This is a genomic window from Escherichia sp. Lx600-2 (genome assembly GCF_036662595.1).
Taxonomy (GTDB): Bacteria; Pseudomonadota; Gammaproteobacteria; order Enterobacterales; family Enterobacteriaceae; genus Escherichia; species Escherichia coli.
The window spans coordinates 1-56,592 of sequence record NZ_JAYQWM010000026.1; the positions used below are offsets into that span (position 1 = coordinate 1).

A 56,592-nucleotide genomic window follows, 5' to 3' on the forward strand; every position below is an offset into this window, starting at 1 on the left:
TAACAATAAAATCACCAATGATCTATGGTTTATACATAATTAACATATTTGGTTGGTTTTGATATAAATCAATTTTTAATTCTTGAAAAAAATCTGCAAAACACGATAAATTGTCGTAGATCAAATTGATGAGATCGTGACAATTTCGCTATAAATTGATCACTGTCGAAAAATGCAAATTTGCTCAATAAAAACCTGTTTATTGTAAGGATTTTGCGGCGTAATATAATTACGGGATCAATTTGGTTTATTCATTAACATATTTGTAACTTTTTTATCATTGTCTTTTCCTCTTTTGATGAAATGGCAACGATAGGGGCGAGCAAATAATTTTGTATTGGGGCATGCGTGTGACCCTTTCTAACGGGGTTCACTCTCGGAGTCTTCATGCGATGAGCAAGGAGTCATGATGTTAGATATAGTCGAACTGTCGCGCTTACAGTTTGCCTTGACCGCGATGTACCACTTCCTTTTTGTGCCACTGACGCTCGGTATGGCGTTCCTGCTGGCCATTATGGAAACGGTCTACGTCCTTTCCGGCAAACAGATTTATAAAGATATGACCAAGTTCTGGGGCAAGTTGTTTGGTATCAACTTCGCTCTGGGTGTGGCTACCGGTCTGACCATGGAGTTCCAGTTCGGGACTAACTGGTCTTACTATTCCCACTATGTAGGGGATATCTTCGGTGCGCCGCTGGCAATCGAAGGTCTGATGGCCTTCTTCCTCGAATCCACCTTTGTAGGTCTGTTCTTCTTCGGTTGGGATCGTCTGGGTAAAGTTCAGCATATGTGTGTCACCTGGCTGGTGGCGCTCGGTTCAAACCTGTCCGCGCTGTGGATTCTGGTTGCAAACGGCTGGATGCAAAACCCAATCGCGTCCGATTTCAACTTTGAAACTATGCGTATGGAGATGGTGAGCTTCTCCGAGCTGGTGCTTAACCCGGTTGCTCAGGTGAAATTCGTTCACACTGTAGCGTCTGGTTATGTGACTGGCGCGATGTTCATCCTCGGTATCAGCGCATGGTATATGCTGAAAGGTCGTGACTTCGCCTTCGCTAAACGCTCCTTTGCTATCGCTGCCAGCTTCGGTATGGCTGCCGTTCTGTCTGTTATTGTTCTGGGTGATGAATCCGGCTACGAAATGGGCGACGTGCAGAAAACCAAACTGGCTGCTATTGAAGCTGAGTGGGAAACGCAACCTGCGCCTGCTGCCTTTACTCTGTTCGGCATTCCTGATCAGGAAGAGGAGACGAACAAATTTGCGATCCAGATCCCTTACGCGCTGGGCATCATTGCAACGCGTTCCGTGGATACTCCAGTTATCGGCCTGAAAGAACTGATGGTGCAGCATGAAGAACGCATTCGTAACGGGATGAAGGCGTACTCTCTGCTCGAGCAACTGCGTTCTGGTTCTACCGACCAGGCGGTTCGTGACCAGTTCAACAGCATGAAGAAAGACCTCGGTTACGGTCTGCTGCTGAAACGCTATACGCCAAACGTGGCTGATGCGACTGAAGCGCAGATTCAACAGGCAACCAAAGACTCCATTCCGCGTGTAGCGCCGCTGTACTTCGCGTTCCGTATCATGGTGGCGTGTGGCTTCCTGCTGCTGGCAATCATCGCGCTCTCTTTCTGGAGTGTCATCCGCAACCGCATTGGCGAGAAAAAATGGCTCCTGCGCGCCGCGCTGTACGGTATTCCGCTGCCGTGGATTGCTGTAGAAGCGGGCTGGTTCGTGGCTGAATATGGCCGCCAACCGTGGGCTATCGGTGAAGTGCTGCCGACAGCTGTGGCGAACTCGTCACTGACCGCAGGCGATCTCATCTTCTCAATGGTGCTGATTTGCGGCCTGTATACCCTGTTCCTGGTGGCAGAATTGTTCTTAATGTTCAAGTTTGCACGCCTCGGCCCAAGCAGCCTGAAAACCGGTCGCTATCACTTTGAGCAGTCTTCCACGACTACTCAGCCGGCACGCTAAGACAGGAGTCGTCAAATGATCGATTATGAAGTATTGCGTTTTATCTGGTGGCTGCTGGTTGGCGTTCTGCTGATTGGTTTTGCAGTCACTGACGGTTTCGACATGGGGGTGGGCATGCTCACCCGTTTCCTCGGTCGTAACGACACCGAGCGTCGAATTATGATTAACTCCATCGCACCACACTGGGACGGTAACCAGGTTTGGCTGATCACCGCAGGCGGCGCACTGTTTGCTGCCTGGCCGATGGTCTATGCCGCTGCGTTTTCCGGCTTCTATGTGGCGATGATCCTCGTGCTGGCGTCTTTGTTCTTCCGTCCGGTCGGTTTTGACTACCGCTCCAAGATTGAAGAAACCCGCTGGCGTAACATGTGGGACTGGGGCATCTTCATTGGTAGCTTCGTTCCGCCGCTGGTGATTGGTGTAGCGTTCGGTAACCTGTTGCAGGGCGTACCGTTCAACGTTGATGAATATCTGCGTCTGTACTACACCGGTAACTTCTTCCAGTTGCTTAACCCGTTCGGCCTGCTGGCAGGCGTGGTGAGCGTAGGGATGATCATTACTCAGGGCGCGACTTATCTGCAGATGCGTACCGTGGGCGAACTGCACCTGCGTACCCGTGCAACGGCTCAGGTGGCGGCACTGGTGACACTGGTCTGCTTCGCACTAGCTGGCGTATGGGTGATGTACGGTATCGATGGTTATGTCGTGAAATCGACAATGGACCATTACGCAGCCTCTAACCCGCTGAATAAAGAAGTGGTTCGTGAAGCTGGCGCATGGCTGGTTAACTTCAACAACACGCCAATTCTGTGGGCTATTCCGGCACTGGGTGTGGTTCTGCCGCTGCTGACCATCCTGACTGCACGTATGGATAAAGCCGCGTGGGCGTTTGTGTTCTCCTCCCTGACGCTGGCCTGCATCATCCTGACTGCCGGTATCGCAATGTTCCCGTTTGTGATGCCGTCCAGCACCATGATGAACGCAAGTCTGACAATGTGGGATGCAACTTCCAGCCAGCTGACACTTAACGTCATGACTTGGGTTGCGGTGGTTCTGGTACCGATCATTCTGCTCTACACCGCCTGGTGTTACTGGAAAATGTTCGGTCGTATCACCAAAGAAGATATTGAACGTAACACCCACTCTCTGTACTAAGTAAGGAGCTAAAAATGTGGTATTTCGCATGGATTCTGGGAACGCTTCTTGCCTGTTCGTTTGGGGTAATCACCGCGCTGGCGCTTGAGCACGTCGAATCAGGCAAAGCCGGTCAAGAAGACATCTGATGAGTAAGATTATCGCAACCTTGTATGCGGTAATGGACAAGCGCCCCCTGCGGGCGCTTTCCTTCGTGATGGCGCTTCTGTTAGCAGGATGTATGTTTTGGGACCCATCTCGTTTTGCCGCGAAGACCAGTGAACTGGAAATCTGGCATGGTTTATTGCTGATGTGGGCCGTCTGTGCTGGTGTGATTCACGGCGTGGGCTTTCGTCCGCAGAAGGTTCTTTGGCAAGGGATTTTTTGCCCATTGCTTGCCGATATTGTTCTCATTGTCGGGCTGATTTTCTTCTTCTTTTAAATCAGAATTCTCTTTAAAAAATTATGGGCCGCTCCAGGCCCATAAATTTTTACGCTCCCTTAACTTGCCCTCATTCCCAAACCTCAATCGCGCGCGTATAGTAGCAGCGTTTAAAAGCTCTAACTTTTGTTGCATTACCGGGATGTAAAGTGAATACAACGCTGTTTCGATGGCCGGTTCGCGTCTACTATGAAGATACCGATGCCGGTGGTGTGGTGTACCACGCCAGTTACGTCGCTTTTTATGAAAGAGCACGCACAGAGATGCTGCGTCATCATCACTTCAGTCAGCAGGCGCTGATGGCTGAACGCGTTGCCTTTGTGGTACGTAAAATGACGGTGGAATATTACGCACCTGCGCGGCTCGACGATATGCTCGAAATACAGACTGAAATAACATCAATGCGTGGCACCTCTTTGGTTTTCACGCAACGTATTGTCAACGCCGAGAATACTTTGCTGAATGAAGCAGAGGTTCTGGTTGTTTGCGTTGACCCACTCAAAATGAAGCCTCGTGCGCTTCCCAAGTCTATTGTCGCGGAGTTTAAGCAGTGACTGACATGAATATCCTTGATTTGTTCCTGAAGGCTAGCCTTCTGGTTAAACTTATCATGTTGATTTTGATTGGTTTTTCAATCGCATCCTGGGCCATTATTATCCAGCGGACCCGTATTCTTAACGCAGCGGCGCGCGAAGCCGAAGCGTTTGAGGATAAATTCTGGTCTGGAATCGAACTCTCTCGCCTCTATCAAGAGAGCCAGGGGAAACGGGATAATCTGACCGGTTCGGAACAAATCTTTTACAGCGGGTTCAAAGAATTTGTGCGCCTGCATCGTGCCAATAGCCATGCGCCGGAAGCCGTAGTAGAAGGGGCGTCGCGTGCGATGCGTATTTCCATGAACCGTGAACTTGAAAATCTGGAAACGCACATTCCGTTCCTCGGTACGGTTGGCTCCATCAGCCCGTATATTGGTCTGTTTGGTACGGTCTGGGGGATCATGCACGCCTTTATCGCCCTCGGGGCGGTAAAACAAGCAACACTGCAAATGGTTGCGCCCGGTATCGCAGAAGCGTTGATTGCGACGGCAATTGGTCTGTTCGCCGCAATTCCGGCAGTTATGGCCTACAACCGCCTCAACCAGCGCGTAAACAAACTGGAACTGAATTACGACAACTTTATGGAAGAGTTTACCGCGATTCTGCACCGCCAGGCGTTTACCGTTAGCGAGAGCAACAAGGGGTAAGCCATGGCCAGAGCGCGTGGACGAGGTCGTCGCGATCTCAAGTCCGAAATCAACATTGTACCGTTGCTGGACGTACTGCTGGTGCTGTTGCTGATCTTTATGGCGACAGCGCCCATCATCACCCAGAGCGTGGAGGTCGATCTGCCAGACGCTACTGAATCACAGGCGGTGAGCAGTAACGATAATCCGCCAGTGATTGTTGAAGTGTCTGGTATTGGTCAGTACACCGTGGTGGTTGAGAAAGATCGCCTGGAGCGTTTACCACCAGAGCAGGTGGTGGCGGAAGTGTCCAGCCGTTTCAAGGCCAACCCGAAAACGGTCTTTCTGATCGGTGGCGCAAAAGATGTGCCTTACGATGAAATAATTAAAGCACTGAACTTGTTACATAGTGCGGGTGTGAAATCGGTTGGTTTAATGACGCAGCCTATCTAAACATCTGCGTTTCCCTTGCTTGAAAGAGAGCGGGTAACAGGCGAACAGTTTTTGGAAACCGAGAGTGTCAAAGGCAACCGAACAAAACGACAAGCTCAAGCGGGCGATAATTATTTCAGCAGTGCTGCATGTCATCTTATTTGCGGCGCTGATCTGGAGTTCGTTCGATGAGAATATAGAAGCTTCAGCTGGAGGCGGCGGTGGTTCGTCCATCGACGCTGTCATGGTTGATTCAGGTGCGGTAGTTGAGCAGTACAAACGCATGCAAAGCCAGGAATCAAGCGCGAAGCGTTCTGATGAGCAGCGCAAGATGAAGGAACAGCAGGCTGCTGAAGAACTGCGTGAGAAACAAGCGGCTGAACAGGAACGCCTGAAGCAACTTGAGAAAGAGCGGTTAGCTGCTCAGGAACAGAAAAAGCAGGCTGAAGAAGCCGCAAAACAGGCCGAGTTAAAGCAGAAGCAAGCGGAAGAGGCGGCAGCGAAAGCGGCGGCAGATGCTAAAGCGAAGGCCGAAGCGGATGCTAAAGCTGCGGAAGATGCAGCGAAGAAAGCGGCTGCAGATGCGAAGAAAAAAGCAGAAGCAGAAGCCGCCAAAGCCGCAGCCGAAGCGCAGAAAAAAACCGAGGCAGCAGCTGCGGCGCTGAAGAAGAAAGCGGAAGCGGCAGAAGCAGCTGCAGCTGAAGCAAGAAAGAAAGCGGCAACTGAAGCTGCTGAAAAAGCCAAGGCAGAAGCTGAGAAGAAAGCGGCTGCTGAAAAGGCTGCAGCTGATAAGAAAGCGGCAGCAGAGAAAGCTGCAGCCGACAAAAAAGCAGCAGAAAAAGCGGCTGCAGAAAAGGCAGCAGCTGATAAGAAAGCAGCGGCAGAAAAAGCCGCCGCAGACAAAAAAGCGGCAGCTGCAAAAGCAGCAGCTGCAAAAGCAGCAGCTGCAAAAGCCGCTGCAGCAAAAGCTGCCGCAGAGGCAGATGATATTTTCGGTGAGCTAAGCTCTGGTAAGAATGCACCGAAAACGGGGGGAGGGGCGAAAGGGAACAATGCTTCGCCTGCCGGGAGTGGTAATACTAAAAACAATGGCGCATCAGGGGCCGATATCAATAACTATGCCGGGCAGATTAAATCTGCTATCGAAAGTAAGTTCTATGACGCATCGTCCTATGCAGGCAAAACCTGTACGCTGCGCATAAAACTGGCACCCGATGGTATGTTACTGGATATCAAACCTGAAGGTGGCGATCCCGCACTTTGTCAGGCTGCGTTGGCAGCAGCTAAACTTGCGAAGATCCCGAAACCACCAAGCCAGGCAGTATATGAAGTGTTCAAAAACGCGCCATTGGACTTCAAACCGTAATCGCGATGCTGACTGTTCCGACGGTCAACATCAGGCACCGGTTGCCACGGGGTTCTGGTAGTTTTGTGTATTTTAGTTTGTTAACATTCTGCTAAATTATCGTGGGCCATCGGTCCAGATAAGGGAGATATGATGAAGCAGGCATTACGAGTAGCATTTGGTTTTCTCATATTGTGGGCATCAGTTCTTCATGCTGAAGTCCGCATTGTGATCGACAGCGGTGTAGATTCCGGTCGTCCTATTGGAGTTGTTCCTTTCCAGTGGGCGGGCCCTGGTGCGGCACCTGAAGATATTGGCGGCATCGTTGCTGCCGACTTGCGTAACAGCGGTAAATTTAATCCGTTAGATCGCGCTCGTCTGCCACAGCAGCCGGGTAGTGCGCAGGAAGTACAACCAGCTGCATGGTCCGCGCTGGGTATTGACGCTGTAGTTGTCGGTCAGGTCACTCCGAATCCGGATGGTTCTTACAATGTTGCTTATCAACTTGTTGACACTGGCGGCGCACCGGGTACTGTACTTGCTCAGAACTCGTACAAAGTGAACAAGCAGTGGCTGCGTTATGCTGGTCATACCGCCAGTGATGAAGTGTTTGAAAAACTGACCGGTATTAAAGGTGCGTTCCGTACCCGTATTGCCTACGTTGTTCAGACCAACGGCGGTCAGTTCCCGTATGAACTGCGCGTATCTGACTATGACGGTTACAACCAGTTTGTCGTTCACCGTTCACCACAGCCGCTGATGTCCCCGGCGTGGTCACCAGACGGTTCTAAACTGGCTTATGTGACCTTCGAAAGCGGTCGTTCCGCGCTGGTTATCCAAACGCTGGCAAACGGCGCTGTACGTCAGGTGGCTTCATTCCCGCGTCACAACGGTGCGCCTGCATTCTCGCCAGACGGCAGCAAACTGGCATTCGCCTTGTCGAAAACCGGTAGCCTGAACCTGTACGTAATGGATTTGGCTTCTGGTCAGATCCGCCAGGTGACTGATGGTCGCAGTAACAATACCGAACCGACCTGGTTCCCGGACAGCCAGAACCTGGCATTTACTTCTGACCAGGCCGGTCGTCCACAGGTTTATAAAGTGAATATCAACGGCGGTGCGCCACAACGTATTACCTGGGAAGGTTCGCAGAACCAGGATGCGGATGTCAGCAGCGACGGTAAATTTATGGTAATGGTCAGCTCCAACGGTGGGCAGCAGCACATTGCCAAACAAGATCTGGCAACGGGAGGCGTACAAGTTCTGTCGTCCACGTTCCTGGATGAAACGCCAAGTCTGGCACCTAACGGCACTATGGTAATCTACAGCTCTTCTCAGGGGATGGGATCCGTGCTGAATTTGGTTTCTACAGATGGGCGTTTCAAAGCGCGTCTTCCGGCAACTGATGGACAGGTCAAATTCCCTGCCTGGTCGCCGTATCTGTGATAATAATTAATTGAATAGTAAAGGAATCATTGAAATGCAACTGAACAAAGTGCTGAAAGGGCTGATGATTGCTCTGCCTGTTATGGCAATTGCGGCATGTTCTTCCAACAAGAACGCCAGCAATGACGGCAGCGAAGGCATGCTGGGTGCCGGCACTGGTATGGATGCGAACGGCGGCAACGGCAACATGTCTTCCGAAGAGCAGGCTCGTCTGCAAATGCAACAGCTGCAGCAGAACAACATCGTTTACTTCGATCTGGACAAGTACGATATCCGTTCTGACTTCGCTCAAATGCTGGATGCACATGCAAACTTCCTGCGTAGCAACCCGTCTTACAAAGTCACCGTAGAAGGTCACGCGGACGAACGTGGTACTCCGGAATACAACATCTCCCTGGGTGAACGTCGTGCGAACGCCGTTAAGATGTACCTGCAGGGTAAAGGCGTTTCTGCAGACCAGATCTCCATCGTTTCTTACGGTAAAGAAAAACCTGCAGTACTGGGTCATGACGAAGCGGCATACTCCAAAAACCGTCGTGCGGTACTGGTTTACTAAGAGAATTGCATGAGCAGTAACTTCAGACATCAACTATTGAGTCTGTCGTTACTGGTTGGTATAGCGGCCCCCTGGGCCGCTTTTGCTCAGGCACCAATCAGTAGTGTCGGCTCAGGCTCGGTCGAAGACCGCGTCACTCAACTTGAGCGTATTTCTAATGCTCACAGCCAGCTTTTAACCCAACTCCAGCAACAACTCTCTGATAATCAATCCGATATTGATTCCCTGCGTGGTCAGATTCAGGAAAATCAGTATCAACTGAATCAGGTCGTGGAGCGGCAAAAGCAGATCCTGTTGCAGATCGACAGCCTCAGCAGCGGTGGTGCAGCGGCGCAATCAACCAGCGGTGATCAAAGCGGTGCGGCGGCATCAACGACGCCGACAGCTGATGCTGGTACTGCGAATGCTGGCGCGCCGGTGAAAAGCGGTGATGCAAACACGGATTACAATGCAGCTATTGCGCTGGTGCAGGATAAATCCCGCCAGGATGACGCAATGGTGGCATTTCAGAATTTCATCAAAAATTACCCTGATTCAACTTACCTGCCAAACGCCAATTATTGGCTGGGTCAGTTAAACTACAACAAGGGTAAAAAAGATGATGCGGCGTACTATTTTGCTTCGGTAGTGAAAAACTATCCGAAGTCACCAAAGGCTGCAGATGCGATGTTTAAAGTCGGTGTCATCATGCAGGACAAAGGTGACACCGCAAAAGCGAAAGCCGTATACCAGCAGGTTATCAGTAAATACCCTGGTACTGATGGCGCTAAACAGGCACAAAAACGTCTGAACGCGATGTAATGCATAACACACGACCAGAAGTCGCATTATTTCTGGTCGTGTCGTGCGAATCATAAGCAGTTGAGTGATCTACATCGAAATTTTTGTTGCGCTCAAGTCTGAAATCAGTAATATATGCCGCCGTTGCCACGGGATATCAAACAAACCGAAAGCAACGAAAAAGTGGGTCGTTAGCTCAGTTGGTAGAGCAGTTGACTTTTAATCAATTGGTCGCAGGTTCGAATCCTGCACGACCCACCACTAACCTAGTTAGTTGTAGTATCCAGCGTAGTATCGGGTGATTAGCTCAGCTGGGAGAGCACCTCCCTTACAAGGAGGGGGTCGGCGGTTCGATCCCGTCATCACCCACCACTTCGGGTCGTTAGCTCAGTTGGTAGAGCAGTTGACTTTTAATCAATTGGTCGCAGGTTCGAATCCTGCACGACCCACCACTAACCTAGTTAGTTGTAGTATCCAGCGTAGTATCGGGTGATTAGCTCAGCTGGGAGAGCACCTCCCTTACAAGGAGGGGGTCGGCGGTTCGATCCCGTCATCACCCACCACTTCGGGTCGTTAGCTCAGTTGGTAGAGCAGTTGACTTTTAATCAATTGGTCGCAGGTTCGAATCCTGCACGACCCACCAGTTTTAACATCAAACTCAGATGTTAAGCGTGAAGGATAACGTTGCGCCAGCAACGGCCCGTAGGGCGAGCGAAGCGAGTCATCCTGCACGACCCACCAATCTTAAAGATTGGCCCCGAGTAAAAATCTTTCAGGTAACACCCGTATGGGTCGTTAGCTCAGTTGGTAGAGCAGTTGACTTTTAATCAATTGGTCGCAGGTTCGAATCCTGCACGACCCACCATCCTGAATGATTAAAGCAGCATAATCCCGCAAGGGGTCGTTAGCTCAGTTGGTAGAGCAGTTGACTTTTAATCAATTGGTCGCAGGTTCGAATCCTGCACGACCCACCAATGTAAAAAAGCGCCCTAAAGGCGCTTTTTTGCTATCTGCGATACTCAAAGATTCGAACCTGCAGCAGGTTTGAGTTGAGCGTAGCGAAACAACGGAGCCGCTCGCGGCGACGGCCCGAAGGGCGAGCGAAGCGAGTCATCCTGCACGACCCACCAATGTAAAAAAGCGCCCTAAAGGCGCTTTTTTGCTATTCAGGCATCTCTCAATTTCAATTCTTGACCCTGATGACATACTCCGCGCTTGCTGCGTAAACAACTTTACGTCGGAGGAATAAGACGCAAAGTGTGGCATTCGGCATCTCATACGTAATTCGAGTGACTTTTCCCCACCATTCGACTATCTTGTTTAGCATATAAAACAAATTACACCGATAACAGCGAATATCACGCTAATGTCGGTTTTAACGTTAAGCTTGTAAAACGAGATGGTAAGATGAGCGTGATGTTTGATCCAGACACGGCGATTTATCCTTTCCCCCCGAAGCCGACGCCGTTAAGCATTGATGAAAAAGCGTATTACCGCGAGAAGATAAAACGTCTGCTAAAAGAACGTAATGCGGTGATGGTTGCCCACTACTATACCGATCCCGAAATTCAACAACTGGCAGAAGAAACCGGTGGTTGTATTTCTGATTCTCTGGAAATGGCGCGCTTCGGTGCAAAGCATCCCGCTTCTACGTTGTTAGTCGCTGGGGTGAGATTTATGGGAGAAACCGCCAAAATTCTCAGTCCGGAAAAAACAATTCTGATGCCGACACTTCAGGCTGAGTGTTCACTGGATCTCGGCTGCCCTGTTGAAGAATTTAACGCATTTTGCGATGCCCATCCCGATCGTACTGTCGTCGTCTACGCCAACACTTCTGCTGCGGTAAAAGCGCGCGCAGATTGGGTGGTAACTTCAAGCGTTGCCGTCGAACTTATTGATCATCTTGATAGTTTGGGTGAAAAAATCATCTGGGCACCCGACAAACATCTGGGGCGTTACGTGCAAAAACAGACGGGCGCAGACATTTTATGCTGGCAGGGTGCTTGCATTGTGCATGATGAATTTAAGACTCAGGCGTTAACCCGCTTGCAAGAAGAATACCCGGATGCTGCCATACTGGTGCATCCAGAATCACCACAAGCTATTGTAGATATGGCTGATGCGGTCGGTTCCACCAGTCAACTGATCGCTGCTGCAAAAACATTGCCACATCAGCGGCTTATCGTGGCAACCGATCGGGGCATTTTCTACAAAATGCAGCAGGCGGTGCCAGATAAAGAGTTACTGGAAGCACCAACCGCGGGTGAGGGCGCAACCTGCCGCAGCTGCGCGCATTGTCCGTGGATGGCCATGAATGGCCTTCAGGCTATCGCTGAGGCATTAGAACAGGAAGGAAGTAATCACGAGGTTCATGTTGATGAGAGGCTGCGAGAGAGGGCGCTGGTGCCGCTCAATCGTATGCTGGATTTTGCGGCTACACTACGTGGATAACGAATAATAAGGCGTAACGTTACGCTTTGGGGGAAAGATGGATTTTTTTAGTGTGCAGAATATCCTGGTACATATACCAATAGGGGCAGGCGGTTATGATCTCTCATGGATCGAAGCGGTAGGCACGATCGCCGGGTTGCTGTGTATTGGCCTTGCCAGTCTGGAGAAGATCAGCAACTACTTCTTTGGCCTGATCAACGTCACCTTGTTTGGCATTATTTTCTTTCAGATTCAGCTGTATGCCAGCCTGCTATTACAGGTGTTTTTCTTTGCCGCGAATATTTACGGTTGGTATGCGTGGTCGCGACAAACCAGTCAGAACGAGGCGGAGTTGAAAATTCGCTGGTTACCATTGCCGAAGGCATTAACCTGGCTGGCGGTTTGTGTCATTGCTATTGGTCTGATGACGGTATTTATCAATCCGGTGTTTGCATTTTTGACCCGCGTGGCAGTCATCATCATGCAAGCATTAGGATTACAGGTTGCGATGCCTGAACTACAACCGGACGCTTTCCCGTTCTGGGATTCTTGCATGATGGTGTTATCTATCGTGGCAATGATTCTGATGACGCGTAAATATGTGGAAAACTGGCTGTTGTGGGTGATTATTAACGTGATTAGCGTCGTTATTTTTGCACTTCAGGGCGTTTACGCCATGTCTCTGGAGTACATCATCCTGACCTTTATTGCGCTCAACGGCAGCCGGATGTGGATCAACAGCGCACGCGAAAGAGGCTCACGCGCGCTGTCCCATTAATGGTGATGATGTGAATGGCCAGACACCCCTTCATTCAGGTGGCAGTCTGGCCCATGACAAGGTTGATATTCCATCTGAATGGTGGCGTGCTCAATCTGATAGTGATCCATCAGGTAGTGTTGGATCTGATCCAACAAGGCATCGTGATCGTGTGGCGGGATCACCTGCACATGCAACGTCATCACCGGCTTCTCGCCTACCATCCATACATGCACATGGTGCACATTGCGGACTTCCGGGATTTCCCGGCACATACGACGCTTCAGTTCAGCGATATCCAGCGATACCGGTGCACCTTCAAGTAATTCATTCACGCTATCTTTCAACAGTCGCCACGCGCTACGCAGAACCAGAAGCGACACCAGTATCGAGAGAATGGGGTCAGCAGGTGTCCAGCCGGTCCAGATAATAATCAACGCGGCAATAATAGCCCCAACCGAACCCAGCAGGTCCCCGAGCACATGCAGTGCCGCTGCTCGTACGTTGAGGTTTTTCTCTTCGCTGCCGTGATGAAGTAACCAGAAAGAAAGTATATTTGCCAGCAACCCAGCCACGGCAATTGCCATCATCATGCCGCCCTCGACCGGACGCGGCGTGCGGAAGCGTTCTATCGCCTCCCAGACAATCAAAATGGTAATTACCACCAGGGCGATGGCATTCACAAACGCCGCGAGCGTGGTCAGTCTTAGCCAACCGAAAGTGTGGCGAATGGTGGGAGGACGACGTGAAAATTGCACGGCGAGTAGGGCGAAAAGCAGGGCGGCAGTATCGGTCAACATATGACCCGCATCGGCCAGCAAAGCCAGAGAACCAGAAAGAAAACCACCAACGACTTCTACCAGCATAAACCCGGCAGTCACGCCGAAAGCATACAACAAGCGACGAGCATTATTATCTTCTGGCAGGTGTGAGGACGTGTGTGAGTGTGAGTGCGCCATGACGAGTCATCCCTTAATTATTCTCACTTAACTTTATGACATCATACTGCTTTTAGAAGTGAAAAATTAAAAGGGAGAGACTCCGCTCTCCCATTATTGGCTATTTTGCAGGGTTACTGCGTGGTACCGTCGGTTTTGGTATCGACATCATTATTGATGCCATCACCGGTTTGTACCTTTTTATTGATATCCGGACAGCGACCATCTTTGCACATGGTGTTCTTGTGCTCTTCATCTTTAGTCATTCCGTCATTGTTCATTGAAGAACCATCCGGATGCAGCATTGTGCCGCCAGAACCGTTATTTACCCCGTTATTGTCGACGTTATTTGGCGCGACATTTTCACGGGCGTCAGGGGCTACCTGGCCCGCATCAGCTGCGGCGTTTGCCTGGCCGTTATTAGTTTGCGCTCCGCTATCGGCAGCCAGTGCGGCACCGCTGGCAAGGCTTAGAGTGGCAGTCAGAAATAGTGTGGCCAGTTTTGTCATTTTCATAGGATGCTCCTGTTATGGTCGTTATGTCGGATAACCTCTTCCAACAGTGCATTTGCAGGTGAATATAAGACATTGGTTTAAGATTTCAGCCAGGCAAAGAAATCCAGCAGAGAATCTTGAAATAATTAACAAACAAAGGAGTTACAGTTAGAAATTGTAGGAGAGATCTCGTTTTTCGCGACAATCTGGCGTTTTTCTTGCTAATTCCAGGATTAATCCGTTCATAGTGTAAAACCCCGTTTACACATTCTGACGGAAGATATAGATTGGAAGTATTGCATTCACTAAGATAAGTATGGCAACACTGGAACAGACATGAATTATCAGAACGACGATTTACGCATCAAAGAAATCAAAGAGTTACTTCCTCCTGTCGCATTGCTGGAAAAATTCCCCGCTACTGAAAATGCCGCTAATACGGTTGCCCATGCCCGAAAAGCGATCCATAAAATCCTGAAAGGGAATGATGATCGCCTGTTAGTGGTGATTGGTCCGTGCTCAATTCATGATCCTGTAGCGGCTAAAGAGTACGCAACTCGCTTGTTGGCGCTGCGTGAAGAGCTGAAAGATGAGCTGGAAATCGTAATGCGCGTCTATTTTGAAAAGCCGCGCACCACGGTGGGCTGGAAAGGGCTGATTAACGATCCGCATATGGACAATAGCTTCCAGATCAACGACGGTTTGCGTATTGCCCGTAAATTGCTGCTTGATATTAACGACAGCGGTCTGCCAGCGGCGGGTGAGTTTCTCGATATGATCACCCCACAATATCTCGCTGACCTGATGAGCTGGGGCGCAATTGGCGCACGTACCACCGAATCGCAGGTGCACCGCGAACTGGCATCAGGGCTTTCTTGTCCGGTCGGCTTCAAAAATGGCACCGACGGTACGATTAAAGTGGCTATCGATGCCATTAATGCCGCCGGTGCGCCGCACTGCTTCCTGTCCGTAACGAAATGGGGGCATTCGGCGATTGTGAATACCAGCGGTAACGGTGATTGCCATATCATTCTGCGCGGCGGTAAAGAGCCTAACTACAGCGCGAAGCACGTTGCTGAAGTGAAAGAAGGGCTGAACAAAGCAGGCCTGCCAGCACAGATGATGATCGATTTCAGCCATGCTAACTCGTCAAAACAATTCAAAAAGCAGATGGATGTTTGTGCTGACGTTTGCCAGCAGATTGCCGGTGGCGAAAAGGCCATTATCGGTGTGATGGTGGAAAGTCATCTGGTTGAAGGCAATCAGAGCCTGGAGAGCGGGGAGCCGCTGGCCTATGGTAAGAGCATCACCGATGCCTGCATTGGCTGGGAAGATACCGATGCTCTGTTACGTCAACTGGCGAATGCAGTAAAAGCGCGTCGCGGGTAATTTATAGTCGAATCGCCATGACTGTACGTTTGTAGCCCTGATAAGACGCGCAGCGTCGCATCAGGCAATGTGCTCCATTGGTAGCAACGACAAACAAAAAAGCCGACTCACTTGCAGTCGGCTTTCTCATTTTTAAACGAATAACGTTTACTTCGCTTTACCCTGATTAGCAACCGCCGCTGCTTTCGCCGCGATCTCGTCAGCATTACCCAGATAATAGCGTTTCAGCGGTTTGAAATTCTCGTCGAACTCATACACCAGCGGCACGCCTGTCGGGATATTCAGCTCAAGAATCTCTTCTTCGCTCATATTATCGAGATATTTCACCAACGCACGCAGAGAGTTACCGTGTGCAGCGATGATCACGCGCTCACCGCTCTTCATACGCGGCAGAATGGTTTCATTCCAGTAAGGGATCACGCGGTCAATGGTCAGCGCCAGGCTTTCCGTCAGCGGCAGCTCTTTCTCGCTCAGTTTCGCGTAACGCGGATCGTGACCCGGATAACGCTCATCATCTTTAGTCAGTTCCGGCGGAGTCACTGCAAAACCACGACGCCACTGTTTCACCTGCTCGTCGCCATACTTTTCAGCAGTTTCCGCTTTGTTCAGACCCTGCAACGCACCGTAGTGACGTTCGTTCAGTTTCCAGGATTTCTCTACGGGCAGCCATGCCTGATCCAGTTCGTCCAGCACATTCCACAGGGTATGGATAGCGCGTTTCAGCACAGAGGTGTAAGCAAAGTCAAAGCTGTAACCTTCCTCTTTCAGCAGCTTACCTGCTGCTTTTGCTTCGCTTACGCCTTTCTCAGACAGATCCACGTCGTACCAACCGGTGAAACGGTTTTCTTTGTTCCACTGACTTTCGCCATGACGAACCAGAACCAGCTTAGTTACAGCCATATACTTACTCCTCAAATCATCTTTTAATGATAATAATTCTCATTATATTGCCGTGACGAAGCAACAGCAATGCTTACGCATAACCATAGCGAAAATAGTGGCGCAGTGTAAGGTTGTTGTGAATATTGAGTTGCAAATATGTCGGCGTTTGCTGGTGATTTGAACAATATGAGATAAAGCCCTCATGACGAGGGCTTAACATTACTCAGCAATAAACTGATATTCCGTCAGGCTGGAATACTCTTCGCCAGGACGCAGGAAGCAGTCCGGTTGCGGCCATTCAGGGTGGTTCGGGCTGTCCGGCAGAAACTCGCTTTCCAACGCCAGCCCTTGCCAGTCGGCGTAAGGTTCGGTTCCCCGCGACGGTGTGCCGCCGAGGAAGTTGCCGGAGTAGAATTGCAGAGCCGGAGCGGTGGTGTAGACCTTCAGCTGCAATTTTTCATCTGCTGACCAGACATGCGCCGCCACTTTCTTGCCATCGCCTTTGGCCTGTAACAAGAACGCGTGATCGTAACCTTTCACTTTGCGCTGATCGTCGTCGGCAAGAAACTCACTGGCGATGATTTTGGCGCTGCGGAAATCAAAAGACGTTCCGGCGACAGATTTCAGGCCGTCGTGCGGAATGCCGCCTTCATCAACCGGCAGATATTCGTCCGCCAGAATCTGCAACTTGTGATTGCGCACGTCAGACTGCTCGCCGTCAAGATTGAAATAGACGTGATTAGTCATATTCACCGGGCAAGGTTTATCAACTGTGGCGCGATAAGTAATGGAGATACGGTTATCGTCGGTCAGACGATATTGCACCGTCGCGCCGAGATTACCCGGGAAGCCCTGATCGCCATCATCTGAACTCAGGGCAAACAGCACCTGACGATCGTTCTGGTTCACAATCTGCCAGCGACGTTTGTCGAACCCTTCCGGGCCGCCGTGCAGCTGGTTAACGCCCTGACTTGGCGAAAGCGTCACGGTTTCACCGTCAAAGGTATAACGGCTATTGGCGATGCGGTTGGCATAACGACCAATAGAGGCCCCCAGAAACGCGGCCTGATCCTGATAGCATTCCGGGCTGGCACAGCCGAGCAGCGCCTCGCGGACGCTGCCATCGGAAAGCGGAATACGGGCTGAAAGTAAAGTCGCACCCCAGTCCATCAGCGTGACTACCATCCCTGCGTTGTTACGCAAAGTTAACAGTCGGTACGGCTGACCATCGGGTGCCAGTGCGGGAGTTTCGTTCAGCACTGTCCTGCTCCTTGTGATGGTTTACAAACGTAAAAAGTCTCTTTAATACCTGTTTTTGCTTCATATTGTTCAGCGACAGCTTGCTGTACGGCAGGCACCAGCTCTTCCGGAATAAGCGCGACGATACAGCCGCCAAATCCGCCGCCGGTCATGCGTACGCCACCTTTGTCGCCAATCACAGCTTTGACGATTTCTACCAGAGTGTCAATTTGCGGCACGGTGATTTCGAAATCATCGCGCATAGAGGCATGAGACTCCGCCATCAACTCGCCCATACGTTTCAGGTCGCCTTGCTCCAGCGCGCTGGCAGCTTCAACGGTGCGGGCGTTTTCAGTCAGGATATGACGCACGCGTTTCGCCACGATTGGGTCCAGCTCATGTGCAACAGCGTTGAACTCTTCAATGGTGACATCGCGCAGAGCTGGCTGCTGGAAGAAACGCGCACCGGTTTCGCACTGTTCACGACGGGTGTTGTATTCGCTGCCAACCAGGGTACGTTTGAAGTTACTGTTGATGATGACGACAGCCACACCTTTCGGCATGGAAACTGCTTTGGTCCCCAGTGAGCGACAGTCAATCAGCAAGGCATGATCTTTCTTGCCGAGTGCGGAAATTAGCTGATCCATGATCCCGCAGTTACAGCCAACAAACTGGTTTTCTGCTTCCTGACCGTTAAGCGCGATTTGTGCGCCGTCCAGCGGCAGATGATAAAGCTGCTGCAATACGGTTCCGACCGCGACTTCCAGTGAAGCGGAAGAACTTAACCCGGCACCCTGCGGCACATTGCCGCTGATCACCATGTCCACACCGCCGAAGCTGTTGTTACGCAGTTGCAGATGTTTCACCACGCCACGAACGTAGTTCGCCCATTGATAGTTTTCATGCGCGACAATGGGCGCATCGAGGGAAAACTCGTCGAGCTGATTTTCATAATCGGCTGCCATTACGCGAACTTTACGGTCATCGCGTGGCGCACAACTGATCACGGTTTGATAATCAATCGCGCAGGGCAGAACGAAACCGTCGTTGTAGTCGGTGTGTTCACCAATCAAATTCACGCGGCCAGGCGCCTGAATGGTGTGAGTGGCAGGGTAGCCAAATGCGTTGGCAAACAGAGATTGCGTTTTTTCTTTCAGACTCATTTCTTACACTCCGGATTCGCGAAAATGGATATCGCTGACTGCGCGCAAACGCTCTGCTGCCTGTTCTGCGGTCAGGTCTCGCTGGGTCTCTGCCAGCATTTCATAACCAACCATAAATTTACGTACGGTGGCGGAGCGCAACAGAGGCGGATAAAAGTGCGCGTGCAGCTGCCAGTGTTGATTCTCTTCGCCATTAAATGGCGCGCCGTGCCAGCCCATAGAGTAGGGGAAGGAGCACTGGAAGAGGTTGTCATAACGACTGGTCAGCTTTTTCAACGCCAGCGCCAGATCGCTGCGCTGGGCGTCGGTCAAATCGGTGATCCGTAAAACGTGGGCTTTGGGCATAAGTAGCGTTTCGAACGGCCAGGCAGCCCAGTAAGGCACAACTGCTAACCAGTGTTCGGTTTCGACAACGGTACGGCTACCGTCTGCCAGCTCGCGCTGAACATAATCCACCAGCATTGGTGATTTCTGCTCGGCAAAAAATTCTTTTTGCAGGCGGTCTTCGCGCTCAGCTTCGTTAGGCAGGAAGCTATTTGCCCAAACCTGTCCGTGCGGATGCGGGTTAGAGCAGCCCATCGCCGCGCCTTTGTTTTCAAAGACCTGCACCCATGGGTACGTTTTCCCCAGTTCTGCGGTTTGCTCCTGCCAGGTTTTGACGATTTCCGTCAATGCCGCAACACTGAGCTCTGGCAGCGTTTTACTGTGATCCGGTGAAAAGCAGATCACCCGGCTGGTACCGCGCGCGCTCTGGCAACGCATCAGCGGATCGTTGCTTTCTGGCGCATCTGGCGTGTCAGACATCAAGGCCGCAAAGTCATTAGTGAAAACGTAAGTCCCGGTGTAATCGGGGTTTTTATCGCCTGTCACCCGCACATTACCTGCGCAGAGGAAGCAATCTGGATCGTGCGCAGGTAACACCTGTTTGGCTGGCGTTTCCTGCGCCCCCTGCCAGGGGCGCTTAGCGCGGTGCGGTGAAACCAGAATCCATTGCCCGGTGAGCGGGTTGTAGCGGCGATGTGGATGATCAACGGGATTAAATTGCGTCATGGTTGTTCCTTAATCGGGATATCCCTGTGGATGGCGTGACTGCCAGTGCCAGGTGTCCTGCGCCATTTCATCGAGTGTGCGCGTTACGCGCCAGTTCAGTTCACGGTCAGCTTTGCTGGCGTCCGCCCAGTAGGCCGGAAGGTCGCCCTCGCGACGCGGTGCAAAATGATAGTTAACCGGTTTGCCGCAGGCTTTGCTGAAGGCATTAACCACGTCCAGCACGCTGCTGCCTACGCCAGCACCGAGGTTGTAGATGTGTACGCCTGGCTTGTTCGCCAGTTTTTCCATCGCCACGACGTGACCGTCCGCCAGATCCATTACGTGGATGTAATCGCGTACGCCAGTACCGTCTTCGGTCGGATAATCGTTACCAAAAATCGCCAGCGAGTCGCGACGGCCTACAGCAACCTGGGCGATGTATGGCATCAGGTTATTCGGAATGCCTTGCGGATCTTCGCCCATATCGCCCGACGGATGCGCGCCAACCGGGTTGAAGTAGCGCAGCAGGGCAATGCTCCAGTCCGGCTGGGCTTTTTGCAGATCGGTGAGGATCTGTTCCACCATCAGCTTGCTTTTGCCGTAAGGGCTTTGCGGTGTGCCGGTCGGGAAGCTTTCAACGTATGGAATTTTGGGCTGATCGCCATAAACGGTGGCGGAGGAGCTAAAAATAAAGTTTTTGACGTTAGCGGCGCGCATGGCGCTAATCAGGCGCAGAGTACCGTTGACATTGTTGTCGTAATATTCCAGCGGTTTTTGTACCGATTCGCCAACGGCTTTCAGCCCGGCGAAGTGGATCACGGTGTCGATAGCGTGATCGTGCAGGATCTCGGTCATCAACGCTTCGTTACGGATATCGCCTTCAACAAACGTTGGATGTTTGCCGCCTAAACGCTCGATAACAGGCAGTACGCTGCGCTTACTGTTACAGAGGTTATCAAGAATGATGACATCATGACCGTTTTGCAGTAATTGCACACAGGTATGACTTCCAATGTAACCGCTACCACCGGTGACCAGAACTCTCATAATTCGCTCCATTAGGCTTATGGTATGAAATAACCATAGCATAACAAAGATGCGAAAAGTGTGACATGGAATAAATTAGTGGAATCGTTTACACAAGAGTTTTGCCATTTTTTATGTGCGATTAAGTGATTATAAAACAGAGGGTTTATGAATGATTGCGCTTTTTATCTGAAAAAAAGACGCGGTTTCATGCCTGCATGTGTCGAACCGTTGGCCGGAGAGGGCGCTTAGGCCGCCTCCGGCAAGGTCAGCACTACCGACTCAATATATTTTTGTCAGCACATAGCGATAGAGTCCACCGTCCGGCACGAACTCAAGACGATGGGTAATACAGGCAGGCGCATCTTCAGCGTGGTGCGAAACAAACAACAATTGCGTTTCACCTTCGCTAATCAGCACATCAACAAAACGGCGGATAAGCTGGCGATTCAGCGGATCAAGCCCCTGTAGTGGTTCATCGAGAATAAGCAACGTCGGATGTTTCACCAGTGCGCGGACAATCAGCGCCAGACGCTGCTGTCCCCAGGAAAGACTATGGAACGGAGCGTCAGCCGTGCGTTTATCAATGCCGAGAATATCCAGCCACTGCTGCACCAGTTTTTGCTGGCGATCCGAAACGGCCTGATAAATGCCAATCGAATCGAAATAGCCAGAAAGAATCACATTACGCACCGTGGTGCTGACCCGGTAATCCAGATGCAAACTACTGCTGACGTAACCGATATGCTTTTTGATGTCCCAGATGGTTTCGCCGCTGCCGCGACGTCGGCCGAAAAGCGTCAAATCGTTGCTGTAACCTTGCGGATGATCGCCAGTAATCAGGCTTAATAACGTCGATTTTCCCGCACCATTTGGCCCGACAATTTGCCAGTGCTCGCCAGGATTCACCTGCCAGCTAAGGTTATTAAGAATGGGGCGATCATTATAAGAAACCACGCCATTATTCAGCACAATGCGCGGTTCGTTGGTGGGTAAGGCGTGACGTGCTGAAGGTTCATCCGGCTCCGGCAGTTGCACACCTACAAGCTGTTCGCTATGCGCCAGTTGCGCGACGAGTGCTTGCTGGAGCAGTTCCTCTTTAGCGCCAGTTTCCGCTAAAGTACAATCCGCCAGCACGCCAGCAAACTGGACAAATTCCGGGATCTCATCGAAGCGATTGAGCACCAGTACCAGAGTAATACCGGACTGATGTAACGAGGCGAGTCGCTCAGCCAGCTGCTGACGTGAGGCAACATCAAGGCCATCGAACGGCTCATCAAGAATCAACAAGTCAGGCTCCGACATCAGAGCCTGACACAGCAGGGTTTTTCGCGTCTCGCCAGTGGAAAGGTATTTAAAGCGTCGGTCGAGGAGGGCGGTAATACCGAACTGCTGTGCCAGTTGCATGCAGCGCGGTGCATCCTTTACTTCATCCTGAATAATCTCAGCCGTAGAGCGTCCGGTGTCATCTTCGCCAGGGCCGAGCATATCGGTGTTATTCCGCTGCCATTCGTCGCTGACGAGCTTTTGCAATTGCTCGAAGGAGAGACGAGTGATGTGGGAAAACTGGCTTTGCCGTTCACCTTTCAAAAGCGGAAGTTCCCCCGCCAGCGCGCGGGCCAGGGCCGATTTCCCGCTTCCATTCGAACCGACAAACGCCCAACTATCCCCCGCGTTTAACGTTAGCTGAGGCAATTGCAGCGTTTTTGTGTCGCCAAGACGAAACGTGCCTTGCAAGATTTGCAATGATGACATTTTATATCCCATTTTGTGCAGCGATTACTGACAGGGATACGTGTTTCATAACAAATTGTCAACACGCTTAGCACAGCGTGGCGATAATCACGCTGTCGGCATTAAAGTAGGCCGTGACATTCTGTCCTTGCTGAAGAGAAGTCGCTTCATTTACCGGCACTGTGGCGCACAGTGTTTGCCCGTCCGGTAGCGCCATTAATACTTCGCACTGCTCTGCGCCGCGCTCAATATGACTAATAATACCCGGTAATTGGTTGTCAGCGTTTTGCGCGACCGCTTCGTCCTGAGTAATGCCTACCCACGGCGCTTTTAGCAATATCAACACTTCTTTGCCTTCATCCAGCCCCAGACGCGCGCCGCTTTGTGCGGTAATTGCGACTTTCAGGCGTGTTTTTCCATCAGCCAGTAAGACATCAACATGCTGTTGAACGTCATCATGATCGCGGGCGGTGATGGTACCGAACCACTGGTTACGGGCGCTGGTTTGCAGTGAAAAACGTGAGATCGCGGCCAGCAGGCTGTTCAGCGGCAGGGCGTCATCGTCACTTAACACATCAAAGGCTTTTTGCTGGATTTGCGCCAGTAAGTCATAGAGCTGAATCAGTCGCTGACCATAGCGGGTCAGTACTGCGCCGCCGCCACCTTTACCGCCTGTTGCACGCTCGACCAGAATATGCTCACTTAACTGATTCATCTCGTTAATGGCATCCCAGGCGCTTTTATAGCTGATACCGGCATCTTTCGCTCCCTGGCTAATGGAACCGGAAAGCGCAATGTGTTTTAGTAGCGAAATGCGGCGCGGGTCGGCGAATAATTTTTGTTGGAGCTTAAGGGTGAGAAGGATTTCGGCCTGCATAACAATGTCCTGGCAAAAGTCTTATTGTGACGGAAAACGAACGCCACGCAAAGCTGACCGCACAAAAGGGGAGTGCTTTTCTGTGCTTAGCGGTTAGAATAGTCTCATGACTATATCTGGAGTTGACCATGTTAGAGTTATTAAAAAGTCTGGTATTCGCCGTAATCATGGTACCTGTCGTGATGGCCATCATCCTGGGTCTGATTTACGGTCTTGGTGAAGTATTCAACATCTTTTCTGGTGTTGGTAAAAAAGACCAGCCCGGACAAAATCATTGATTCCCTGAATGCCCGCTTAGTCGGGCATTTTCTTTTTCTCAACTTCCTGCTTTTCCTGCCGATATTTTTTCTTATCTACCTCACAAAGGTTAGCAATAACTGCTGGGAAAATTCCGAGTTAGTCGTTATATTGTCGCCTACATAACGTTACATTAAGGGGTTACCAATGGCTCGTAAATGGTTGAACTTGTTTGCCGGGGCGGCACTCTCTTTCGCTGTTGCTGGCAATGCACTGGCAGATGAAGGGAAAATCACGGTGTTCGCCGCCGCATCACTGACTAACGCAATGCAGGACATTGCTACGCAGTATAAAAAAGAGAAAGGCGTGGATGTGGTTTCTTCTTTCGCTTCGTCATCTACTCTCGCCCGTCAGATTGAAGCGGGTGCGCCTGCGGATCTGTTTATTTCTGCCGATCAGAAATGGATGGATTATGCGGTTGATAAAAAAGCGATCGATACAGCTACGCGTCAGACACTGCTCGGCAATAGCCTGGTCGTTGTAGCACCGAAAGCCAGCGAGCAGAAAGATTTCATCATCGACAGCAAAACTAACTGGACTTCGCTGCTGAATGGCGGTCGCCTCGCGGTTGGCGATCCGGAACATGTCCCTGCTGGCATTTATGCAAAAGAAGCACTGCAAAAACTGGGCGCATGGGATACGCTCTCCCCGAAACTGGCTCCGGCGGAAGATGTTCGTGGCGCGCTGGCGTTGGTCGAACGCAATGAAGCGCCGTTGGGCATTGTTTACGGTTCTGACGCAGTTGCCAGCAAAGGGGTAAAAGTGGTTGCCACCTTCCCGGAAGATTCACATAAAAAAGTGGAATATCCGGTTGCTGTTGTGGAAGGGCATAACAATGCGACAGTGAAAGCATTTTATGATTATCTGAAGGGACCGCAGGCAGCGGAAATCTTTAAACGTTACGGATTTACAACCAAGTAATGATACTGACCGATCCAGAATGGCAGGCAGTTTTATTAAGCCTGAAAGTTTCTTCCCTGGCTGTGCTGTTTAGCCTGCCGTTTGGGATCTTTTTTGCCTGGTTACTGGTGCGTTGCACGTTTCCGGGCAAATCTCTGCTCGACAGCGTACTGCATCTACCGCTGGTGTTACCGCCCGTGGTCGTCGGTTACTTATTATTAGTTTCGATGGGGCGGCGCGGATTTATCGGTGAACGTCTGTATGACTGGTTTGGTATAACCTTCGCCTTTAGCTGGCGCGGCGCGGTTCTCGCTGCCGCCGTCATGTCGTTTCCGCTGATGGTGCGGGCAATTCGTCTGGCGCTGGAAGGGGTTGATGTCAAACTGGAACAGGCCGCAAGAACACTGGGGGCCGGGCGCTGGCGCGTTTTCTTTACTATCACGTTACCGCTGACCTTACCGGGAATTATTGTTGGTACGGTACTGGCTTTTGCTCGTTCTCTCGGTGAATTTGGCGCAACCATCACCTTTGTGTCGAACATTCCTGGTGAAACGCGAACCATTCCTTCTGCCATGTATACCCTGATTCAGACCCCCGGTGGGGAAAGTGGCGCAGCGAGACTGTGCATTATTTCTATTGCGCTGGCGATGATCTCCCTGTTGATTTCAGAATGGCTGGCCAGAATCAGCCGTGAACGGGCGGGGCGCTAATCATGCTGGAACTGAATTTTTCCCAGACGTTGGGCAACCATTGCCTGACTATTAATGAAACGCTGCCCGCCAATGGCATCACTGCTATCTTTGGCGTCTCCGGTGCCGGAAAAACTTCGCTGATTAACGCCATCAGTGGACTGACGCGCCCGCAAAAAGGGAGGATTGTCCTCAATGGTCGGGTACTAAATGATGCCGAAAAAGGTATCTGCCTGACGCCAGAAAAGCGTCGCGTTGGCTATGTTTTTCAGGATGCGCGGCTGTTTCCGCATTACAAAGTGCGTGGCAATCTGCGCTACGGCATGGCGAAAAGCATGGTCGATCAGTTCGATAAGCTGGTGGCGCTTTTAGGCATTGAACCGTTGCTTGACCGTTTACCAGGCAGCCTGTCCGGAGGCGAAAAACAGCGCGTAGCGATTGGGCGGGCTTTGCTGACGGCACCAGAATTGCTGTTGCTGGATGAACCGCTGGCGTCACTGGATATTCCGCGTAAACGCGAACTGTTGCCTTATCTGCAACGTCTGACGCGGGAAATCAACATCCCGATGTTGTATGTCAGCCATTCGCTGGATGAGATCCTCCATCTGGCAGACAGAGTGATGGTACTGGAAAACGGTCAGGTGAAAGCCTTTGGCGCGCTGGAAGAAGTCTGGGGTAGTAGCGTGATGAATCCGTGGCTGCCGAAAGAGCAACAAAGTAGCATTCTGAAAGTGACGGTACTTGAGCATCATCCGCATTACGCGATGACTGCGCTGGCGCTGGGCGATCAGCATTTGTGGGTCAATAAGCTGGACGAACCGCTGCAAGCTGCGCTACGTATCCGCATTCAGGCTTCCGATGTTTCTCTGGTTTTACAACCGCCGCAGCAAACCAGCATTCGTAACGTATTGCGGGCAAAAGTTGTTAATAGTTATGACGACAACGGCCAGGTAGAAGTGGAGCTGGAAGTCGGCGGTAAAACGCTGTGGGCGCGTATCAGCCCGTGGGCCAGGGATGAACTGGCGATCAAACCTGGCCTGTGGCTGTACGCGCAAATTAAAAGTGTGTCGATAACCGCCTGATTAAATCAGGTGGCTATAAATGAACTGGGCAATGCTGTCGGTGGTGTTATCACCAATCACAATGTTGGCGCGCGCTTTTACCGCGTCATCGGCGTTGCCCATCGCCACGCCTGTACCAGCGGCCTCCAGCATACTGATATCATTAAAGTTATCGCCGAACGCCACGACGTTCTCCATCGACCAGCCTTGCGCCTCAACCCATTTCGTCAAACGTTTACCTTTGCTGTTGCCGCCGCGTGCAATATCAACCTGATCGTGCCAGGACCATTCACACTCCAGTCCCAGTTCATGTTCGACATGCTTACCAAAATGCTGCAATTGCGGCAGGTCATCGTGCGTCAGGGCGAACTTCCATACGGCGTTAACTTGTTGCGCCGTTTCAGCCAGAGAAGCGACTTGTGTGAAAGTCGGACGCTGTTCCGGCGGCAGGGTTTGCGCCCAGTTAGACGTGCGAATGACATGCCCGGTCGGGTGCTCATAGACCATTGCATCATCCACATACATCAGACCGTGAATGTGGTGTTCATTCAGCATCTCAATGAGTTGCAGGGCTTTATTAACGGGCATTGGGTCCGCTTCCAGCACGGTTTTTGCATGATAATCATACAAATAGGTGCCATTACAGCAAATAGCAGGTGTATCCAGCGCCAGCGCCTGATAAAAAGGATGAATAGCGACGTGATGGCGACCTGTGACGATGATTAATTGATAGCCTGCTTCGCGAGCGCGGGCCAGGGCTTCTATCGATGAAGGAAGCAGGGTCTTTTTCGGGGTCAATAAGGTGCCGTCTAAGTCGAGAGCAATCACGCGTGTGGTCATGGCGTATTCCAGATTAAGGTTAAGAATTTTCGTCTGCGCGAATGGTACACCGATACCACTATCGGACAAAATTCTGCGTTTTAATTCAGCATTCACCGCCAAAAGCGACTAATTTTAGCTGTTACAGTCAGTTGCTAAATGCAAAGGAGCATTCATGAAGCAAACAGTTTATATTGCCAGCCCTGAGAGCCAGCAAATTCACGTCTGGAACCTGAATCATGAAGGCGCACTGACGCTGACACAGGTTGTCGATGTGCCGGGGCAGGTGCAGCCGATGGTGGTCAGCCCGGACAAACGTTATCTCTATGTTGGTGTTCGCCCTGAGTTTCGCGTCCTGGCGTATCGTATCGCCCCGGACGATGGCGCACTGACCTTTGCCGCAGAGTCTGCGCTGCCGGGTAGTCCGACGCATATTTCCACCGATCACCAGGGGCAGTTTGTCTTTGTAGGTTCTTACAATGCGGGTAACGTGAGCGTAACGCGTCTGGAAGATGGCCTGCCAGTGGGCGTCGTCGATGTGGTCGAGGGGTTGGACGGTTGCCATTCCGCCAATATCTCACCGGACAACCGTACGCTGTGGGTTCCGGCATTAAAGCAGGATCGCATTTGCCTGTTTACGGTCAGCGATGATGGTCATCTGGTGGCGCAGGACCCTGCGGAAGTGACTACCGTTGAAGGGGCCGGCCCGCGTCATATGGTATTCCATCCAAACGAACAATATGCGTATTGCGTCAATGAGTTAAACAGCTCAGTGGATGTCTGGGAACTGAAAGATCCGCACGGCAATATCGAATGTGTCCAGACGCTGGATATGATGCCGGAAAACTTCTCCGACACCCGTTGGGCGGCTGATATTCATATTACCCCGGATGGTCGTCACTTATATGCCTGTGACCGTACCGCCAGCCTGATTACTGTCTTCAGCGTTTCGGAAGATGGCAGCGTGTTGAGTAAAGAGGGCTTCCAGCCAACTGAAACCCAGCCGCGCGGCTTTAATATCGATCACCGTGGTAAGTATCTGATTGCCGCCGGGCAAAAATCTCACCATATCTCGGTATACGAAATTGTTGGTGAGCAGGGGCTACTGCATGAAAAAGGCCGCTATGCGGTCGGGCAGGGACCGATGTGGGTGGTGGTTAACGCACACTAACCGCTGATTTACCCGGCGCAGTCTCTCCTGCGCCGGTGTATTAACCTATCTCCTGTAACGCATGTCTCTGGCGTTCGACGATATTGGTCCACAAATTGTCTTTATCGTCAGTCCACAAATTAATCAGCAAGGCAAAAAAGCGTTCAGCTGCCGGAGAAAGCACGGCATCTTTGCGGCGAATAATCCCCAATGTCCGACGTATAACGGGTTCCACCAGTGGGATACCAATAATCGAAGAATAGGGCGCATGGGGCATTGCCAGACCAGGAAGCGCTGAAATCCCCAGTCCTGCCTCCACCAGTCCTAATGACGTCGAAAGATGACGCACTTCGTAAAACCAGTCCAGCTTCCAGGGCTTGTCGGCTAGCTGTTGTTCTATCAACAGTCGGTTGCCGCTGGAGGAGCGTACGCCAATCATTTTGTAACCCACTAACTCCTGCCATTCTACAAGCTGCTTTTTGGCCAATGGATGGTCACGCCGACAGGCCAGCACGAACGGCTCGTTGACCAGTGGGCTAAAATCAATGGATGAATTTGTGACGTTGTTCATGTTTATGCCAAAGTCTGATTCGTTACATAGCACCGATTCCATGCAATTATTCGTGCCTTGTTCCAGAATCCGCACTTTAATATTGGGATACAGCTCATTAAATTTACCGATTGCCAGCGGTAAAAAATAAAATACTGCGGTCGGAATACACGCTAACGTCACCATACCACGATGATAAGCATTCATATCACGAATATTAAAAAGCGTTTCATCGAATTTCTTTATTAATTCCCGCGCCTCCGGGAGCAACCTTTTTCCTGCTTTTGTTAACGTAACCTTGCGAGTTGTACGCTCAAATAGTTGAATATGTAAATCTTCCTCCATCTTTTTTATTCTTCGCGTTAATGCAGGTTGCGTAATGTTGAGTAATTTAGCGGCATTGTTAAATGAACTGGACTCTGCCAGTATGACAAATGCCTTCATACTTGATAATTCATGCTTCATTATTACTCCGGAAAATGGAAGCGTTGATTTTGGGTGGCTGGCCGTTAAAAATTTTAACTGCATTTAGCCAACTTAAATTAATGAAAAAATGTTATTAATCGTTGAGCTAAAGTCATTAGAGATGCTTTGCCCTTAATGTAACCATATCGCAATAAGTTATATTTTTAAATTGAGGGCATTATTATGAAAAAAATACCCTGCGTGATGATGCGAGGTGGAACCTCGAGGGGCGCGTTCCTGTTAGCGGAACATTTACCCGAAGATCAAACGCAGCGCGATAAAATATTGATGGCAATTATGGGTTCCGGTAACGATCTGGAAATTGACGGTATTGGCGGCGGTAATCCGCTGACCAGTAAAGTCGCCATTATTAGCCGTTCCAGCGATCCGCGTGCTGATGTCGATTATCTGTTTGCTCAAGTTATCGTCCATGAGCAACGTGTCGATACCACGCCTAACTGCGGCAATATGCTGTCTGGCGTTGGGGCATTCGCCATTGAAAATGGTTTGATTGCAGCGACTTCGCCAGTTACCCGCGTACGTATCCGCAACGTCAATACGGGTACGTTTATCGAAGCTGATGTGCAAACACCAAATGGTGTTGTCGAGTACGAGGGTAGCGCCAGAATTGACGGCGTACCGGGTACTGCCGCACCGGTTGCGCTCACTTTCCTGAATGCCGCTGGAACGAAAACCGGAAAAGTTTTCCCGACTGATAATCAGATTGATTATTTTGACGATGTCCCGGTGACCTGTATCGATATGGCGATGCCAGTCGTCATTATTCCGGCTGAATATCTGGGAAAAACAGGCTATGAATTACCGGCGGAACTGGATGCCGACAAAGCATTATTAGCCCGCATTGAATCTATCCGTCTACAAGCGGGTAAAGCAATGGGCTTAGGTGATGTCAGTAATATGGTTATCCCTAAACCTGTGCTTATTTCTCCAGCGCAGAAAGGCGGGGCAATTAATGTGCGTTATTTTATGCCGCATTCTTGCCATCGCGCGTTGGCGATAACCGGTGCTATTGCTATTTCCAGTAGTTGTGCATTGGAAGGCACCGTCACCCGACAAATCATCCCTTCTGTAGGATATGGCAATATCAATATTGAACCCCCCAGTGGTGCGCTCGACGTTCATTTAAGTAATGAAGGTCAGGATGCCACGACGTTACGCTCATCTGTTATTCGGACGACCAGAAAAATATTTTCCGGTGAAGTTTATCTTCCCTGAAAAGATTCGTTGTCAGGATAAGGACAATCAATAAAGGACTTCTGTATGAGTCATACAGAAAGAACAGGATTTTAAATGAATAAGAAATCGTTATGGAAGCTAATTCTGATATTAGCGATCCCATGTATTATTGGCTTTATGCCAGCTCCGGCAGGATTAAGCGAACTGGCGTGGGTGCTTTTTGGTATTTACCTGGCGGCCATTGTGGGGCTGGTTATCAAGCCTTTCCCGGAACCTGTCGTACTGTTAATTGCCGTTGCTGCCTCCATGGTGGTGGTCGGTAACTTATCCGACGGTGCGTTTAAAACCACCGCCGTATTAAGCGGTTACTCTTCAGGTACTACCTGGCTGGTGTTCTCGGCGTTTACCTTAAGCGCCGCATTTGTGACCACCGGTTTAGGTAAACGTATTGCCTATCTGCTGATTGGTAAAATCGGTAACACCACGCTGGGTCTGGGTTACGTTACGGTATTCCTCGATCTGGTACTGGCTCCGGCAACACCGTCTAACACCGCGCGTGCGGGCGGCATTGTGTTACCGATCATCAACAGCGTGGCGGTAGCTTTGGGGTCCGAACCGGAAAAAAGTCCGCGTCGTGTCGGACATTACCTGATGATGTCCATTTACATGGTCACCAAAACCACCAGCTATATGTTCTTTACCGCAATGGCGGGGAACATTCTGGCGCTGAAAATGATCAACGACATTCTGCACCTGCAAATTAGCTGGGGTGGATGGGCGCTGGCCGCCGGATTGCCGGGCATCATTATGCTGCTGGTCACCCCGCTGGTGATTTACACCATGTATCCACCAGAAATTAAGAAGGTGGATAACAAAACCATCGCTAAAGCGGGCCTTGCCGAACTGGGACCGATGAAAATCCGCGAAAAAATGCTGCTCGGTGTCTTTGTGCTGGCGCTGCTGGGCTGGATTTTCAGTAAGTCTCTGGGGGTTGATGAATCCACCGTGGCAATCGTTGTTATGGCGACCATGCTGCTGCTGGGTATCGTTACCTGGGAAGACGTGGTTAAAAATAAAGGCGGCTGGAATACCTTAATCTGGTACGGCGGTATTATCGGCTTAAGCTCCTTATTATCGAAAGTTAAATTTTTCGAATGGTTAGCTGAAGTCTTTAAAAATAACCTGGCATTTGATGGTCACGGTAACGTTGCTTTCTTCGTTATTATTTTCCTCAGCATCATCGTGCGTTATTTCTTCGCTTCCGGTAGTGCCTATATCGTTGCTATGTTACCTGTATTTGCCATGCTGGCGAACGTCTCCGGCGCACCGTTAATGTTAACCGCGCTGGCACTGTTGTTCTCCAACTCCTATGGCGGCATGGTTACTCACTATGGCGGCGCGGCAGGTCCGGTCATCTTTGGCGTGGGTTACAACGATATTAAATCCTGGTGGTTGGTCGGTGCGGTACTGACGATATTAACCTTCCTGGTGCATATCACCCTCGGCGTATGGTGGTGGAATATGCTGATCGGCTGGAACATGCTGTAAATATACTCGTCATACTTCAAGTTGCATGTGCTGCGTCTGCGTTCGCTCACCCCAGTCACTTACTTATGTAAGCTCCTGGGGATTCACTCGCTTGTCGCCTTCCTGCAACTCGAATTATTTAGAGTATATCCATTTATTATCTTTCTGCGCACTTCACGGTGCGCAGATATCTGGAGCATTTAATGATCAAGTTATCTGAAAAAGGCGTGTTTCTCGCCAGTAATAACGAAATAATTGCCGAAGAACATTTCACCGGCGAAATTAAAAAAGAAGAAGCCAAAAAAGGCACTATTGCCTGGTCTATTCTCTCTTCTCATAATACGTCCGGAAATATGGATAAACTTAAAATTAAGTTTGATTCATTAGCCTCTCACGATATTACCTTTGTTGGTATTGTACAGACCGCTAAAGCGTCCGGTATGGAACGTTTCCCGCTGCCGTATGTGCTGACCAACTGCCATAACTCACTTTGCGCCGTCGGCGGCACCATTAACGGTGATGACCATGTTTTTGGTTTATCGGCGGCTCAGCGTTATGGCGGTATTTTTGTGCCTCCGCATATTGCGGTCATCCATCAATATATGCGTGAGATGATGGCAGGTGGCGGCAAAATGATCCTCGGGTCAGACAGTCACACCCGTTACGGTGCATTAGGGACAATGGCAGTCGGTGAGGGCGGCGGCGAGTTGGTAAAACAATTGCTTAATGACACCTGGGATATCGACTATCCGGGAGTTGTTGCGGTGCATCTGACCGGAAAACCAGCGCCGTATGTGGGGCCGCAGGATGTGGCGCTGGCTATCATCGGTGCCGTGTTCAAAAACGGCTACGTCAAAAACAAAGTGATGGAATTCGTAGGTCCCGGTGTTGCTGCGCTCTCTACCGATTTCCGTAACAGCGTTGACGTTATGACCACTGAAACGACCTGTTTAAGTTCTGTCTGGCAAACCGATGAAGAAGTCCATAACTGGCTGGCGCTGCACGGTCGCGGCCAGGATTACTGCCAGCTTAACCCTCAACCGATGGCGTACTACGATGGCTGCATCAGCGTTGATTTAAGCGCCATCAAACCAATGATTGCGCTGCCGTTCCACCCGAGCAACGTGTATGAAATCGACACACTGAACCAGAACCTGACCGACATTCTGCGTGAGATTGAAATTGAGTCCGAACGCGTGGCGCACGGTAAAGCCAAACTCTCGCTGCTGGACAAAGTGGAAAATGGTCGCCTGAAAGTGCAGCAGGGGATTATCGCGGGCTGTTCTGGCGGTAACTACGAAAACGTCATCGCGGCGGCGAATGCACTGCGCGGTCAATCCTGTGGCAATGACACCTTCTCGCTGGCGGTTTACCCGTCATCACAGCCGGTGTTTATGGATTTAGCCAAAAAAGGTGTGGTAGCAGATTTGATTGGCGCAGGCGCAATTATCAGAACCGCGTTCTGCGGCCCATGCTTTGGCGCGGGCGATACGCCAATCAACAACGGTTTGAGTATTCGCCACACCACGCGTAACTTCCCGAACCGCGAAGGCTCTAAGCCAGCTAATGGGCAGATGTCAGCGGTGGCGTTGATGGACGCTCGTTCTATCGCTGCGACTGCGGCAAACGGTGGCTATTTAACCTCTGCCAGCGAACTCGATTGCTGGGACAACGTGCCGGAGTACGCCTTCGATGTAACGCCGTATAAAAATCGCGTCTATCAAGGCTTTGTGAAAGGGGCGACCCAGCAACCGCTGATTTACGGACCGAACATTAAAGACTGGCCGGAATTGGGTGCGCTGACTGACAATATCGTCCTCAAAGTGTGCTCGAAGATCCTCGACGAAGTGACCACCACCGACGAATTGATTCCTTCCGGTGAAACCTCTTCTTATCGTTCAAATCCGATTGGTCTGGCGGAGTTTACCCTGTCACGCCGCGATCCAGGTTATGTTGGCAGAAGTAAAGCGACTGCTGAGCTGGAAAATCAGCGTCTGGCGGGGAATGTCAGCGAGCTGACAGAGGTGTTTGCGCGCATTAAGCAGATTGCTGGTCAGGAGCATATTGATCCGCTGCAAACTGAAATTGGCAGCATGGTCTATGCGGTGAAACCAGGCGATGGTTCTGCGCGTGAACAGGCGGCGAGCTGCCAGCGTGTGATTGGCGGTCTGGCGAATATTGCCGAGGAGTACGCGACTAAACGCTACCGTTCTAACGTCATCAACTGGGGGATGTTACCTTTGCAGATGGCGGAAGTGCCAACCTTTGAAGTGGGGGATTACATTTACATCCCTGGCATTAAAGCGGCGCTGGATAATCCGGGTACGACGTTTAAAGGTTATGTGATCCATGAAGATGCGCCGGTAACGGAAATTACGCTCTATATGGAAAGTCTGACTGCTGAAGAGCGCGAGATTATCAAGGCGGGTAGTTTGATTAACTTCAATAAAAACCGTCAGATGTAAAAAGCACCATGTGAATGTAGGTCGCATTCGGCACTTATTGTCGGATGCGATGCTGGCGCATCTTATCCGACCTACAAATCGCATCGAACCGTAGGCCGGATAAGGCGTTTACGCCGCATCCAGCAAATAGTTAATAGCTCTTACTTCTTCGCCTCTGCAACCACTTTGCTACCCACGCCGCGGTTATTGTATTCCCACATGCGGTTGTAGTTAGTGTCATTCAGATTGCGCTGTATTTCGTCGCTATCGTCAACGCTGCCGGTATTACCCGCAAACGGACGATTAGAGATCACCGCATCGCCCCACGGTTTAACCGTGTTAAAACCTTCGTTGATGGCGCTATCACGGATCACCACCTGACCGTTGGTATTGGCATCAACATCCAGCGAGCGGCCCAGTTGCGCCACGCCATCACCGGAAGCATTGAAACGGCTGTTTACGGCGAGGAAACCGTAATAGATGTTGGACAGCGTAGCCGGTGCAAACACATACGCTTCTTGCTGAGTACGTGAGTTCACCACGCGGAATTCGGTGTTATCGAACACCACTGCACCGCGACCAGAAACGATATCCACATCCCCTTCAATATAGCTGTTGGTCACCAGCGTACGCGGCTGACGATTCGTTTCCAGACGGTTCTGCACACCGCTGTTGGTGACAAAGAAGGTGTTCTGACGACCGAGAATGTTAACGTTGTTAATCTGTACCTGGTCACCGTCAGTACGCAGTGCCACCGCCGGATGGTTACCCGCATCTACGCTATCACCCAGCGTGTTTTCGATGGTCAGGTTTTGCAGTTGCAGGCCATTATTTTGTGACCAGAAGACCGCAGAACACAGAACACCGATACTGTCGCTGCGTTTGCTCTGGCAGCTATCGTACATATACCACGCTGGTTTACCTGGCATATATTTGCCGCGCGGGTTGACGTCGTGACGCCAGTCGGCAGGGCTCATGCCCCCATCAAGGGAAAGCCCAATCTTCACATCAATCGGTTTTTCACCTGTACCGTACAGAGTAATTCCACCTGGAGCAGCAGGGACATACACCGTTCCCTGATACTCACCAGGCATCACGGCAATATACTGGCGCTTGTTAGTGCGCTTGATAATTGCCGCATCTACCGCCGCCTGAATCGTGGTATGCGTTACACCTTGAGTACCCGCCGGGCCGACAACAAAGTCAGGTTGCGCAGGCAGGGTTATCGGGGACGGATTCCACGCTGCAGCACCTGGTGTCAGGGATGCAAAATAGTGTTGAGCATCGAAATTCTGCGCTTCTTTTGCCGACAGAATCGGGCGAGAAGAGGTACCAGGCGCAGTTTGATCAGAAGGACGTTGATCGGGTGGTGTTGAGCTACAGGCGGTCAGCGTCACGCCAAAAGCCAATGCCAGCGCCAGACGGGAAACTGAAAATGTGTTCACAGGTTGCTCCGGGCTATGAAATAGAAAAATGAATCCGTTGAAGCCTGCTTTTTTATACTAACTTGAGCGAAACGGGAAGGTAAAAAGACAAAAAGTTGTTTTTAATACCTTTAAGTGATACCAGATAGCATTGCGCCATCTGGCAGAGTGATTAACTAAACATCGCGGTAATCGATGCGCTTGCCAGAGAGTGGAAATGAACGTTAAACCCGACCATCGCGCCGCTGGCTCCTTTATCGACATCAATACGCTCTACATCCAGCGCGTGAACGGTAAAAATGTAGCGATGGGTTTCGCCTTTCGGCGGCGCTGCGCCATCGTATCCGGTTTTACCAAAATCGGTACGCGTCTGCAAAACGCCGTCTGGCATTGCTACCAGACCAGAGCCAAACCCTTGCGGTAATACGCGGGTATCAGCGGGTAAATTAACAACTACCCAGTGCCACCAGCCGGAGCCGGTTGGCGCATCCGGGTCGTAGCAGGTGACAACAAAACTTTTCGTTCCCGCAGGAACATCATCCCACGCCAGATGCGGTGAAATATTATCGCCATCGTAACCCATGCCGTTAAAGACATGACGATGCGGCAACTTATCGCCATCGCGCAGATCGTTACTGATGAGTTTCATGAACCCTCCTTTCTAGTTTGCAGAAAGTGTAGCCAGAAACCCTCACGCTGACTTCCCGTTATTGGCAAAAAAATGTTTCATCCTGTACCGCGCGGTTAACCGCTGCGGTCAGACGCTGCAACTGTTGCGGGAGAATAATATAGGGCGGCATCAGGTAAATCAGTTTGCCAAAAGGCCGGATCCAGACACCCTGTTCGACAAAGAATTTTTGCAGCGCCGCCATATTCACCGGACGAGTGGTTTCGACCACACCGATTGCCCCCAGTACGCGCACATCGGCAACCATTTCGGCATCACGGGTTGGTGCCAGTTGCTCGCGCAGCTGTACTTCAATAGCCGCCACCTGCTGCTGCCAGTCGCCAGATTCGAGAATCGCCAGGCTGGCGTTTGCTGCCGCGCAGGCCAGCGGATTACCCATAAAAGTTGGCCCATGCATAAAGCAGCCGGCTTCGCCGTTACTGATGGTTTCCGCAACCTCGCGCGTGGTGAGCGTGGCGGAAAGGGTCATTGTGCCGCCGGTTAAGGCTTTACCGAGGCACAAAATGTCCGGCGCGATTTCTGCATATTCACAGGCAAACAGTTTGCCGGTACGACCAAATCCGGTGGCGATCTCGTCGGCAATCAGCAAGATACCTTCGCGATCGCACATTTTGCGGATTCGTTTTAACCATTCCGGATGGTACATGCGCATCCCGCCTGCGCCCTGGACAATCGGTTCAATGATCACCGCCGCGATTTCATGACGATGCGCCGCCATCAGGCGGGCAAAGCCCACCATATCGCGCTCATCCCATTCACCATCCATGCGGCTTTGCGGGGCGGGAGCAAACAAGTTTTCTGGCAGATAGCCTTTCCACAGGCTGTGCATTGAGTTGTCCGGATCGCACACCGACATCGCGCCAAAGGTATCGCCATGATAACCATTGCGGAAGGTCAGAAAACGCTGGCGCGCTTCGCCTTTGGCCTGCCAGTACTGCAACGCCATTTTCATCGCCACTTCCACCGCTACGGAGCCGGAGTCCGCGAGAAAAACGCATTCCAGCGGTTGCGGCGTCATCGCCACCAGTTTGCGGCACAGCTCAATGGCTGGCGCATGGGTGATACCGCCAAACATCACATGCGACATGGCATCAATTTGCGACTTCATCGCCGCATTAAGCTGCGGGTGATTGTAACCGTGGATCGCCGCCCACCAGGACGACATACCGTCAACCAGGCGTCTGCCGTCAGACAAAATTAGCTCGCAACCTTCGGCGCTCGCCACCGGATAAACCGGTAGCGGGGAGGTCATGGATGTGTATGGGTGCCAGATATGGCGTTGGTCAAAGGCAAGATCGTCCGTTGTCATAATCGACTTGTAAACCAAATTGAAAAGATTTAGGTTTACGAGTCTACACCGAATTAACAACAAAAAACACGTTTTGGAGAAGCCCCATGGCTCACCGCCCACGCTGGACATTGTCGCAAGTCACAGAATTATTTGAAAAATCGTTGCTGGATCTGCTGTTTGAAGCGCAGCAGGTGCATCGTCAGCATTTCGATCCTCGTCAGGTACAGGTCAGCACTTTGCTGTCGATTAAAACCGGAGCTTGTCCGGAAGATTGCAAATACTGCCCGCAAAGCTCGCGCTACAAAACCGGGCTGGAAGCCGAGCGGTTGATGGAAGTTGAACAGGTGCTGGAGTCGGCGCGCAAAGCGAAAGCGGCAGGATCGACGCGCTTCTGTATGGGCGCGGCGTGGAAGAATCCCCACGAACGCGATATGCCGTACCTGGAACAAATGGTGCAGGGGGTAAAAGCGATGGGGCTGGAGGCGTGTATGACGCTGGGCACGTTGAGTGAATCTCAGGCGCAGCGCCTCGCGAACGCCGGGCTGGATTACTACAACCACAACCTGGACACCTCGCCGGAGTTTTACGGCAATATCATCACCACCCGCACTTATCAGGAACGCCTCGATACGCTGGAAAAAGTGCGCGATGCCGGGATCAAAGTCTGTTCTGGCGGCATTGTGGGCTTAGGCGAAACGGTAAAAGATCGCGCCGGATTATTGCTGCAACTGGCAAACCTGCCGACGCCGCCGGAAAGCGTGCCAATCAATATGCTGGTGAAGGTGAAAGGCACCCCCCTTGCCGATAACGATGATGTCGATGCCTTTGATTTTATTCGCACCATTGCCGTAGCGCGGATCATGATGCCGACCTCTTACGTGCGCCTTTCTGCCGGACGCGAGCAGATGAATGAACAGACTCAGGCAATGTGCTTTATGGCTGGCGCAAACTCGATTTTCTACGGTTGCAAACTACTAACCACGCCGAATCCGGAAGAAGATAAAGACCTGCAACTGTTTCGCAAACTGGGGCTAAATCCGCAGCAAACTGCCGTGCTGGCAGGGGATAACGAACAACAGCAGCGTCTGGAGCAGGCACTGATGACCCCGGACACTGACGAATATTACAACGCGGCAGCACTATGAGCTGGCAGGAGAAAATCAACGCGGCGCTCGATGCGCGGCGTGCTGCCGATGCCCTGCGTCGCCGTTATCCAGTGGCGCAAGGAGCCGGACGCTGGCTGGTGGCGGATGATCGCCAGTATCTGAACTTTTCCAGTAACGATTATTTAGGTTTAAGCCATCATCCGCAAATTATCCGTGCCTGGAAGCAGGGGGCGGAGCAATTTGGCGTCGGTAGCGGCGGTTCCGGTCACGTCAGCGGTTATAGCGTGGCGCATCAGGCGCTGGAAGAAGAACTGGCCGAGTGGCTGGGCTATTCGCGGGCACTGCTGTTTATCTCTGGTTTTGCCGCTAATCAGGCGGTCATTGCCGCGATGATGGCAAAAGAGGACCGCATTGTCGCTGACCGGCTAAGCCATGCCTCATTGCTGGAGGCTGCCAGTTTAAGCCCGTCGCAGCTTCGCCGTTTTGTTCATAACGATGTCACTCATCTGGCGCGACTGCTTGCTTCCCCCTGTCCGGGGCAGCAACTGGTGGTGACAGAAGGCGTGTTCAGCATGGACGGCGATAGTGCGCCACTGGGGGAAATCCAGCAGGTAACGCAACAGCACAATGGCTGGTTGATGGTCGATGATGCCCACGGCACGGGCGTTATCGGGGAGCAGGGGCGCGGCAGCTGCTGGCTGCAAAAGGTAAAACCAGAATTGCTGGTAGTGACTTTTGGCAAAGGATTTGGCGTCAGCGGGGCAGCGGTGCTTTGCTCCAGTACGGTGGCGGATTATCTGCTGCAATTCGCCCGCCATCTTATCTACAGCACCAGTATGCCGCCCGCTCAGGCGCAGGCATTACGTGCGTCACTGGCGGTCATTCGCAGTGATGAGGGTGATGCACGGCGCGAAAAACTGGCGGCACTCATTACGCGTTTTCGTGCCGGAGTACAGGATTTGCCGTTTACGCTTGCTGATTCATGCAGCGCCATCCAGCCATTGATCGTCGGTGATAACAGCCGTGCGTTACAACTGGCAGAAAAACTGCGCCAGCAAGGCTGCTGGGTCACGGCGATTCGCCCGCCAACCGTACCCGCTGGTACTGCGCGACTGCGCTTAACACTAACCTCCGCGCATGAAATGCAGGATATCGACCGTCTGCTGGAGGTGCTGCATGGCAACGGTTAATAAACAAGCCATTGCAGCGGCATTTGGTCGGGCAGCCGCGCACTATGAGCAACACGCAGAGTTACAGCGCCAGAGTGCTGACGTCTTACTGGCAATGCTCCCACTGCGTAAATACACCCACGTACTGGACGCGGGGTGTGGGCCAGGCTGGATGAGCCGCCACTGGCGAGAGCGTCACGCGCAGGTGACGGCGTTAGATCTCTCGCCGCCAATGCTTGCGCAAGCCCGCCATAAAGATGCCGCAGATCATTATCTGGCGGGAGATATCGAATCCCTGCCGTTAGCGACTGCGACGTTCGATCTTGCATGGAGCAATCTCGCGGTGCAGTGGTGCGGTAATTTATCCACGGCACTCCGCGAGCTGTATCGGGTGGTGCACCCCGGAGGCGTGGTCGCGTTTACCACGCTGGTGCAGGGATCGTTACCCGAACTGCATCAGGCGTGGCAGGCGGTGGACGAGCGCCCGCATGCTAATCGCTTTTTATCGCCAGATGAAATCGAACAGTCACTGAACGGCGTGCATTATCGACATCATATTCAGCCCATCACGCTGTGGTTTGATGATGCGCTCAGTGCCATGCGTTCGCTGAAAGGCATCGGTGCCACGCATCTTCATGAAGGGCGCGACCAGCGAATATTAACGCGTTCACAGTTGCAGCGATTGCAACTGGCCTGGCCGCAACAACAGGGGCGATATCCTCTGACGTATTATCTTTTTTTGGGAGTGATTGTTCGTGAGTAAACGTTATTTTGTCACCGGAACGGATACCGAAGTGGGGAAAACTGTCGCCAGTTGTGCACTTTTACAAGCCGCAAAGGCAGCAGGCTATCGGACGGCAGGTTATAAACCGGTCGCCTCTGGCAGCGAAAAGACCCCGGAGGGTTTACGTAATAGTGACGCGCTGGCGTTACAGCGCAACAGCAGCCTTCAGCTGGATTATGCAACGGTAAATCCTTACACCTTCGCAGAACCCACCTCACCGCACATCATCAGCGCGCAAGAGGGCAGGCCGATAGAATCATCGGTAATGAGCTCCGGATTACGCGCGCTTGAACAACAGGCTGACTGGGTGTTAGTGGAAGGCGCTGGCGGCTGGTTTACGCCCCTTTCTGACACTTTCACTTTTGCGGATTGGGTAACACAGGAACAACTGCCGGTAATACTGGTGGTTGGCGTGAAACTTGGCTGCATTAATCACGCGATGTTGACGGCACAGGCGATACAACACGCCGGGCTGACTCTGGCGGGTTGGGTGGCGAACGATGTCACGCCTCCGGGAAAACGTCACGCTGAATATATGACCACGCTCACCCGCATGATTCCCGCGCCGCTGCTGGGAGAGATCCCCTGGCTTGCAGAAAATCCAGAAAATGCGGCAACCGGAAAGTACATAAACCTTGCCTTGTTGTAGCCATCCTGTATTTGGTTAAATTGCGAGCGAGATCGCGTCTTCGATTGACTGCAATTTAACCAATTAAATTCTAAAATAATCACGAAAAAAATTTTACTTCCGCATCATGCGGCGAATGTGGGAATTGCCCAAGCGGCGGGGGATAGGGGCTGCAGACAGTTATCCACTATTCCTGTGGATAACCATGTGTATTAGAGTTAGAAAACACGAGGCAAGCGAGAGAATACGCGGCTTGCACGCGAATTGGCGTTAAAGACGGCTCAAAGAAATATCTTTTATTTTTTAACTGGTTAGATAATTGCAATGGCAGTCACTGAACAGGCATCTCTTGCCATAAAACTGACATCACTCATCTTGACAAATGTTAAAAAAGCCGTTGCTTTGGGGATAACCCGGTAAGGTCCGAGTTTTATCTCGCCACAGAGTAAATTTTGCTCATGATTGACAGCGGAGTTTACGCTGTATCAGAAATATTATGGTGATGAACTGTTTTTTTATCCAGTATAATTTGTTGGCATAATTAAGTACGACGAGTAAAATTACATACCTGCCCGCCCAACTCCTTCAGGTAGCGACTCATGAGTAAACCGTTCAAACTGAATTCCGCTTTTAAACCTTCTGGCGATCAGCCAGAGGCGATTCGACGTCTCGAAGAGGGGCTGGAAGATGGCCTGGCGCACCAGACGTTACTTGGTGTGACTGGTTCCGGGAAAACCTTCACCATTGCCAATGTCATTGCTGACCTTCAGCGCCCTACCATGGTACTTGCGCCCAACAAAACGCTGGCGGCCCAGCTGTATGGCGAAATGAAAGAGTTCTTCCCGGAAAACGCGGTGGAATATTTCGTCTCCTACTACGACTACTATCAGCCAGAAGCCTATGTACCGAGTTCCGACACCTTCATTGAGAAAGATGCCTCGGTAAACGAACATATCGAACAGATGCGTTTGTCCGCCACCAAAGCGATGCTGGAGCGGCGTGATGTGGTTGTGGTCGCGTCTGTTTCCGCGATTTATGGTCTGGGCGATCCTGATTTATATCTCAAGATGATGCTCCATCTCACGGTCGGTATGATTATCGATCAGCGCGCGATTCTGCGCCGACTGGCGGAGCTACAATACGCTCGTAATGATCAAGCATTCCAGCGTGGTACTTTCCGTGTTCGTGGCGAGGTGATTGATATCTTCCCGGCAGAATCGGATGACATTGCACTTCGCGTGGAACTGTTTGACGAGGAAGTGGAACGATTGTCGTTATTTGACCCGCTAACCGGGCAGATTGTTTCCACCATTCCACGTTTTACCATCTACCCGAAAACGCACTACGTCACACCGCGCGAGCGCATCGTACAGGCGATGGAGGAGATCAAAGAAGAGCTGGCCGCCAGACGCAAAGTGCTATTGGAAAACAACAAACTGCTGGAAGAGCAGCGGCTGACCCAGCGTACCCAGTTTGATCTGGAGATGATGAACGAGCTGGGCTACTGTTCGGGGATTGAAAACTACTCGCGCTTCCTCTCCGGTCGTGGACCGGGTGAGCCACCGCCGACGCTGTTTGATTACCTGCCTGCCGATGGGCTGCTGGTGGTCGATGAATCTCACGTCACCATTCCACAAATTGGCGGCATGTATCGCGGTGACCGGGCGCGTAAAGAGACACTGGTGGAGTACGGCTTCCGCCTGCCATCAGCGCTGGATAACCGTCCGCTGAAATTTGAAGAGTTCGAAGCATTAGCGCCGCAAACCATCTATGTTTCGGCGACGCCAGGTAATTATGAGCTGGAAAAATCCGGCGGCGATGTGGTGGATCAGGTGGTGCGTCCAACCGGATTGCTTGATCCGATTATCGAAGTGCGGCCAGTGGCGACACAGGTTGATGATCTTCTTTCGGAGATTCGTCAGCGAGCGGCAATTAACGAACGCGTACTGGTCACCACACTGACCAAGCGAATGGCGGAAGATCTTACCGAATATCTCGAAGAACACGGTGAGCGCGTGCGTTATCTTCACTCAGATATCGACACCGTCGAGCGTATGGAGATTATCCGCGACTTGCGTCTGGGTGAGTTCGACGTGCTGGTGGGGATCAACTTACTGCGCGAAGGTCTGGATATGCCGGAAGTTTCGCTGGTGGCGATCCTCGACGCTGACAAAGAAGGCTTCCTGCGTTCTGAACGTTCGTTGATCCAGACCATTGGTCGTGCGGCACGTAACGTTAACGGTAAAGCGATTCTCTACGGCGATAAGATCACCCCATCAATGGCGAAAGCGATTGGCGAAACCGAACGTCGCCGCGAGAAACAGCAGAAGTACAACGAGGAACACGGCATTACGCCGCAAGGCTTGAACAAGAAAGTGGTCGATATCCTGGCGTTGGGGCAGAACATTGCTAAAACCAAAGCGAAGGGCAGAGGAAAATCGCGCCCGATTGTTGAGCCGGATAATGTGCCGATGGATATGTCGCCTAAAGCGTTGCAGCAGAAGATCCATGAACTGGAAGGGTTGATGATGCAACACGCGCAAAATCTGGAGTTCGAAGAAGCGGCACAAATTCGTGACCAGTTGCATCAGTTGCGTGAATTGTTTATCGCGGCTTCGTGACAGGATAACGAAGAAGACAGATGACAAAAGCAAAATTGCCTGATGTGCTACGCTTATCAGGCCTACATGATTCTGCAATACATTGAATTAGCGCGGTTTGTAGGCCGGATAAGGCGTTCACGCCGCATCCGGCATAAACAACGCGCACTTTGTCTTCAATAGGAAGCCGGAATTTTCCTTCGGATTTCCGTTAACCTAAAGCCTGTAACGCCTTTTCCAGTGCGTTATGCAACAACTGGCGGTCATGACGATACGGAATATCGCTGGCCTCCAGCACCTCCTGAATCACAATCCGCTCTTTCACCGCCGAGACATCCACTTTTGGCCCGACGATGACCGCATCAATGACCTTTTTACCAACATACTGCTCCATAATTGCCAGCTTGCTTTCCAGCTTCAGATTAGCCGCAGGTAAACTCAACTCACGCCCCAGATTGCCGATATAGACCATCGGCGCTGGCGTGCGGCGTAATGCCTGTGCGATTTCCTTCAGCAGCAGAATTGGCATCAGGCTGGTATAAAAACTGCCAGGCCCAATAATGATGAGATCCGCTTCATTGATAGCGTGAACCGCCTCACGCGTTGCGGGTACATTAGGCGTTAACAATAACTCTTGAATCGGCGTAGTTAACTGGTCGATATTGACCTCGCCGTAAACTTCATGCCCCTGATCGTCAATCGCCATCAGATCAACGGGATGCTCCGACATCGGAATCAAATGTGCGTCCACTTTCAGCAGATTGCGAATCAGATTAATCGCTTCAAGAGGCCGCACGCTAAGGTGATCCAGTGCCTTCAACATCAGGTTTCCAAGGTTGTGCCCGGAAAGTTCGCCATTACCGCCGAAACGATATTCAAACATTGCAGAAGCGACGCTGGGTTCAGTTATCAGCTGGTTGAGGCAGTTGCGCATATCGCCCCAGGCAATGCCCCCTTCTGAGCGGCGAATACGCCCCGTCGAGCCACCATTATCCGTGGTGGTGACGATACCCGTTAAACGAGAACCCAAAGACGAAAGTGATGAGAGAACGCGTCCCAGTCCATGCCCTCCGCCGAGAGCAACGACACGATCAAGATCAGCCAGCGTACGATTGCGCATATAGTTTCCTGGAGTCAGATTATCCGCGCTACAGTAGCGCAAATTGCGGGGAAACAGCAATTAACCTGCCAATATTGAGGATACAAACTATTTTCTTCTACCTCTAAAGGACGATGTGCGCTATGCCTCCCTGATGATGTATATCAAAGTAAAACCGCCATTTTCCCTTATTCTGTAGCGAAATAGCACGATCATGACGCTATATACATGATTACATAGCGAAAGTGTGGATGGTAAAAATCTCGTTTACACGCTAGTATCGGCTTAACCACTAAACACTCTAGCCTCTGCACCTGGGTCAACTGATACGGTGCTTTGGCCGTGACAATGCTCGTAAAGATTGCCACCAGGGCGAAGGAAGAAATGACTTCGCCTCCCGTATCTGGAAAGGTGTACATGGCTTCACAACTGACTGATGCATTTGCGCGTAAGTTTTACTACTTGCGCCTGTCGATTACCGATGTGTGTAACTTTCGTTGCACCTACTGCCTGCCGGATGGCTACAAACCGAGCGGCGTCACCAATAAAGGCTTTCTGACCGTCGATGAAATTCGCCGGGTTACGCGCGCCTTCGCCAGTCTGGGCACCGAAAAAGTCCGTCTGACAGGTGGTGAGCCGTCTTTACGCCGCGACTTTACCGATATCATCGCCGCTGTGCGAGAAAATGACGCTATCCGCCAGATTGCGGTCACCACCAATGGTTACCGTCTGGAACGCGATGTGGCGAACTGGCGCGATGCTGGACTTACTGGCATCAACGTCAGCGTTGATAGTCTGGACGCCCGCCAGTTTCACGCTATTACCGGGCAGGATAAATTCAACCAGGTGATGGCAGGGATTGATGCTGCATTTGAGGCTGGTTTTGAGAAGGTCAAAGTCAATACCGTGCTGATGCGTGATGTGAATCATCACCAGCTCGACACCTTTCTGAACTGGATCCAGCATCGCCCTATCCAGCTGCGTTTCATCGAACTGATGGAAACGGGCGAGGGCAGCGAGCTCTTCCGTAAGCATCACATCTCTGGTCAGGTTCTGCGTGACGAGCTACTGCGTCGCGGCTGGATCCACCAATTACGTCAACGCAGCGACGGTCCCGCGCAAGTCTTTTGTCATCCGGATTACGCCGGAGAGATTGGCCTTATCATGCCGTATGAAAAAGACTTCTGCGCCACTTGCAACCGTCTGCGCGTTTCCTCCATTGGTAAACTCCATCTCTGCCTGTTTGGTGAAGGCGGCGTTAACCTGCGCGATCTGCTGGAAGACGATACCCAGCAACAGGCGCTGGAAGCGCGTATTTCAGCGGCGCTGCGGGAGAAGAAACAGACCCATTTCCTGCATCAAAACAACACCGGTATTACGCAAAACTTATCGTACATTGGCGGCTAAAACGTCAAAAGGAGAGATCAGATGAGTCAGGTAAGCACTGAATTTATCCCGACCCGTATTGCTATTCTTACGGTTTCTAATCGTCGCGGTGAAGAAGACGATACCTCCGGTCACTATTTGCGCGATTCGGCGCAAGAAGCGGGCCATCACGTTGTCGATAAAGCCATTGTGAAAGAAAACCGCTACGCTATTCGCGCTCAGGTATCTGCGTGGATCGCCAGCGACGATGTACAAGTGGTGTTGATTACGGGGGGGACTGGCCTGACGGAAGGTGATCAGGCTCCCGAAGCATTGCTGCCGTTGTTCGACCGTGAAGTTGAAGGTTTTGGTGAAGTGTTCCGTATGTTGTCGTTTGAAGAGATTGGCACTTCCACGTTGCAATCTCGTGCGGTAGCGGGCGTCGCTAACAAAACGCTGATTTTCGCCATGCCGGGTTCGACCAAAGCGTGCCGTACCGCATGGGAAAATATCATCGCGCCGCAGCTGGATGCCCGTACGCGTCCGTGTAATTTCCATCCACATTTGAAGAAATAAGTATGTCGCAACTGACCCATATCAACGCCGCTGGCGAAGCGCACATGGTGGATGTCTCCGCCAAAGCGGAAACCGTGCGTGAAGCGCGGGCGGAAGCCTTTGTCACCATGCGCAGCGAGACGCTGGCGATGATTATTGATGGTCGCCACCACAAAGGCGACGTATTTGCCACTGCGCGTATTGCCGGTATTCAGGCGGCAAAACGCACCTGGGATCTGATCCCGCTGTGTCATCCGCTGATGCTCAGCAAAGTTGAAGTCAATTTACAGGCCGAGCCGGAGCACAATCGGGTGCGTATAGAAACCTTATGCCGCCTGACCGGGAAAACCGGTGTCGAAATGGAAGCGTTAACCGCGGCCTCCGTGGCGGCGCTGACCATTTATGACATGTGCAAAGCGGTGCAAAAAGATATGGTGATTGGTCCGGTACGTTTGTTGGCAAAGAGCGGCGGCAAGTCAGGTGACTTTAAGGTGGAAGCGGATGATTAAAGTTCTTTTTTTCGCCCAGGTGCGCGAGTTGGTGGGAACAGATGCAACCGAAGTGGCTGCGGATTTCCCAACCGTTGAAGCGTTACGCCAGCACCTGGCTGCGCAGAGTGATCGCTGGGCGCTGGCGCTGGAAGATGGCAAATTACTGGCTGCCGTCAACCAGACGCTGGTGAGTTTTGACCATCCGCTGACTGACGGCGACGAAGTAGCTTTCTTCCCGCCGGTAACCGGAGGTTAAGATGGCAGAAACCAAAATTGTTGTCGGTCCGCAGCCGTTCAGCGTAGGAGAAGAGTACCCGTGGCTGGCGGAGCGTGACGAAGACGGTGCGGTAGTCACCTTTACCGGTAAGGTGCGCAACCATAACCTGGGCGACAGCGTCAAAGCATTAACCCTCGAACACTATCCGGGGATGACTGAAAAAGCACTGGCAGAAATTGTCGATGAAGCGCGTAACCGCTGGCCGCTTGGGCGCGTCACGGTGATTCACCGCATCGGGGAATTATGGCCGGGCGATGAAATTGTTTTTGTCGGTGTCACCAGTGCGCATCGCAGCAGTGCGTTTGAAGCCGGGCAGTTTATTATGGATTATCTCAAAACCCGCGCACCGTTCTGGAAGCGCGAAGCCACGCCTGAAGGCGACCGCTGGGTCGAAGCTCGGGAGAGCGATCAGCAGGCAGCAAAACGCTGGTAGTTTTTTGTTAGCCGGATAAGGCACCGCTGCATCCGGCAATTTTGCCGCTCAGTACATGCGTTTACGCTGCGTCGATGCACAGCCTCATCATTTTGCAGTATCCTTAAGATATTCCTTATATCTTCAGGAGATCGTCATGGACAGATTCCCACGTTCTGATTCAATTGTACAACCCCGGGCTGGCTTGCAAACTTATATGGCGCAAGTCTATGGCTGTATGACTGTTGGCTTGTTGCTGACCGCATTTGTTGCCTGGTATGCGGCTAATTCTGCGGCAGTGACGGAGCTGTTATTCACTAACCGTGTCTTTTTAATCGGTCTGATCATCGCGCAATTAGCATTGGTTATTGTGTTATCAGCGATGATTCAAAAGCTGAGCGCAGGTGTAACGACGATGCTCTTTATGCTTTATTCGGCGCTGACGGGTCTTACGCTTTCCAGTATTTTCATTGTTTATACCGCTGCTTCTATCGCCAGTACTTTCGTCGTTACTGCCGGGATGTTCGGCGCAATGAGCCTGTATGGTTACACCACGAAGCGCGATCTAAGCGGCTTTGGCAATATGCTGTTTATGGCGTTAATCGGCATTGTGCTGGCATCGCTGGTCAACTTCTGGCTGAAAAGCGAAGCGTTGATGTGGGCGGTTACCTACATCGGCGTGATTGTCTTTGTCGGATTGACGGCGTATGACACGCAGAAACTGAAAAATATGGGTGAGCAGATTGATACCCGCGACACGTCGAACCTGCGCAAATATTCCATTCTTGGCGCGCTAACCTTGTATCTGGACTTCATCAACCTGTTCCTGATGTTGTTGCGGATCTTCGGCAACCGCCGTTAATTCTTTTTCACCATCAATATCCCGGCCATGTGTCGGGATTTTTTCTTACTAAAAACGACACTTAACAAGTACCAGGTATAAAATATGCCTTATGAGCGAGCGGAATCGTTTTCCGTATCCATAAATACAAAAGTATTTTGTATGCGTGGTTTTAAATTTATTGATGGTGAATATTAATATTTTCTCTAAGGACAACTAAAAGAATGGAATCATACTCACAAAACAGCAATAAATTAGATTTTCAGCACGAGGCCAGGATATTAAATGGTATATGGCTCATTACCGCTTTAGGTTTGGTGGCAACCGCAGGACTGGCTTGGGGAGCTAAGTATCTCGAAATTACGGCAACCAAATATGATTCACCAACAATGTATGTCGCTATAGGGTTATTATTACTTTGTATGTATAGCTTAAGTAAGGATATCAACAAGATAAATGCCGCCATCGCAGGCGTAATATATCTGTTTTTACTCTCTTTGGTGGCGATTGTCGTTGCTAGTTTAGCTCCTGTACCTGCCATTATCGTCGTGTTCAGCACTGCGGGCGCGATGTTTTTAATCAGTATGCTGGCCGGTTTATTATTTAATATTGATTCTGGTTCTCACCGTTTTATGATTATGATGACGTTGACAGGGTTGGCCCTGGTGATCATCGTGAATGCCGCATTAATGAGTGAACGGCCCATTTGGGTAATAAGTTGCTTAATGATTGTGTTATGGTCAGGCATTATCTCGCATGGACGAAATAAGCTCCTTGAATTGGCGGGGAAATGCCATAGTGAAGAGTTGTGGAGTCCGGTTCGTTGCGCTGTTACAGGTGCATTAACACTCTATTACTATTTTATCGGCTTCTTTGGGATTTTTGCAGCAATAGCGATAACGCTTGTCTGGCAAAGGCATACGCGTTTTTTTCATTAGTCGTAAATGCACATACTAAAGAACTTAACTAAACTTCACATCGCCGCTTCATTTTTCGCCCGTAGCTTCTTCGCCTGGCTTTCCAGCAACAGGTAACAGATCAGCGCCAGCAGCAGCGGGATAAAGTAATACAGCACACGGTAAGCGAGCAGGGCGGCGATAATTGTGCCTTTGGATGTATGCTCCCCTGCCAGTAATGCGATAAATACCGCTTCCAGCACACCAATCCCCGCCGGAATATGCACGATGACGCCTGCAATACTACTAACCAGCAACACGCCCAGTACAAAGAAATAGTTAACGCTTTGACCAAGTAACAGCCAGATTATCGCTCCCATTACCATCCAGTTAACGCTGGAAATCAGCATCTGGGCGAGGGCGAATTTCCACGAAGGCAGCACCAGCTTTTGCCCTTTAATGGTCATATGGCGGTGTTTCGCAAAAGCGCAAAACCACAAATAAACCGCGATAATCATCAGTAAGCCAATGCCGAGAATGCGCAGCGTGGTTTGATCGACATACCAGTGATCCGGTAGCTCCACCACGCCTGCGGTAAAGATAATCCCCGCCAGCAAAATATAGCCCAGCCAGTTGGTGGTAATACTGAGCGAGAAAATCCGCGTAATAGTGCTACCGGGCAACCCCAGACGAGAGTACAAACGATAGCGCATACCAATGCCGCCGACCCAGGTACTGAGTGTCAGGTTGAAGGCGTAGCAGATAAACGACACCAGCATCACCTGGCGCTTCGCCAGTTTGTGACCGCAGTAGAAACGGGCGAGCAGGTCATAGCAGCCGTAAATCAGATAGCTGACGACCACCAGCCCGACCGCACTAAGCAGCGCAACGCGATTGTAGTCGCGGATGACCTTCCAGACCTCTTCCCAGTCCACTTTTTTGGCGTAGACCACCAGCAACACAATCACCGCGATAAAAAACAGCCAGGTGAGGATCTTCTTTGCTAAGCGCCAGCGCGGGTGTGATTTACTCATCAGGGTTTTACCCCCGTGTTTTCAGTTTCTACCCGATCCTGCGTTTCCATTGTCGGTTGTGCGGGGGGATCAACCTGCGCCAGACGTGGCGTGTGTGCCGGAAGCCAGCCAACCAGCGCCGGGAAGTGGCGTAAAAAGTGGAACGCCAGCACGCTTTTGGTCAGGTTCCACCAGGTGCGTTTCGGCAGCATGGTCTCATCGACCTGCTGACAATCTGCGGCAATAATGCCGTTCAGATTATCGCGCAGCGTCTGGTTAAAATGACGATCGTGGATGATGACATTAGCTTCGAGATTCAGTGACAAACTGAGCGGATCGAGATTACTGGACCCTACTGTCGCCCAGTGATCGTCCATCAATGCCACTTTGCCGTGGAGCGGGCGGCGGCGGTACTCAAATACCTGAACGCCGCCTTTAACCAGATAGTTATACAGCAAGCGCGCACCGACTCTGACAATCGGCATATCCGGTTCGCCCTGAATTATCAGTTTGATCCGCACCCCGCGCCGTGCCGCTTTACGCAAGGCGTGTAAAAATCGATAGCCGGGGAAGAAGTAGGCGTTGGCGATAATGACTTCTCGCCGCGCCTGAGTGAGCATTTTCAGATAGTGACGTTCAATATCATCGCGATGTTCTTCGTTATCGCGCCAGACCAGCAATACCTGCGCTTCTCCCGGCTGGCGGTTCTCTTCCGCTTTGTGATGACGTCGCCACCAGCGTCGTGCCGCGCTCTGTCCAGGCAGGTTTTCCAGCTCAAACTGGAGAATATCTTCGACAATCGGCCCTTCAAGGCGTACCGCGTAATCCTGTTTAGCCTCTGGACCGTAGCTGGACATATGCTCGGCGGAGTAATTCAGCCCGCCAATAAAGGCTATACGCGCGTCGATCACCACAATTTTGCGATGCATCCGGCGAAACACATTGGTGCGCATACCAAAAAGGCGAGGGCGGGGATCGTAGTAGCGGAACACTACGCCAGCTGCCGTCAGTTCATTGACAAACTCATCGCTGAGATCCGGCGAACCGTAGCCATCCAGCAAGACTTCCGCTTTAACCCCGCGTTGCGCTGCTGCCAGTAGTGCCGCATGCAGTTGTTTGCCGACGTCATCCTCAAACCAGATAAACGTTTCAAGAATGATGCGTTCTTGTGCCTCGCCAATCGCCTTAAACACCGCGGGATAATATTGCTCGCCGTTTTCCAGCAACTGGATCTTATTGCCTTCGCGCCAGCTACATTTCATAAATGAATCTCCGCACTTAAAGGGGCATGATCAGAAAGGTGTCGCCATGTCCGCAGCGGCAACGCGGTTGGCGCGCTGGCGCTGGCATTTTTGACGTAGATCCTGTCCAGTCGTAGTAGAGGAAATTGCACCGGAAACGTGCGCGCCGGGCGTCCGTGGGCGCGGGTAAAAATCTCATCCAGTCCGGCCTGCACTTTTAACGGATGATTAGCTTTTTGCCGCCAGTCATTGAAATCACCCGCCACCAATACCGGTTCGCCGTCCGGTAGCTCATTCACCCATTCGGCGAGCATCGCAAGCTGCGCCTGACGGTGCGCCTCACGCAGGCCCAGATGTACGCACATCACATGAATCGCTTTTCCGGTCATCGGCGGCACAATGCGGCAGTAGAGCACGCCGCGCTTTTCCGCACCATCGACCGAAACATCGCGATTCTCATAATGTTCAATGGGATAACGCGACAGTACGGCGTTGCCGTGATGCCCTTCCGGGTATACGGCATTGCGACCGTAGGCAAAATCGCTCCACATAGTGTCGGCGAGAAACTCGTAGTGCGAGGTATCGGGCCAGTTTTCCACATGCAGCGGATGAACTTCGTGTGCGCCCATCACTTCCTGCAGGCAAACAATATCGGCGCTGACGGTACGCACGGCATCGCGAAGTTCCGGCAAAATGAAGCGTCGGTTAAACGCGGTAAAGCCTTTGTGAATATTGATGGTGAGCACCTTGAACGAAAATTGTTGTGTTTGATCGGGCATAATTTTCCTGTCTTTGCCTCTTATCTCATTGAAATAGTGTAGTCGGCGTCACAAAAAGGTGCGGTCTTACGGAATTTTCCGTAAAGTTCGGTACTCTGAGTAAGTAGAGATAAATTCTTCAGGAGAGAAGCCATGAAGTGGCAACAACGTGTTCGTGTCGCAACGGGTCTAAGTTGCTGGCAGATTATGTTGCATTTACTGGTAGTGGCGCTGCTGGTGGTGGGCTGGATGAGTAAGACTCTGGTTCACGTCGGCGTGGGATTATGCGCACTGTATTGTGTCACGGTAGTGATGATGCTGGTGTTTCAGCGCCACCCCGAGCAACGCTGGCGTGAGGTGGCAGACGTGCTGGAAGAGCTGACCACGACCTGGTATTTTGGCGCAGCGCTGATTGTGCTGTGGCTGTTGTCCCGCGTACTGGAAAACAACTTTTTGCTGGCAATTGCAGGGCTGGCAATCCTTGCCGGCCCGGCGGTAGTGTCTTTGCTGGCGAAAGATAAGAAGTTACATCACCTTACGTCTAAACATCGCGTACGCCGCTGACCCTGTCGTGGCCGTTATCACCAGTAGCGGCCACAAACTATTCCACACAATATCCAGACTCGCATCCTTCAAATAAATCTGCTTGGTAATGTCCGTAAAGTGGCGAATAGGATTAATCCACGTCAGGTTTTGCAGCCATACTGGCATGTTTTCCACCGGCGAAACGTAACCGGAAAGGAGAATGGCGGGCATCATAAAGACAAACACGCCGATAAACGCCTGCTGTTGTGTTGAACAGAGTGATGAAATCAACAGACCGAATCCCACCAGCGATAAACCATAAATCACCATCGTAAAGTAGAACAGCGCCAGCGATCCGGCGAAGGGGATTTGATACGCCCAGATACCAATCGCCAGCACAATGGTGGCCTGGAAGGTGGCGACAATTAACGCCGGTACGGCTTTGCCGATGAAGATCTGCCAGGTGGTGAGCGGCGAAACCAGTAGCTGATCGAGCGTACCTTGTTCACGTTCGCGGGCGACGGAAAGTGAAGTGACGATCATTACGCCAATAGTGGTGATCATGGCGATCAGCGACGGCACCACAAACCATTTGTAGTCGAGATTCGGGTTATACCAGTTGCGTACCACCAGCTCGCTGTTGTTAGGTTTCGGTTTTCCTTCCAGCAGCTCCTGCTGATAATTTTTGACGATCTGTTGCAGGTAGTTGGCGGCAATTTGCGCACTGTTGGAGTTACGCCCGTCGAGGATCAACTGCAACGGCGCGGTCTGGAAGGTATCCAGTTTGCGCGAGAAGTCAGCCGGGAAACGCATCAGGAGTAACGCCTTTTGTGTGTCGATGGTTGGGCGGATCTCCTGTGGGCTTTTCAGCAGCAGCACATGGGTAAAGGCGCTGGCGCGGGCAAAACGTTGGGTCAGCTCCACCGAATGCTCGCCGTTATCTTCATCGTAGATGGCGATGGTGGCGTTGGTCACTTCCAGCGTGGCGGCGAACGGGAACAGGATCACCTGAATCAGCACGGGTAAAATCAGAATCGCGCGGGTTTGTGGTTCGCGCAGCAACGACTGCAACTCTTTGCGAATTAACGTCCATAAGCGATGAAACATGCTCTTCTCCCTAATCCAGCCGACGTTTGGTTTTCAGCCACGTCAGGCCGATAAACATCACCGCCGAAGCGATCAAAAACAGTACGTTCACCACCAGCACCACTGGAATATTCCCGGCGAGGAACAGGCTTTGCAGGGTGCTGACGAAATAACGTGCGGGAATAATGTACGTCACCGCGCGGATCACCGCGGGCATACTGTCGATCTGAAAAATAAAGCCGGAAAGCATAATCGACGGCAGAAAAGCCGCGTTCAGAGCGACCTGAGCGGCATTGAACTGGTTGCGGGTAATCGTGGAAATCAGCAGCCCCATCCCCAGGGTACTGAGTAAAAACAGGCTGGAGATAAAAAACAGAATCAGCAGCGACCCGCGATACGGCACGCCGAGAATAAACACTGACACCAGCATACACAGCAGCATCGCCAGCATCCCGAGAAAGTAATAGGGGATCAGCTTACACAGCAGCAGTTCCAGACGGGTGATTTCCGTGGAGAGCAGGGCTTCCATGGTGCCGCGCTCCCACTCCCGCGCCACCACCAGCGAGGTGAGGATCGCGCCGATAACCGTCATGATAATGGTCACCGCACCGGGGATAATAAAGTGCTGGCTAATCGCCGCCGGGTTAAACCAGTAACGGGTCTGGACGTCGATAAGCGGTTCAAACGACTGCCCGTTGTCCTCCGCCCGCTGCATTTGCCAAATCTGCCAGATCCCTTCGACATACCCCTGCACAAAGTTAGCGGTATTAGGCTCACTGCCGTCGGTGATCACCTGAATCGGTGCGGTGGCGTTGGCGCGCTCCATCTGTTCGGCGAAATCCACGGGAATCACCACCAGACCGCGAATTTTCCCCGCCTGCATTTTGGCGATCAGTTCCTGACGGTTATTGCTGATGGTGGCGTCGATGTAGGGCGAACCGGTCATGGTGTGGGTGAAATCCAGCGCCGCTTCGCTACGCTGTTCCAGTAAAATCCCGACCCGCAGCTTGCTGGAGTCGAGGTTAATGCCGTAGCCAAAAATAAACAGCAGCAGCAGAGGGATCACCACCGCAATCAGCCAGCTACTCGGATCGCGAACGATCTGCCGCGTCTCTTTGACGCACAGCGCCCGCACGCGACGCCAGGAAAGGATCGGCTTACTCATTGCTATGCTCCTTATCCCAGTCGTGGATCAACTGAATAAAGGCTTGCTCCATGGTGGGATCGGGTTGCTCATCGTTGGCCGACTGCGATTTCAAATCGTCCGGCGTGCCGCTGGCGATTAATTTCCCACGGTACACCAGGCTGATGCGGTCGCAATATTCCGCTTCATCCATAAAGTGGGTGGTGACCATCACCGTGACGCCTTTCTCTACCATGCTGTTGATGTGCAGCCAGAATTCACGGCGGGTGAGGGGGTCAACGCCGGAAGTCGGTTCGTCGAGAAACAGAATATCCGGTTCATGCATCAGCGAACAGGCCAGCGCCAGCCGCTGTTTAAAACCTAATGGCAGTTCATCGGTGGCGTGTGAGGCAATACTTTTCAGGCCAAATGCCTCGCTCATACGGGAGATTTTTTCGTTCTGCGCCCGACCGCGTAAGCCATACACACCAGAGAAAAAGCGTAAATTCTGTTCGACCGTCAGGTTGCCGTAGAGCGAAAATTTTTGCGCCATATAGCCGAGATGCTGGCGCGCTTTACCGGAACTCTCTTTCAGATCCATCCCCAGCACCAGCGCCTGGCCGGAAGTCGGCACCAGCAAACCGCACATCATCTTAAAGGTGGTCGATTTACCCGCGCCGTTTGGCCCCAGCAAACCAAAAATCTCCCCACGTTTAACGGCAAAGTTGACGTGATCGGTGGCGGCAAAATCACCAAATTTCTTGGTCAGTTCTTTCGCTTCGATCACCGTCTCGCCGGGTGTGCCTTCTACCGTATGCAATATTGCAC

56 protein-coding genes, 7 tRNA genes, 1 other RNA gene and 1 riboswitch (1 of these 65 only partly in view) are annotated in these 56,592 nt (G+C 51.5%); of the genes, 43 read left to right on the forward strand and 21 right to left on the reverse strand.

The features are described 5' to 3' along the window. Positions 1-409: 409 nt before the first annotated feature. The 21 genes from cydA (at position 410) to pnuC (ending at position 12,543) form a co-directional block, all read left to right on the forward strand. Positions 410-1,978, forward strand: a complete 1,569-nt coding sequence (cydA, locus tag OQV04_RS11660) for a cytochrome ubiquinol oxidase subunit I (RefSeq protein ID WP_000884361.1) — start codon at positions 410-412, stop codon at positions 1,976-1,978. Positions 1,979-1,993: 15 nt separating this feature from the next. Further along, positions 1,994-3,133, forward strand: coding sequence for a cytochrome d ubiquinol oxidase subunit II (gene cydB / locus OQV04_RS11665; protein ID WP_000568275.1), 1,140 nt, complete (start codon positions 1,994-1,996; stop codon positions 3,131-3,133). Between the two features lie 14 nt (positions 3,134-3,147). Continuing rightward, positions 3,148-3,261 (forward strand): cytochrome bd-I oxidase subunit CydX, encoded by a 114-nt coding sequence (cydX, locus tag OQV04_RS11670; RefSeq protein ID WP_000270282.1) that lies wholly within the window; start codon positions 3,148-3,150, stop codon positions 3,259-3,261. Next, positions 3,261-3,554 (forward strand): cyd operon protein YbgE, encoded by a 294-nt coding sequence (gene ybgE / locus OQV04_RS11675; protein WP_000034602.1) that lies wholly within the window; start codon positions 3,261-3,263, stop codon positions 3,552-3,554. Before cydX ends, ybgE begins: the two co-directional genes overlap by 1 nt. A gap of 149 nt (positions 3,555-3,703) precedes the next feature. After that, positions 3,704-4,108: a tol-pal system-associated acyl-CoA thioesterase gene (gene ybgC, locus OQV04_RS11680; RefSeq protein ID WP_001098384.1), complete on the forward strand. Its 405-nt coding sequence runs from the start codon at positions 3,704-3,706 to the stop codon at positions 4,106-4,108. Further along, positions 4,105-4,797 carry a Tol-Pal system protein TolQ gene (tolQ, locus tag OQV04_RS11685; RefSeq protein WP_000131314.1) on the forward strand — a complete coding sequence of 231 codons (693 nt, stop codon included), beginning with the start codon at positions 4,105-4,107 and terminating at the stop codon, positions 4,795-4,797. The genes ybgC and tolQ overlap by 4 nt, the downstream gene beginning before the upstream one ends. Before the next feature lie 3 nt (positions 4,798-4,800). Then, complete coding sequence (gene tolR, locus OQV04_RS11690; RefSeq protein WP_000090097.1) at positions 4,801-5,229, forward strand: colicin uptake protein TolR; 429 nt, start codon at positions 4,801-4,803, stop codon at positions 5,227-5,229. A gap of 64 nt (positions 5,230-5,293) precedes the next feature. Then, complete coding sequence (gene tolA, locus OQV04_RS11695) at positions 5,294-6,574, forward strand: cell envelope integrity protein TolA (RefSeq protein WP_136747791.1); 1,281 nt, start codon at positions 5,294-5,296, stop codon at positions 6,572-6,574. Positions 6,575-6,706: 132 nt separating this feature from the next. Further along, positions 6,707-7,999: a Tol-Pal system beta propeller repeat protein TolB gene (tolB, locus tag OQV04_RS11700; RefSeq protein ID WP_001295307.1), complete on the forward strand. Its 1,293-nt coding sequence runs from the start codon at positions 6,707-6,709 to the stop codon at positions 7,997-7,999. A 34-nt stretch (positions 8,000-8,033) separates the two neighbouring features. Beyond that, entirely contained in the window at positions 8,034-8,555 is a 522-nt protein-coding gene (pal, locus tag OQV04_RS11705) for a peptidoglycan-associated lipoprotein Pal (RefSeq protein ID WP_001295306.1), read from the forward strand. Between the two features lie 9 nt (positions 8,556-8,564). Continuing rightward, entirely contained in the window at positions 8,565-9,356 is a 792-nt protein-coding gene (cpoB, locus tag OQV04_RS11710) for a cell division protein CpoB (RefSeq protein ID WP_000097569.1), read from the forward strand. Between the two features lie 164 nt (positions 9,357-9,520). After that, positions 9,521-9,596, forward strand: a tRNA-Lys gene (locus tag OQV04_RS11715). Positions 9,597-9,631: 35 nt separating this feature from the next. Next, positions 9,632-9,707: transfer RNA gene (locus OQV04_RS11720), tRNA-Val, on the forward strand. Positions 9,708-9,711: 4 nt separating this feature from the next. Beyond that, positions 9,712-9,787, forward strand: a tRNA-Lys gene (locus OQV04_RS11725). Positions 9,788-9,822: 35 nt separating this feature from the next. Beyond that, a tRNA-Val gene (locus tag OQV04_RS11730) sits at positions 9,823-9,898 on the forward strand. 4 nt (positions 9,899-9,902) lie between these two features. Next, a tRNA-Lys gene (locus OQV04_RS11735) sits at positions 9,903-9,978 on the forward strand. A 146-nt stretch (positions 9,979-10,124) separates the two neighbouring features. Next, positions 10,125-10,200: transfer RNA gene (locus OQV04_RS11740), tRNA-Lys, on the forward strand. A 33-nt stretch (positions 10,201-10,233) separates the two neighbouring features. Beyond that, positions 10,234-10,309, forward strand: a tRNA-Lys gene (locus OQV04_RS11745). Positions 10,310-10,339: 30 nt separating this feature from the next. Then, positions 10,340-10,465, forward strand: a non-coding RNA gene (locus tag OQV04_RS11750) — RtT sRNA. 277 nt (positions 10,466-10,742) lie between these two features. Beyond that, positions 10,743-11,786: a quinolinate synthase NadA gene (nadA, locus tag OQV04_RS11755; protein WP_032280537.1), complete on the forward strand. Its 1,044-nt coding sequence runs from the start codon at positions 10,743-10,745 to the stop codon at positions 11,784-11,786. Positions 11,787-11,823: 37 nt separating this feature from the next. Further along, positions 11,824-12,543, forward strand: coding sequence for a nicotinamide riboside transporter PnuC (gene pnuC, locus OQV04_RS11760; RefSeq protein WP_000345417.1), 720 nt, complete (start codon positions 11,824-11,826; stop codon positions 12,541-12,543). On the opposite strand, the gene zitB is transcribed toward pnuC, so the two are convergent. Then, the gene (gene zitB / locus OQV04_RS11765) at positions 12,540-13,481 is read right to left on the reverse strand and encodes a CDF family zinc transporter ZitB (RefSeq protein WP_000951292.1); all 942 of its coding nucleotides are present in this window, start codon (positions 13,479-13,481) and stop codon (positions 12,540-12,542) included. The genes pnuC and zitB overlap by 4 nt on opposite strands. Before the next feature lie 113 nt (positions 13,482-13,594). Continuing rightward, positions 13,595-13,975 (reverse strand): YbgS-like family protein, encoded by a 381-nt coding sequence (locus OQV04_RS11770; protein WP_032280538.1) that lies wholly within the window; start codon positions 13,973-13,975, stop codon positions 13,595-13,597. A gap of 315 nt (positions 13,976-14,290) precedes the next feature. Here OQV04_RS11770 and aroG point away from each other — a divergent pair, with 315 nt between their 5' ends. Then, complete coding sequence (gene aroG, locus OQV04_RS11775; RefSeq protein WP_032280540.1) at positions 14,291-15,343, forward strand: 3-deoxy-7-phosphoheptulonate synthase AroG; 1,053 nt, start codon at positions 14,291-14,293, stop codon at positions 15,341-15,343. A gap of 147 nt (positions 15,344-15,490) precedes the next feature. Here the strand turns inward: aroG and gpmA are convergent, their stop codons facing one another. The 7 genes from gpmA to modE form a co-directional block, all read right to left on the reverse strand. Continuing rightward, entirely contained in the window at positions 15,491-16,243 is a 753-nt protein-coding gene (gene gpmA, locus OQV04_RS11780; RefSeq protein ID WP_001295305.1) for a 2,3-diphosphoglycerate-dependent phosphoglycerate mutase, read from the reverse strand. Positions 16,244-16,444: 201 nt separating this feature from the next. Next, positions 16,445-17,485 (reverse strand): galactose-1-epimerase, encoded by a 1,041-nt coding sequence (galM, locus tag OQV04_RS11785; RefSeq protein ID WP_000931389.1) that lies wholly within the window; start codon positions 17,483-17,485, stop codon positions 16,445-16,447. Further along, positions 17,479-18,627, reverse strand: coding sequence for a galactokinase (gene galK, locus OQV04_RS11790; RefSeq protein ID WP_000053415.1), 1,149 nt, complete (start codon positions 18,625-18,627; stop codon positions 17,479-17,481). Before galK ends, galM begins: the two co-directional genes overlap by 7 nt. A 3-nt stretch (positions 18,628-18,630) precedes the next feature. Then, positions 18,631-19,677 (reverse strand): galactose-1-phosphate uridylyltransferase, encoded by a 1,047-nt coding sequence (galT, locus tag OQV04_RS11795; protein ID WP_032280541.1) that lies wholly within the window; start codon positions 19,675-19,677, stop codon positions 18,631-18,633. Between the two features lie 9 nt (positions 19,678-19,686). Beyond that, the gene (gene galE, locus OQV04_RS11800) at positions 19,687-20,703 is read right to left on the reverse strand and encodes a UDP-glucose 4-epimerase GalE (RefSeq protein WP_001265443.1); all 1,017 of its coding nucleotides are present in this window, start codon (positions 20,701-20,703) and stop codon (positions 19,687-19,689) included. 261 nt (positions 20,704-20,964) lie between these two features. Beyond that, complete coding sequence (gene modF, locus OQV04_RS11805) at positions 20,965-22,437, reverse strand: molybdate ABC transporter ATP-binding protein ModF (protein WP_032280542.1); 1,473 nt, start codon at positions 22,435-22,437, stop codon at positions 20,965-20,967. A gap of 67 nt (positions 22,438-22,504) precedes the next feature. Next, positions 22,505-23,293, reverse strand: coding sequence for a molybdenum-dependent transcriptional regulator (modE, locus tag OQV04_RS11810; RefSeq protein WP_001147439.1), 789 nt, complete (start codon positions 23,291-23,293; stop codon positions 22,505-22,507). Between the two features lie 128 nt (positions 23,294-23,421). On the opposite strand from modE, the gene acrZ reads away from it, so the two are divergent. The 4 genes from acrZ (at position 23,422) to modC (ending at position 26,261) form a co-directional block, all read left to right on the forward strand. Further along, complete coding sequence (gene acrZ, locus OQV04_RS11815) at positions 23,422-23,571, forward strand: multidrug efflux pump accessory protein AcrZ (protein ID WP_000891515.1); 150 nt, start codon at positions 23,422-23,424, stop codon at positions 23,569-23,571. Positions 23,572-23,737: 166 nt separating this feature from the next. Further along, complete coding sequence (modA, locus tag OQV04_RS11820) at positions 23,738-24,511, forward strand: molybdate ABC transporter substrate-binding protein (protein WP_000101990.1); 774 nt, start codon at positions 23,738-23,740, stop codon at positions 24,509-24,511. Next, positions 24,511-25,200: a molybdate ABC transporter permease subunit gene (gene modB / locus OQV04_RS11825; protein ID WP_032280545.1), complete on the forward strand. Its 690-nt coding sequence runs from the start codon at positions 24,511-24,513 to the stop codon at positions 25,198-25,200. Before modA ends, modB begins: the two co-directional genes overlap by 1 nt. A gap of 2 nt (positions 25,201-25,202) precedes the next feature. Then, on the forward strand, positions 25,203-26,261 hold the full coding sequence (gene modC, locus OQV04_RS11830) for a molybdenum ABC transporter ATP-binding protein ModC (protein ID WP_000891683.1): 1,059 nt from the start codon (positions 25,203-25,205) through the stop codon (positions 26,259-26,261). Here the strand turns inward: modC and ybhA are convergent, their stop codons facing one another. Next, positions 26,262-27,080 (reverse strand): bifunctional pyridoxal phosphate/fructose-1,6-bisphosphate phosphatase, encoded by an 819-nt coding sequence (gene ybhA, locus OQV04_RS11835; protein ID WP_000213425.1) that lies wholly within the window; start codon positions 27,078-27,080, stop codon positions 26,262-26,264. Positions 27,081-27,234: 154 nt separating this feature from the next. Between ybhA and pgl the strand changes: the two genes are divergently transcribed. After that, a complete protein-coding gene (pgl, locus tag OQV04_RS11840; RefSeq protein ID WP_000815433.1) occupies positions 27,235-28,230 on the forward strand; it encodes a 6-phosphogluconolactonase in 996 nt (331 codons plus the stop codon). 40 nt (positions 28,231-28,270) lie between these two features. Here pgl and OQV04_RS11845 read toward each other — a convergent pair whose 3' ends face one another. After that, positions 28,271-29,224, reverse strand: a complete 954-nt coding sequence (locus OQV04_RS11845; RefSeq protein ID WP_001312682.1) for a LysR family transcriptional regulator — start codon at positions 29,222-29,224, stop codon at positions 28,271-28,273. Positions 29,225-29,407: 183 nt separating this feature from the next. Here OQV04_RS11845 and OQV04_RS11850 point away from each other — a divergent pair, with 183 nt between their 5' ends. From OQV04_RS11850 to OQV04_RS11860, 3 genes are all read left to right on the forward strand, one after another. Then, on the forward strand, positions 29,408-30,460 hold the full coding sequence (locus tag OQV04_RS11850) for a 4-oxalomesaconate tautomerase (protein ID WP_032280548.1): 1,053 nt from the start codon (positions 29,408-29,410) through the stop codon (positions 30,458-30,460). Positions 30,461-30,535: 75 nt separating this feature from the next. Then, complete coding sequence (locus OQV04_RS11855) at positions 30,536-31,969, forward strand: anion permease (RefSeq protein WP_001036475.1); 1,434 nt, start codon at positions 30,536-30,538, stop codon at positions 31,967-31,969. A 182-nt stretch (positions 31,970-32,151) separates the two neighbouring features. Continuing rightward, positions 32,152-34,413 (forward strand): hydratase, encoded by a 2,262-nt coding sequence (locus OQV04_RS11860; RefSeq protein WP_000593906.1) that lies wholly within the window; start codon positions 32,152-32,154, stop codon positions 34,411-34,413. 140 nt (positions 34,414-34,553) lie between these two features. Here the strand turns inward: OQV04_RS11860 and OQV04_RS11865 are convergent, their stop codons facing one another. The 3 genes from OQV04_RS11865 to bioA all read right to left on the reverse strand — a co-directional run bounded on the left by OQV04_RS11865 (position 34,554) and on the right by bioA (position 37,813). Beyond that, on the reverse strand, positions 34,554-35,837 hold the full coding sequence (locus OQV04_RS11865) for a putative acyl-CoA thioester hydrolase (protein ID WP_001091578.1): 1,284 nt from the start codon (positions 35,835-35,837) through the stop codon (positions 34,554-34,556). A 151-nt stretch (positions 35,838-35,988) separates the two neighbouring features. Next, entirely contained in the window at positions 35,989-36,465 is a 477-nt protein-coding gene (locus OQV04_RS11870; RefSeq protein WP_032280553.1) for a kinase inhibitor, read from the reverse strand. A gap of 58 nt (positions 36,466-36,523) precedes the next feature. Beyond that, positions 36,524-37,813 carry an adenosylmethionine--8-amino-7-oxononanoate transaminase gene (bioA, locus tag OQV04_RS11875; protein WP_247806651.1) on the reverse strand — a complete coding sequence of 430 codons (1,290 nt, stop codon included), beginning with the start codon at positions 37,811-37,813 and terminating at the stop codon, positions 36,524-36,526. 86 nt (positions 37,814-37,899) lie between these two features. Here bioA and bioB point away from each other — a divergent pair, with 86 nt between their 5' ends. The 5 genes from bioB (at position 37,900) to uvrB (ending at position 44,103) form a co-directional block, all read left to right on the forward strand. Next, the gene (gene bioB, locus OQV04_RS11880; protein ID WP_032280554.1) at positions 37,900-38,940 is read left to right on the forward strand and encodes a biotin synthase BioB; all 1,041 of its coding nucleotides are present in this window, start codon (positions 37,900-37,902) and stop codon (positions 38,938-38,940) included. Then, on the forward strand, positions 38,937-40,091 hold the full coding sequence (bioF, locus tag OQV04_RS11885) for an 8-amino-7-oxononanoate synthase (protein ID WP_032288174.1): 1,155 nt from the start codon (positions 38,937-38,939) through the stop codon (positions 40,089-40,091). Before bioB ends, bioF begins: the two co-directional genes overlap by 4 nt. Beyond that, the gene (bioC, locus tag OQV04_RS11890; protein WP_032280556.1) at positions 40,078-40,833 is read left to right on the forward strand and encodes a malonyl-ACP O-methyltransferase BioC; all 756 of its coding nucleotides are present in this window, start codon (positions 40,078-40,080) and stop codon (positions 40,831-40,833) included. The genes bioF and bioC overlap by 14 nt, the downstream gene beginning before the upstream one ends. Continuing rightward, entirely contained in the window at positions 40,826-41,503 is a 678-nt protein-coding gene (gene bioD, locus OQV04_RS11895) for a dethiobiotin synthase (RefSeq protein WP_032280557.1), read from the forward strand. Before bioC ends, bioD begins: the two co-directional genes overlap by 8 nt. Before the next feature lie 578 nt (positions 41,504-42,081). Then, positions 42,082-44,103 (forward strand): excinuclease ABC subunit UvrB, encoded by a 2,022-nt coding sequence (gene uvrB, locus OQV04_RS11900; RefSeq protein ID WP_000042533.1) that lies wholly within the window; start codon positions 42,082-42,084, stop codon positions 44,101-44,103. Between the two features lie 190 nt (positions 44,104-44,293). Here the strand turns inward: uvrB and yvcK are convergent, their stop codons facing one another. Beyond that, entirely contained in the window at positions 44,294-45,202 is a 909-nt protein-coding gene (gene yvcK, locus OQV04_RS11905; RefSeq protein WP_025210319.1) for a uridine diphosphate-N-acetylglucosamine-binding protein YvcK, read from the reverse strand. 264 nt (positions 45,203-45,466) lie between these two features. Then, a riboswitch (molybdenum cofactor riboswitch) is annotated at positions 45,467-45,611 on the forward strand. On the opposite strand from yvcK, the gene moaA reads away from it, so the two are divergent. The 7 genes from moaA to OQV04_RS11940 all read left to right on the forward strand — a co-directional run bounded on the left by moaA (position 45,599) and on the right by OQV04_RS11940 (position 50,060). Beyond that, positions 45,599-46,588 carry a GTP 3',8-cyclase MoaA gene (gene moaA / locus OQV04_RS11910; RefSeq protein ID WP_001295301.1) on the forward strand — a complete coding sequence of 330 codons (990 nt, stop codon included), beginning with the start codon at positions 45,599-45,601 and terminating at the stop codon, positions 46,586-46,588. (Overlaps the previous riboswitch by 13 nt.) Positions 46,589-46,609: 21 nt before the next feature. Further along, on the forward strand, positions 46,610-47,122 hold the full coding sequence (gene moaB, locus OQV04_RS11915; protein WP_000084639.1) for a molybdenum cofactor biosynthesis protein B: 513 nt from the start codon (positions 46,610-46,612) through the stop codon (positions 47,120-47,122). Positions 47,123-47,124: 2 nt separating this feature from the next. Continuing rightward, on the forward strand, positions 47,125-47,610 hold the full coding sequence (gene moaC / locus OQV04_RS11920) for a cyclic pyranopterin monophosphate synthase MoaC (RefSeq protein WP_000080885.1): 486 nt from the start codon (positions 47,125-47,127) through the stop codon (positions 47,608-47,610). Continuing rightward, positions 47,603-47,848, forward strand: coding sequence for a molybdopterin synthase sulfur carrier subunit (moaD, locus tag OQV04_RS11925; RefSeq protein ID WP_000598612.1), 246 nt, complete (start codon positions 47,603-47,605; stop codon positions 47,846-47,848). The genes moaC and moaD overlap by 8 nt, the downstream gene beginning before the upstream one ends. Position 47,849: 1 nt before the next feature. Beyond that, complete coding sequence (gene moaE / locus OQV04_RS11930) at positions 47,850-48,302, forward strand: molybdopterin synthase catalytic subunit MoaE (protein WP_000852287.1); 453 nt, start codon at positions 47,850-47,852, stop codon at positions 48,300-48,302. Between the two features lie 136 nt (positions 48,303-48,438). Further along, positions 48,439-49,143: a Bax inhibitor-1/YccA family protein gene (locus OQV04_RS11935; RefSeq protein ID WP_032280558.1), complete on the forward strand. Its 705-nt coding sequence runs from the start codon at positions 48,439-48,441 to the stop codon at positions 49,141-49,143. Positions 49,144-49,346: 203 nt separating this feature from the next. Further along, positions 49,347-50,060, forward strand: a complete 714-nt coding sequence (locus OQV04_RS11940) for a Bax inhibitor-1/YccA family protein (RefSeq protein WP_032280559.1) — start codon at positions 49,347-49,349, stop codon at positions 50,058-50,060. A 35-nt stretch (positions 50,061-50,095) separates the two neighbouring features. Here the strand turns inward: OQV04_RS11940 and OQV04_RS11945 are convergent, their stop codons facing one another. Genes OQV04_RS11945 through OQV04_RS11955 form a run of 3 tightly spaced genes read right to left on the reverse strand, consistent with a single transcriptional unit; the run spans position 50,096 to position 53,051 of the window. Further along, the gene (locus tag OQV04_RS11945) at positions 50,096-51,052 is read right to left on the reverse strand and encodes a lysylphosphatidylglycerol synthase domain-containing protein (protein WP_000045450.1); all 957 of its coding nucleotides are present in this window, start codon (positions 51,050-51,052) and stop codon (positions 50,096-50,098) included. Then, positions 51,052-52,293 (reverse strand): cardiolipin synthase ClsB, encoded by a 1,242-nt coding sequence (gene clsB / locus OQV04_RS11950; RefSeq protein ID WP_000650337.1) that lies wholly within the window; start codon positions 52,291-52,293, stop codon positions 51,052-51,054. Before clsB ends, OQV04_RS11945 begins: the two co-directional genes overlap by 1 nt. Then, positions 52,290-53,051, reverse strand: coding sequence for an endonuclease/exonuclease/phosphatase family protein (locus OQV04_RS11955; protein ID WP_001113348.1), 762 nt, complete (start codon positions 53,049-53,051; stop codon positions 52,290-52,292). The genes clsB and OQV04_RS11955 overlap by 4 nt, the downstream gene beginning before the upstream one ends. A 132-nt stretch (positions 53,052-53,183) precedes the next feature. On the opposite strand from OQV04_RS11955, the gene OQV04_RS11960 reads away from it, so the two are divergent. Continuing rightward, positions 53,184-53,594 (forward strand): YbhQ family protein, encoded by a 411-nt coding sequence (locus tag OQV04_RS11960; RefSeq protein ID WP_000871982.1) that lies wholly within the window; start codon positions 53,184-53,186, stop codon positions 53,592-53,594. Here OQV04_RS11960 and OQV04_RS11965 read toward each other — a convergent pair. The 3 genes in view from OQV04_RS11965 to OQV04_RS11975 are tightly spaced (at most 10 nt apart) and all read right to left on the reverse strand, a layout consistent with a single transcriptional unit that may run on beyond the window. Continuing rightward, the gene (locus OQV04_RS11965) at positions 53,556-54,662 is read right to left on the reverse strand and encodes an ABC transporter permease (RefSeq protein WP_032280560.1); all 1,107 of its coding nucleotides are present in this window, start codon (positions 54,660-54,662) and stop codon (positions 53,556-53,558) included. The two genes, OQV04_RS11960 and OQV04_RS11965, sit on opposite strands and share 39 nt — an antisense overlap. 10 nt (positions 54,663-54,672) lie before the next feature. Next, the gene (locus OQV04_RS11970; RefSeq protein WP_021556617.1) at positions 54,673-55,806 is read right to left on the reverse strand and encodes an ABC transporter permease; all 1,134 of its coding nucleotides are present in this window, start codon (positions 55,804-55,806) and stop codon (positions 54,673-54,675) included. Then, positions 55,799-56,592, reverse strand: the final stretch of a protein-coding gene (locus OQV04_RS11975; protein WP_274446632.1) for an ATP-binding cassette domain-containing protein. The gene runs 943 nt beyond the window's last position; only the last 794 of its 1,737 coding nucleotides appear in the window; its start codon lies off the right edge, out of view; the stop codon is at positions 55,799-55,801. The genes OQV04_RS11970 and OQV04_RS11975 overlap by 8 nt, the downstream gene beginning before the upstream one ends.

Bases quoted from the DNA above. Each gene is read 5' to 3' on its own strand.
- tolR (WP_000090097.1), top strand. From the start codon at position 4,801: ATGGCCAGAGCGCGTGGACGAGGTCGTCGCGATCTCAAGTCCGAAATC.
- aroG (WP_032280540.1), top strand. From the start codon at position 14,291: ATGAATTATCAGAACGACGATTTACGCATCAAAGAAATCAAAGAGTTA.
- OQV04_RS11940 (WP_032280559.1), top strand. From the start codon at position 49,347: ATGGAATCATACTCACAAAACAGCAATAAATTAGATTTTCAGCACGAG.
- galT (WP_032280541.1), bottom strand. From the start codon at position 19,677: ATGACGCAATTTAATCCCGTTGATCATCCACATCGCCGCTACAACCCG.
- OQV04_RS11960 (WP_000871982.1), top strand. From the start codon at position 53,184: ATGAAGTGGCAACAACGTGTTCGTGTCGCAACGGGTCTAAGTTGCTGG.
- moaA (WP_001295301.1), top strand. From the start codon at position 45,599: ATGGCTTCACAACTGACTGATGCATTTGCGCGTAAGTTTTACTACTTG.
- ybhA (WP_000213425.1), bottom strand. From the start codon at position 27,080: ATGACCACACGCGTGATTGCTCTCGACTTAGACGGCACCTTATTGACC.
- OQV04_RS11770 (WP_032280538.1), bottom strand. From the start codon at position 13,975: ATGAAAATGACAAAACTGGCCACACTATTTCTGACTGCCACTCTAAGC.
- modC (WP_000891683.1), top strand. From the start codon at position 25,203: ATGCTGGAACTGAATTTTTCCCAGACGTTGGGCAACCATTGCCTGACT.
- OQV04_RS11955 (WP_001113348.1), bottom strand. From the start codon at position 53,051: ATGCCCGATCAAACACAACAATTTTCGTTCAAGGTGCTCACCATCAAT.
- acrZ (WP_000891515.1), top strand. From the start codon at position 23,422: ATGTTAGAGTTATTAAAAAGTCTGGTATTCGCCGTAATCATGGTACCT.
- moaE (WP_000852287.1), top strand. From the start codon at position 47,850: ATGGCAGAAACCAAAATTGTTGTCGGTCCGCAGCCGTTCAGCGTAGGA.
- pal (WP_001295306.1), top strand. From the start codon at position 8,034: ATGCAACTGAACAAAGTGCTGAAAGGGCTGATGATTGCTCTGCCTGTT.
- OQV04_RS11845 (WP_001312682.1), bottom strand. From the start codon at position 29,224: ATGAAGCATGAATTATCAAGTATGAAGGCATTTGTCATACTGGCAGAG.
- clsB (WP_000650337.1), bottom strand. From the start codon at position 52,293: ATGAAATGTAGCTGGCGCGAAGGCAATAAGATCCAGTTGCTGGAAAAC.
- bioC (WP_032280556.1), top strand. From the start codon at position 40,078: ATGGCAACGGTTAATAAACAAGCCATTGCAGCGGCATTTGGTCGGGCA.
- zitB (WP_000951292.1), bottom strand. From the start codon at position 13,481: ATGGCGCACTCACACTCACACACGTCCTCACACCTGCCAGAAGATAAT.
- pgl (WP_000815433.1), top strand. From the start codon at position 27,235: ATGAAGCAAACAGTTTATATTGCCAGCCCTGAGAGCCAGCAAATTCAC.
- OQV04_RS11860 (WP_000593906.1), top strand. From the start codon at position 32,152: ATGATCAAGTTATCTGAAAAAGGCGTGTTTCTCGCCAGTAATAACGAA.
- bioF (WP_032288174.1), top strand. From the start codon at position 38,937: ATGAGCTGGCAGGAGAAAATCAACGCGGCGCTCGATGCGCGGCGTGCT.
- modF (WP_032280542.1), bottom strand. From the start codon at position 22,437: ATGTCATCATTGCAAATCTTGCAAGGCACGTTTCGTCTTGGCGACACA.
- galE (WP_001265443.1), bottom strand. From the start codon at position 20,703: ATGAGAGTTCTGGTCACCGGTGGTAGCGGTTACATTGGAAGTCATACC.
- bioB (WP_032280554.1), top strand. From the start codon at position 37,900: ATGGCTCACCGCCCACGCTGGACATTGTCGCAAGTCACAGAATTATTT.
- bioA (WP_247806651.1), bottom strand. From the start codon at position 37,813: ATGACAACGGACGATCTTGCCTTTGACCAACGCCATATCTGGCACCCA.
- OQV04_RS11870 (WP_032280553.1), bottom strand. From the start codon at position 36,465: ATGAAACTCATCAGTAACGATCTGCGCGATGGCGATAAGTTGCCGCAT.
- nadA (WP_032280537.1), top strand. From the start codon at position 10,743: ATGAGCGTGATGTTTGATCCAGACACGGCGATTTATCCTTTCCCCCCG.
- cydX (WP_000270282.1), top strand. From the start codon at position 3,148: ATGTGGTATTTCGCATGGATTCTGGGAACGCTTCTTGCCTGTTCGTTT.
- yvcK (WP_025210319.1), bottom strand. From the start codon at position 45,202: ATGCGCAATCGTACGCTGGCTGATCTTGATCGTGTCGTTGCTCTCGGC.
- modB (WP_032280545.1), top strand. From the start codon at position 24,511: ATGATACTGACCGATCCAGAATGGCAGGCAGTTTTATTAAGCCTGAAA.
- galK (WP_000053415.1), bottom strand. From the start codon at position 18,627: ATGAGTCTGAAAGAAAAAACGCAATCTCTGTTTGCCAACGCATTTGGC.
- tolB (WP_001295307.1), top strand. From the start codon at position 6,707: ATGAAGCAGGCATTACGAGTAGCATTTGGTTTTCTCATATTGTGGGCA.
- OQV04_RS11855 (WP_001036475.1), top strand. From the start codon at position 30,536: ATGAATAAGAAATCGTTATGGAAGCTAATTCTGATATTAGCGATCCCA.
- OQV04_RS11965 (WP_032280560.1), bottom strand. From the start codon at position 54,662: ATGTTTCATCGCTTATGGACGTTAATTCGCAAAGAGTTGCAGTCGTTG.
- pnuC (WP_000345417.1), top strand. From the start codon at position 11,824: ATGGATTTTTTTAGTGTGCAGAATATCCTGGTACATATACCAATAGGG.
- OQV04_RS11970 (WP_021556617.1), bottom strand. From the start codon at position 55,806: ATGAGTAAGCCGATCCTTTCCTGGCGTCGCGTGCGGGCGCTGTGCGTC.
- moaB (WP_000084639.1), top strand. From the start codon at position 46,610: ATGAGTCAGGTAAGCACTGAATTTATCCCGACCCGTATTGCTATTCTT.
- cydA (WP_000884361.1), top strand. From the start codon at position 410: ATGTTAGATATAGTCGAACTGTCGCGCTTACAGTTTGCCTTGACCGCG.
- moaC (WP_000080885.1), top strand. From the start codon at position 47,125: ATGTCGCAACTGACCCATATCAACGCCGCTGGCGAAGCGCACATGGTG.
- cydB (WP_000568275.1), top strand. From the start codon at position 1,994: ATGATCGATTATGAAGTATTGCGTTTTATCTGGTGGCTGCTGGTTGGC.
- uvrB (WP_000042533.1), top strand. From the start codon at position 42,082: ATGAGTAAACCGTTCAAACTGAATTCCGCTTTTAAACCTTCTGGCGAT.
- modE (WP_001147439.1), bottom strand. From the start codon at position 23,293: ATGCAGGCCGAAATCCTTCTCACCCTTAAGCTCCAACAAAAATTATTC.
- moaD (WP_000598612.1), top strand. From the start codon at position 47,603: ATGATTAAAGTTCTTTTTTTCGCCCAGGTGCGCGAGTTGGTGGGAACA.
- OQV04_RS11935 (WP_032280558.1), top strand. From the start codon at position 48,439: ATGGACAGATTCCCACGTTCTGATTCAATTGTACAACCCCGGGCTGGC.
- modA (WP_000101990.1), top strand. From the start codon at position 23,738: ATGGCTCGTAAATGGTTGAACTTGTTTGCCGGGGCGGCACTCTCTTTC.
- OQV04_RS11850 (WP_032280548.1), top strand. From the start codon at position 29,408: ATGAAAAAAATACCCTGCGTGATGATGCGAGGTGGAACCTCGAGGGGC.
- gpmA (WP_001295305.1), bottom strand. From the start codon at position 16,243: ATGGCTGTAACTAAGCTGGTTCTGGTTCGTCATGGCGAAAGTCAGTGG.
- OQV04_RS11945 (WP_000045450.1), bottom strand. From the start codon at position 51,052: ATGAGTAAATCACACCCGCGCTGGCGCTTAGCAAAGAAGATCCTCACC.
- cpoB (WP_000097569.1), top strand. From the start codon at position 8,565: ATGAGCAGTAACTTCAGACATCAACTATTGAGTCTGTCGTTACTGGTT.
- ybgE (WP_000034602.1), top strand. From the start codon at position 3,261: ATGAGTAAGATTATCGCAACCTTGTATGCGGTAATGGACAAGCGCCCC.